The following is a 57,671-nucleotide window of genomic DNA, read 5'->3' on the forward strand; positions in this document are numbered from 1 at the left end:
GAAAAACTGATCGGCTGGGTGCAGCTCTTGCTGGTGACGATCTTTGCGACCCTTTACGCCGTCTCTCCCAAAACATTCATGAACACAGGAATTCATCCTGTCCCATGGGCTTTGGGACTATATTTCCTGTTCACCTTTATCCGACTGGCACTGTCTTATCGCAGCAGCCTGTCAAACTGGTTCCTGACCCTGTCGGTTATTGTCGATATTGGTTTGCTGATGGTCCTGATCTGGAGCTTCCATATCCAGTATATGCAACCGGCAAGCTTCTATCTCAAATCGCCGACCATGATCTATGTGTTCATCTTCATCTCGCTGCGAACCCTGCGGTTTGACCCGCGTTATATTTTGCTGGCGGGCGCAACGGCGGCAATTGGCTGGCTGATACTGGTATTCTATGTGATCTGGAGCGAACGCGGCCAAAGCATGATCACGCGGGATTATGTGACCTATCTGACATCCAATTCGATCCTGATCGGGGCCGAGATCGACAAGATCATTGCCATTGTTCTGGTATCAACCGTGTTGGCGATTGCAGTTTTGCGCGCACAACGTTCGTTCACCCGTGCCGTCACAGATGAAATCGCGGCAAGCGAGCTGTCACGCTTTATCTCGCCCGAGGTCGCCGCGCGCATTACCCACGCAAACCAGCAAATCAAACCTGGCGATGGTGAAGCCGCAAGGGCCACCATCATGTTTACCGATATCGAGGGGTTTTCCGGCGTTTCCGAAAAGCTGAGCCCGCAAGAACTTGCTGCAATGCTCAACGAATATTTCGCCGCGACCAGCAATGTGATCAATAAACATGGTGGCGTGATCACCCAGTTTCAGGGCGACGCAATGCTGATTACCTTCAACGCGGTAAAAGCCGATCCCGACCACGCATTAAACGCAGTACGGACAGCAATCGATATCACACGGGTCTGTACTGAAACCACATTTTGCCATGGCGGCAGGCTCAAAACCCGTTGCGGGATCAATACCGGCGATATCGTGATCGGTGCGGTTGGATCGGAAAACCGTCTGACCTTCACCGTCCATGGTGACAATGTCAATATTGCCGCCCGGCTGGAACAGCTAAACAAACAATATGGCAGCTACATCCTTGCGACCGAGGATACCGTCAGGGCCTGCGAGGAAGGTTTTGCCTGGCAGGCGCGCGGTGAAGTCACCGTGCGTGGGCGCGAAACGCCAACACCGATCTTCAGTCTCTAGGGTCAGGCCCCACAAAGAAAAAGCGCGCGGCGGGCGATTTGCCCGCCCCACGCTTTTTGGGGACAGATGGTCTTGGGGAGACCGGTCAGATACGGTGCCTTGACCTTGGGGTGCAGATCACTGCGGGGGACAGTGATTTTAAAGGTCCCGGTGAGTAGCGAGGGAGGGGCGCTTCACCGGCGTTTCCGCATCTGACAATTGTGAATATGCCCTTGAATTGGGGCGTAAAAACCGGCCGGTAATGACCATTCAGGGGCAAATTGGGGCAAAATAAAGTTTGGAGCTGAAACCGCGAAAAACCTGTTTCCGTTCGGGAAAAAAGAAGGGGCGGGATTTACCCGCCCCATTTTCGGGGTCTTCATGGTCTTGGGGAGACCGATCAGCGAGGTCTGCAATTGTTCTTTCTTCGGGGGAAGATGAAAGAACGGGCCAGAAGACGTTTGAGGGGGGACAGAAGGTTCTGGCCGTTGCCTCGACTGACAATGACTAATCTGCCTTGTGAATAGGGCAGGAAAACAGGTCGCATAGGGCCATTTGAGGGCGAATTATGGTCAAAAAGAGGCACGGATACTCCAAACCCGTGATAGCGAAATGAACAATAATGATCTATCCTGAAGATTGTCCGGTTTCACATTGGCCTGAATGTGCCAATCAGAAATACCGCATGAACCTGCATTAACTCCCGGCACCGCCTCCTTGCCCCGCATGCCAACGCAGACCGGACATCACGCACTAAACAGACCCGGCACAAACCGGGCCCGCGAAACGTCCAGACCGGTTGCCACCTTGGCAGCAGCACATGGAACCGCCAAACATTACCGGGCGATAACAGAACCAACCTCCATGCGCGGACCGGTCCCATTGCGTCCCATGATGCGTCAAGGAGATGTCCATGCCCCCGTCCAAAGACACAAAAGACAAAGATGACGCCACAAATTCCCCCTCAGGCCCCCGGCACGTTCCGCGATGCGCAGCATTGATCGGCCCCTATTCCAGCGGCAAGACCAGCCTGTTTGAAAGCCTCCTTGCCGCAACCGGCCGCGTCCACCGCAAGGGAAGCGTTCGCGATGGCACGACAATCGGTGATGCAACCGCCGAAGCACGCGAACGGCACATGAGCACCGAAATGACAGCTGCCCAAACCCGTTATCTTGACGAGGAATGGCACTTCATCGACTGCCCCGGCTCTGTCGACTTTGCACAGGATGCCCGCGAAGCCGCGATGATATGCGATGTTGCAATCGTCGTGGTCGAACCCGATCCGACACGCGCCATGATCGCCGCACCGACCCTGAAATTTCTTGATCGCAACCGCATTCCGCACCTGATTTTCATCAACAAAACCGACCATGGCGGCATCCGCCTGCGCGACAGTCTTTATGCGTTGCAATCAATTTCGGAACGCCCACTTGTTCTTCGTGAAATTCCAATCCGCGATGGCAAGGGGCCTGACGATACGATAACCGGTTTCGTCGATGTCGTTTCCGAACGGGCCTATCAATATCTGGAAGGGCAACCGTCGAAACTGATCACGCTGCCCGCCAATGCCAAGGATCGCGAAACAGAAGTCCGCGACGGGTTGCTCGAAGCTTTGGCAGATTTTGACGACAACCTGCTTGAACAGATTCTAGAAGATCAGAAACCGGCAACAGAAACGATCTATGACAATCTTGAACGAGATCTGGCCAAGGATTTGATTGTTCCGGTCTTTTTCGGTTCTGCCGAACATGATCACGGGATCATCCGGTTGTTAAAGGCGTTGCGCCACGAGGCCCCCAATGCAGATGTCTGCGCCCATCGCCTGGGCATTGAGCCGGAAGATAACGTCGCCGCCGTCCAGATTTTCAAAACTGTTCATCTGCCCCATGCGGGGCGGTTTTGTTATGGGCGCGTCCTTTCGGGACAGCTAAAGAATGGCGACACACTAGGCCGTGACAAGATTGCGGGCATGTGTCAGGTCTTTGGCGATAAGCACGAAAAGTTCGATATCGGCACATTTGGCAGCATCATCGGCCTGCCGCGCATTGATCATCTACGAACCGGCTCGCTTTGCACCACCGATGGTGAAATGGATAATCTGTGGCCCGATCCTCTGCCCCCGCTTTATGAAACAGGGCTGGAAGTCACCAAGCCCGGTGATGACGTCAAACTGACCGAAGCATTGCGCCATCTGTGCGAACAGGACCGGTCGCTGTCGTTCGTTCACAGCGACGATACCGGCCAACTTGTTTTACGGGGGCATGGTGATATCCATCTTCAGGTCGCATTGGCGCAGCTTCGCAGCCGCTATCACCTTGAAATCGAAACCCGGCCTGTTGAAACCGCCTATCAGGAAACCGTACGAAAACCGGCCCAGGCGCGCGGGCGATATAAAAAGCAGACCGGCGGTCACGGGCAGTTTGGCGATGCCCAGATCGAAGTGAAACCCCTTGGACGCGGCGAAGGTTTTTCATTCACTGAACGGATCGTCGGCGGAGCCATTCCCCGGCAATATATCCCCGCTGTCGAAAAAGGGGTGCGCGACGCCACGCGTTCCGGGCCGCTCGGTTTTCCGGTTGTCGACATCGCTGTTGAATTGGTTGACGGGTCCTATCACGCGGTCGACAGTTCCGATCAGGCGTTTCAGATGGCCGGGCGCATTGCCATCGCCGAAGCGCTTAAAGAAGGACAGTCTGTCCTGCTTGAACCCATCGAAAGATATGCGATTTCAATTCCGTCCGAATTCACGTCAAAAGCCCAGCGATTGGTCAGCACCCGACGCGGACAAATCCTTGGTTTCAGCGCCAAGGATGACTGGCAGGGATGGGACGAAATCGACGTGCAGATGCCGGCATCCGAAACCGGCGACATGGTGATGGAATTACGGTCACTCACACAGGGCACGGGCTTTTTCACGCGAAGTTTCTCGCACATGCAGGAGATTGCGGGAAAACAGGCCGACCTGATCGTCAGCGCCCGACAAAGACCACATAAAAAGTAATAGAATTGATCTATCGCTAATCATTAAACTATTGATTGGCGTAAAGTTTTCCAATGATTGATACTCTTTGTAGACAAAGAGAAAACCTTCGGGCATGTGCCCCATTTAACCGGAGTGACAACATGCAGATCGATATCGGAATCAATGAAACCAACCGCACTGCAATCGCCGACGGTCTGGGCCGCGTTCTGGCAGATTCTTATGCGCTGTATCTCAAAACCCATAACTTCCACTGGAACGTGACCGGGCCGATGTTCCAGACGCTGCACACCATGTTCGAACAGCAATATACCGAACTGGCCATGGCGATTGACGAACTTGCCGAACGTATTCGGTCGCTGGGGGCCTTTGCACCGGGCAGTTTTTCGGCCTATTCGAAGCTCTCGTCAATCCCCGAAGAAACTGGCGTACCTGCCGCCAAGGACATGATCGCGCAATTGGTCGAAGGTCATGAAACCGTGATCAAGACCGCGCGTTCGCTTTATCCGATCTGCGACTCGTCAGACGATGACGCCACCGCGGACCTTCTGACCGCCCGCATTCAGGTCCACGAAAAAACCGCATGGATGTTGCGTTCCCTGCTGGAAGGCTAAGACGCAAAACGTCGTGCTCAACAAGAAAGGCCCGGATGGATTTCCGGGCCTTCTTCGTATCCGGCTTCACCAACCAAACCCTATCGGCGCAACAGCGGATCAATCCGACGCGCCGCATGCACAACGGCAAAGTCATGCCCGTGCGGTGCCGCAATCATCAACGCCCCCGGTGCCACACCATCACCAACAGGAACCGGGATTGAAATCGCGCACGCATCCGAAAGGTTCAGATAGGATGTGTTGCGCAACATCATTGCATTCAAACGATCAAAGTCGGCTTCGACTTCGGCGATCTTGGGGGCCATCATCGGCAAGGTTGGTGAAATCATCACATCGACATCCGCCATGGCCGAACTGAACATCGCAATCACGTCGGTCCGTTTGGCATAGGCATCAATCAGGTCTGCCGAACTTAGCGTATCGGCGAAACGCATCCGGTTCAAAACACGCGGATCGCCACAAGTTTCAAGCGCCTTGAAATCCCGCGAATAGATTTTATGCGCCTCGGCCGCGACAAGAATTTTGTTGATCACGGCATTTTCGGCCAAAAAGCCCAGATCAATCTCGATCAACTGATGTCCGGCATTTGCCAGCTTTTTGCAAACAGCATCAAAATCCGCCCGCACCCGGTCATCAAGATCATTCACAAAGGCATGGGCCGGCACACCGATTTTGATCGGGGCGGGTTTGCCATCCTGTGCGGGGACGGTTTTGCCCGACATGACTTCAAACGCGGTTATGGCGGTTTGCAGATCACCGGCAAGCGGCCCTGCCGTGTCAAAGCTTTTGGCCAGCGGCTGAATGCCTTCGCCCGACATCCACAAACGGCTGGGCTTATAGCCATAAAGCCCGTTGATCGCCGACGGAATGCGAACCGATCCGCCGGTATCAGTACCCAGCGCGATATCGACCAGACCAAGTGCAACCGTCAAACTACCGCCCGATGTCGACCCGCCCGGAATGCCTTCAGGGTCAAACACATTGCCCGGCGTTCCGTAATGCGGATTAAGCCCGACACCGGAATAGGCAAATTCGCTTAGCGTGGTGCGACCAAACGGCACGGCACCGGCGGCCTTGATACGTTCTATGATTTCACAATCCCGCGTTGCTGCCGGACGCCCCTGCAACAATTTTGATGCTGCCGTGGTGGTGACACCGGCCTCGTCGTAAAGGTCCTTTACCGAAACCAGCATACCGGCCAACGGCAAGGCTATTGCCGAATGCACCGCGCGTTCTTCAGCCGCCGCGGCGTCACGCAAAATGCGGTCGCGGTCAAACTCGGTGAAAATCCTGGCTGCCAAATCGCCCAGTTGATCGACCCTGTCGATTGCCGCCTTCGCCTTGTCGATGATCGCACCCATCGGGCTGCCTCCGTTACGTTCTGATTTTTATGGAAATTTTCTGAAACCGAGCCTAGGCGATTTCAGGCAATTCAACAATGTCATAGCTGTGCGTAATGCTCAGCCCCCGTACCGGGTCATGCATCGTCATTTTAAACGAACGTGCCGGACGCACCCCGCCCTTCGCACCAAAAGTTCCACACAGCATCGCAGCCGCCTTGCCACTGGTCCCTGCCGACTTTAGCCCCGAACCTTCGATCAGATCGGAAAGCGGACGGATCGATGCAATCGTGCCTTCCTGATATGGACCCCATTCATCACTGTCGCCTTCACGGATCCAGGATTTCAGTTCGATCTGTTCCAGATGATCGGCAACATCGTCAAATTTCCAAATCGTGTTGGCGACCGGCTTGGCGCAAATCTGCTTTGACAGAGCAACCGAATGGGCTTCAAGTTCGCGGTCGGTATGATCGGATGCCAGTCCAAGATACAAAACACCATCCTTTGCAATCACCAGCGGCTCTACCTCGCCCGATGTGCCTTTGCCAACCACCTCGATCACCGGTGCTTGGGTCAGCATGCCAAACGATGTGCGGTAATAAAGCGGCACGGTCGAAGGCGGTTTGACCCCGATGGCGGCCAGTTCGTCAATGTGATGCTGGATCGCCTTGGCATCGCGGCCGGTCCAGCCAGCAACCGTGCAATGGCCGATTTCAAAGCTGACGGCACCGCCATCAAGGATAAAATTCATCTGCATTTGCGTTATCCCAATTCTGATTTTTACAAATTTTGCGCGCATCTGGCGGTTGCGCACCGGTTCCCGGTCCGCCCCGAAGGCACAAAAGATCAAGACATGATGCGTGTTGTCGCGCGTGTTTATCCCGACCGGATCAAAGGATGTCGGGCAGGAACAGGGCGACGGACGGCACCGCGACAAGAAGGGCGATCATGGCAAGCATCACCAGAACGAACGGAATGACGCCCAGCATCACATCGGACAATCGACCTGATTTGCGTGCGCCCTGCACAACGTAAAGATTAAGTCCGACAGGCGGTGTGATCAGGGCCATCTCGATCAGAACGATCAGGAGGATTCCGAACCAGACCTTATCGAATCCCATGCCGGTCATGATAGGCACAATGATCGGGATGGTCGCCACCATCAGCGACAGGGTTTCAATGAAGAAACCCAGCACGATGTAAAGCAGGATCACGACCATCAAAGTCCCCATCGGCGAAAAATTCAAACCGGTCAGAAGGTCCTTAAGCTCGCGCCCCATGCCTGCGGCAGTCAGGGTAAAGTTCAGGAAATAAGCCCCGATAATCACCAGCATGATCATCGCGGTGATCCGAACCGTGCCATACAGGCAGCGTTCGATCATTTCGCGGGAAACACCGCGATTGAATGCCGCAATCAGCATCGCAATCGCAACCCCGACGGCGGCCGATTCAGTTGGCGTTGCCCAACCGGCATAGATCGACCCGATCACCACAAGGAACAGAACCACAATCGGCAGAAGATGCTGCAGGCTGCCGATCCGCTCCGACCAGGTGAATGAACGGCTTGTGCCGCCAAGGGTCGGCTTGATCTTGCACAGGATCGCCGTGACCATCATGAAGGCCACCGCCATCAGAAGCCCCGGGATCAACCCGGCAAGGAAAAGACGCGGGATCGATGTTTCGGTCAGGAAGCCATAGACTATCAGGTTGATCGAAGGCGGGATCATGATGCCAAGCGTCCCACCCGCGGCAATCGCACCGGAAAACAGTTTCGGATCATAACCGAGCTTTTCGGCCTGCGGCATGGCAACGGTTGCCACCGTCGCCGCCGTCGCAACAGATGATCCCGACGTTGCCGAAAACATCGTCGCGGTACCGATATTGGCGTGGATCAATCCGCCCGGAAGCCATGAAAACCATTTATCAAGGGCTTCATAGGTGCGTTCGGCAATGCCCCCGCGCACCAGAATTTCCCCAAGCAGCACAAAGAACGGAATGGCGATCAGGGTTGATGAATTCGACGATGACCAGACCACCTGCCCAAGCCCGCGTAAAAGCGGGAAAGGCGAAAACAGCTGATCAACCCCGAACCCCAGAAGGAACAGAACAATCCCGACCGGAATGGACAGGGCCAGAAGCCCCAGAAGCGATGCGGTAACTGTAAAGATCATGCTTCCAACTCCAGTTCGGAGCGGGCACCAACAAGCGCGTCGGCCTGCTCAAGGTTACGCTTGATCAGAAGCGACAATGTCAGGATCACCAGAACACTTGAACACACGGCAAACCATATCCAGCCGGAAAGCCAGATCGATTGCGGTATCCATAACGGTGTTTCAAGCGGGGTATTGGCGCGTGACCCGCGTTCAATCGTCTTTTGCAGAACCGGCCAGCTTTGAACGGCAATAACAATCGACGTTCCGGCAAGGGCAATGATCGCAAGAAGATCAAGCATCGCCTTGCCACGCTGGCGCAGGCGCAAACGGATAAGGTCAATGCGGACATGCGCCAGTTCCGTCAGGGCATACGACATGCCCCAACTGGCAACCCCGGCCATCACATATCCCGATATTTCATCCGCACCCCCAAAGGAAATGCCGACTTCACGCAAAAGAATATCTGCGATGATCAGGATCACGCAGCCTGTCAGAACAAGTCCGACAAGCAACGCGATCATGCGGTTAATGCGGCGGATGGCCGCAATCAATGAGGTAGTCACGGTTGCGGCCTCCTCCGGCTGGTTTTCTGCTTAGCTCAGAGGTACGGCAACACCGACGGTTTTGCCAACTGTATCGTTCCAGCGTTTAACCCAGTCCGCACCGGCGCGTTCGGCCCATTCCGGCAAAACAACAGTCGTCAGGATTTCCTTGGCCTTGGCAAGATCGGCATCAGATGCCTCAACCAGGGTCATGCTGGCCGGATCACCCGCCGGGCAGGTTCCATTACCGGTCAGACACGCGATGTCGGCTTCAAGCGCACCTGCGGCCGCGGCCCATGCCGGGGCTTCGAACTTGGAATTGACTTCATCAGTGATCAGTTTCTGCATTTCCGGCGACAGGCTGTTCCACTTGTCGAAATTCATCGCTGTTACGACCGGGTCCCAGCCGCCAAGCGGAATGGTCATCAGATGGTCGGAAACTTCCCACCAACCGGCACTGTATCCCGAACCGGCACCGGTAACGGCACAGTCAATTACACCACGTTCAAGCGCGCCCGGCACTTCGGAAAACGCAACATTGACGCCGTTGGCACCCAGTGCCTCAAGGAACTTGGTGGTCATGCGGCCCGAACCACGAACCTTTTTACCTTTAAGGTCTTCAAGTGACGTCACGTCACCTTTACAGAAAACGACCTGCGGCGGATACGGGGCAATTGCCAGAACCTTGGAATTGAAACGTTCCTTGAAGATATCCTCGACCATCGGGCGGGCGGCCTCAACCATTGCCTGCGCTTCTTCGGCGGTATTGGCAACCAGCGGCACGTCAAGGCCTTCAAGTTCCGGGGCATCGCCAACCGCATAATCGGCAACCGTCATGCCAACATCGAAAACACCGTCATTCAGGATACGGAAAACGTCACCGCCGCCGATGCCCATCTGATCATGGGTGGTCATCTGAACATTGATTTCGCCGTTCGATGCTGCTGGCAGTTCTTCGGTCCAGAATGGTGTTTCAAACTGCTTGTTCAGTGGCAGGCTGCTCCAGCTGCCGACAACGGCAAGGTCTTCGGCAAAGGCCGGGGTTGCCATCATGCCTGCACCAAGGGCCGAAACGGCAAGTAACGATGATACTGTCTTTTTCATGAGATGGTCCTCTCTGATAGCTGGGTTTTGTTTGTGATTTCAGGCGGTCTTTGTCTGTAGTGAAAATTCCGCGGCTTCTGCCAGGACATCCGTCACCAGCATCAGACCGGGTTCATGCGTAATGGCAAGGTCCGGCAAAACATTGCGGATCGCCATTTGCGGCGTAACGCCACAGGCCCAGAAAACCGGGATATCCCCCTCGTTCACGACAGGTTCGTCGCCGAAGTCCGGCTTCATGAGATCGGAAATGCCAATGCTGGCCGGATCGCCAATATGAACCGGCGCACCATGCGCCAGACGATAACGATCAGAATACAGAATGGCACGAATGGCATCGGAGGGTTTGAAGGACCGCATCGAAACCACCAGCGGGCCATGAAAACGCCCGGCCGGGGTGGTCGCAATATTGGTCACATACATCGGAACGTTCCGGTTGGCATCCATATGACGCAGCGGCACACCACTGCGCGTAATTGCTGCCTCGAACGAAAATGAGCAGCCCAGAACAAAGGTTACCAGATCATCGCGCCAGACCGCGGTTAGATCGGAAACACTTTCAAAATCGATTGTTCCACGAAACACGCGATAACCCGGCAGATCGGTACGAATATCAAGATCGGTGCCAAGTTCCGGAATATACGGTGAACCCGGTTCGGACATGCCGATCAACGGACATGATTTCGGGTTTTTGACACAGAATTTAAGAAACTCGTCGGCATGGCTTGCCGGCAGGATCGCAAGATTGCCCTGCAGATACCCAGATGCATAGCCAGTCGTGGTGCCCCGATGTTTTCCGGAACGAATTGCGTGGCGCAAGGCCAGTGGCGATATCGTCGATGCAGATTCCGAAACGGTTGTCGGGGAACAAGATGCGCTTTTTGTCGCGTTCATTTATTCGGTCCTGTTCTCAGCCTCGCAATAAGCTTGAGAAACTCAACCGATCTTGTCAAGAAATCATTTTTGTCAATTTATGATCTAATTTATAGATCAGTTTGATCGAACAATCTGGCCGCCTCGATCACCGCCTCGCCTATTTCGCGGTTGCGTTCCGGGAAGTAACTGATCACGAAATGAAGGTCGGTCAGCCGGGCGTCGTCCTGCACCGGGATCGCCTTAATATGTTCATCCCAAACGGAATTTGTGACCATCAGGGACGGCAAAACACCAATACCAAATCCCCCGCCGACAAGGTGTTTTACGGTCGAAAGTGACGCCGATCCATGTAATGCAGGCGGTGAAATATCGGGTGCGGAAAAGATGCTTTCGACCTCACGAAACGGTGGCGTTCCCTTCGGGAAGGTAACAATTGCATGTTCGGCAAGCTCGGCCAGTGACAGCGGATGATCGGGCAATTCCATCGATCCGGTGCAATACCAGCCCAGTTGAACCGGCTTAAGGGCGGCGGCAACCGCGCCCTGCGGCACCGATTCCCGCAACATGATCGCAACATCAAGTGCATCGTCGGCCATGGTCATCGCCAACTGGCCGGATGTATCAACCGACAGTTCGAAACGGACTTTCGGGTAATCGTCTTTGAGCTTGTTCAACATATCGGTCAGAATCGTATGGACGATGGTTTCCGCCACGCCAATGCGGACCGTGCCGCTCAGTTCCCCAGGATGGGTCAATTCCTGCCAGATACGATCACGTGCACGCGATAAACGCTGCGCTTCTTCAAGAAAACGAAGACCTGCCGCCGTCAGACGCACCTGCCGGTTGGACCGGTCAAACAGCATGATGCCCAGCCTTTTCTCGAGTGCGGAAACCCGCGATGAAATCGCCGACTGGGACAGATCATATTTTTGGGCCGCCGCGCGAAAGCCCCCTGCCTTGACGATATCCTGCAGAATCTCGATATCTTTGAATTCAAACACGTTTTCGTTCCCCAAATAGCAACTGCATCGTCGATCCTGTCAGTCGGATCGTTTGATTTAAGATCACAATACCCTGCAACCGATCATCTGGCACGATCAATCCATCGCGGTTTTGGGATCGTATGCAAAACATGACCATAGAAAAGATATGTTTCCGGGCATTCTGGCTTAATTGCACAACACCAGAAATGCTCATCACTCCCCCCTCACCGAGGCGTTACTTGCCCAAAGCGCCTTTTCCTTCGACATTGAACACAGCCAGTTTGGAGGGTTAGATGCTGATACGCCGCAAAAAGGGTTGGGAAATCGCCGAACGCGATGTGACCCCGGAATCCGTTTACAAAAACCGTCGCCAGTTTCTGAAGGGCATTGCTGCAGGATCAATCGGCGCCGCAGCAACCAGCCTGCCCATCGGTCGCGCACTGGCCCAGGGATCCGATCCCACCGCCGATCTTTATCCGGCGCTGCGCAATCCAGCTTACGTTGTTGATCGCGCCATTACCGATAAATCCAAGGCGCTGACCTATAACAACTTCTATGAATTCGGATCGCACAAATTCATTTCCGATGCTGCACAGGCGATGAAAATCCGCCCATGGACGGTCAAGATTGACGGAATGGTTGAAAAACCGATTGAAATCGATTTTGAGGATCTGGTGCGCAAAATGCCGCTGGAAGAACGCGTTTATCGCTTCCGCTGCGTAGAAGCCTGGGCGATGACCGTGCCCTGGACAGGTTTCCCGATGAAGGCACTGGTCGATTATGCCAAACCGCTTTCAGGTGCAAAATACATCGAAATGCAAACTGCGGAACAAAAGGACACCATGCCGGGCCTGCGGCAGTTCTGGTATCCATGGCCCTATATCGAAGGCCTGACAATCAGCGAGGCCACCAACGAACTTGCAATGATCGCGACCGGCATTTACGGCGAATCGCTTCCCAAACAGAACGGTGCGCCGTTGCGTCTGGTCACTCCGTGGAAATACGGCTTCAAGAACGTCAAATCGATTGTCCGATTTACCTTTACCGACAAACGCCCCGTCAGTTTCTGGGAACAGCTTAACGACGGCGAATATGGCTTCTGGGCCAACGTGAACCCAAAAGTTCCCCACCCGCGCTGGAGTCAGGCACAGGAACGCCTGCTTACGACCGGGGATGAAGTCCCGACACAGCTTTACAATGGCTACGAGGAATATGTCGCGGATCTTTACAAGGGCATGGAAGACGAAAAACTGTTCATGTAACGGCCAAAGGTCACGGGATCGGTGAGGCTCATGACCCCGATCCCGCGTAGCGGCGATAAATATCATTAAACGTGCCATCGTCGCGCATGTTGATCAGTTCTTTCTCAAGACTGCGATATTCCCGGCTGAGAAAGAACCGCGACTTACGCGACAGACCGATAAGGGAAGGTTCGCCCTGCAACACCAGACTTGCCTTGCGCACCGCCAGATTCTTGTCGCTCAGCAAATCCGCTGCCAGCAATTCCGGCACAATGACCGCGTCGACATGCTGTTGATTGAGCATCCGAAACAGTGTGAGATAGTCTGCTGCTTCCACCCATTCGATACTTTCTTCGGACGACAGCGCATCGATATAGGACGCACCGCGAAGCACGCCGACATGCTGGCCTGCCAGCTCTTGAATCTGCCTGATATCCGGGGTTAATGCCGATTGATAAATCGCTTTTGGTTCGTCGGGCAGTGCGGCATCGAAGAAATACATGAATTTCTCCCTCTCTGCCGAACGGTTCGGTCCCAGCATGATATCCGCCCCACCTTCTTCCATCAGATAAAGGGCCCGACGGAACGGAACCACATCAAACCGCAAAGTATGCCCGGCACGTAAAGCTGCTTCTTTCAGAACTTCAACATATATGCCGGAAAATTCCGGCTCTTGCCCTTCCCCGGCAACAATGCGGTAAGGCGGCGCATCGTTTATTGCAACCAGCAATTCTGTGGCAAGCACAGCCTTCCCGCCCCCGCACAAGACAATCAGGGCACATAATGCAATCAGGCGGTGCGCAAAGCCCGGCAAAAGCGTCTCCGTCCGGTAGACCGGCTAGCTGATCGATTTCAACGAAAGGCTGCTTCCTTAGTCTAAAAATTCAAGGCCATTCAATTAGAATCAACTTATATGATTACATTGAAATGTCAGACAACTATCCAGACGAACAGGCCTCAAGGTCCGCTGCGCCGACGCCCCTTGTATTTCGACTTGTTGGCCGATTTTGACCCTGGCCCGACGGTCCCAATACTGCGTGCCATCGGCCCGGCATTGGCAAGGCCAAGTTCCTGATCCTCAAGGCGCTTGATCTCGTCACGCAGGCGGGCGGCTTCCTCGAATTCAAGGTTTCCAGCGGCTTCACGCATGCGTTTTTCAAGGTCTTCGATATGCGCACGCAGATTGTGCCCGATCAGGACATCACCCGAAACGCCGGTATCGACCGTGACGTAATCATGCTCGGCAACGCTTTCCAGAACATCGCGGATTTTGCTGCGCACGGATTCTGGCGTGATGCCATTGGCTTCGTTATAGGCAATCTGTTTTTCGCGGCGGCGGTTGGTTTCGCCAATCGCATATTCCAGACTGTCGGTCATCTTGTCGGCATAGAGCAAGACCCGGCCATCAATGTTACGCGCCGCACGCCCGATGGTCTGCACCAGCGATGTTTTCGACCGAAGGAAACCTTCCTTGTCCGCATCCAGAATGGCAACAAGCGCACATTCCGGAATATCCAGACCTTCGCGCAAAAGGTTGATGCCGACCAGAACATCAAACACGCCAAGCCGCAGATCGCGAATGATTTCGATCCGTTCCAGTGTGTCGATATCCGAATGCAGGTAACGGACCCGCACCCCATGCTCATGCAGATATTCGGTCAGATCCTCGGCCATGCGTTTGGTCAGCGTCGTGACCAGAACACGCTGCCCCTTGGCGGCACATGCCTTTGCCTCGGCCAGCAGATCATCGACCTGTGTTTCCACCGGACGAATGATGCAAACAGGATCAATCAGACCGGTCGGGCGAATGACCTGTTCGGTGAATACACCGCCCGTGCGTTCCATTTCCCAATTGCCCGGCGTTGCTGACACAAACACGCTTTGCGGGCGCATGGCTTCCCATTCCTCGAATTTAAGCGGACGATTATCCACGCAACTCGGCAGGCGGAAGCCATGTTCGGCCAGGGTGAATTTGCGATTATAGTCACCTCTGAACATGCCGCCGATCTGCGGCACGGCAACGTGACTTTCATCGACAAACAGCAACGCATTTTCCGGCAGATATTCAAACAATGTCGGCGGTGGTTCGCCCGGATTGCGGCCCGAAAGCCAGCGGGAATAGTTTTCAATCCCTTTGCAATGCCCGACCGTTTCCATCATTTCCAGATCAAACATCGTGCGTTGTTCGATCCGCTCGGCCGCCAGAAGCTTGCCTTCCTGCTGGAACTGCGCCAGCCGGTCTTTCAGTTCCTGTTTGATGCCGGTCATTGCCTGCACCAGTGTCGGACGCGGTGTGACATGGTGCGAATTGGCATAGACGGTGACCGAGTCCATGGTGGCAAATTTGTGCCCGGTCAGCGGATCAAACTCCGCCAGTTCCTCGACCTCGTCACCAAACATGGAAACACGCCATGCCCGGTCTTCGGCGTGGGCCGGGAAGATTTCCAGAACGTCACCACGCACCCGGAATGTCCCGCGCGAAAATGCGGCATCGTTTCGGGTATATTGTAACTCGACCAGCCGCTTCATGATCAGGTTGCGGTCAACCTCATCGCCAACCGCAATCCGCTGTGTCATCTCAAGGTAGGTCTCGACCGCGCCAATACCGTAAATGCATGAAACAGACGCCACGATGATACAGTCATTGCGCTCCAGAATCGCGCGCGTTGCCGCATGGCGCATCCGGTCAATCTGTTCGTTGATCGAACTGTCTTTTTCGATATAGGTGTCTGAACGCGGGATATAGGCTTCAGGCTGGTAATAGTCGTAATAGGATACGAAATACTCGACCGCGTTTTCCGGAAAAAACGCCTTCATTTCCGAATAAAGCTGTGCCGCCAGTGTCTTGTTCGGGGCTAGTACAAGAGCCGGTCGCTGCGTTTTGGCGATGATGTTGGCCATGGTAAAGGTCTTGCCCGACCCGGTCACCCCCAGCAGCACCTGATCGCGTTCTTCGCGAGTGATCCCCTCCATCAGCTCGGCAATCGCCTTTGGCTGATCACCAGCGGGCTGGTAATCCGTCACCAGTTTGAATTCCCGCGATCCCGCAACCGGCGGGCGGCGTTTCAGCAAGAATTCCGGCAAGCCGTCATGTATCGGCGCGTTCATCGGATCGATCCCTTTTTCGACATGCCTATAGTTATAGGCCACCGCGACAACATCGCAACCCCCGACCCTGACAACTGCTGTCAGCAGTTGTCAGGAGACGTCAGGACAAAAAATGCCGGAACAGGCACCGGACTATCGCGTTAAATCGTCATGACTTTCGGATCGGATGCTGCGACGGGCCGTTTTCATCCCAAAGAACCCGCAAAAGGCGCGAAACTGCCTTGAATTGCTTTAAACACGGGCGTAGGGTCCGAACCGAAAGAAAGCGATTCTTTCTATTTCATTTCATTCCAGGGAAACAGACCAATGGCGTTTATTGCCGACCGTTTGAGCCGTATCAAACCCTCTCCTACCATTGCTGTCACCACCAAGGCTGCCGAACTCAAGGCTGCCGGCGTTGATGTGATCGGCCTTGGCGCAGGCGAGCCGGATTTCGATACCCCCGACAACATCAAAGACGCCGCCAAAGCAGCCCTTGATGCTGGCAAGACCAAATATACTCCGGTCGCTGGCACTCCGGAATTGCGCAAGGCGATTGTCGCGAAGTTCAAACGTGAAAATGACCTGGAATACACTATCGACGAAATCACCGTCGGTTGCGGCGGGAAACAGACGCTTTTCAATGCGCTGTTTGCAACGCTGAACCCGGGTGATGAAGTCATTATTCCGGCACCGTACTGGGTGTCCTATCCAGACATGACCCTGATGGCCGAAGGCGTTCCGGTTGTTGTCGAATGCCAGGAAGAAAACGACTTCAAGATCACGGCTGCCGAACTCGAAGCCGCGATCACGCCGAAAACCAAATGGGTTGTTCTGAATTCGCCATCGAACCCGACCGGTGCCGCTTATTCGCGCGCCGAACTGCGCGCAATTGCCGATGTTCTGCTCAAACATGAAAATGTCTGGGTCATGTCCGACGACATGTATGAACATCTCGTCTATGACGATTTCGAATTCACCACCATCGCACAGGTCGAACCGAAACTGAAATCGCGTACGCTCACCTGTAACGGCGTGTCGAAATCCTATGCCATGACCGGCTGGCGTCTTGGTTATGCCGCAGGCCCGGCTGAACTGATCAAGGCGATCAACAAGGTTCAATCGCAGTCCAGCACGCATACCTCCTCGATCAGTCAGGCCGCATCGGTCGAAGCCCTTAACGGCCCGCAGGACTTCCTGAAAGAACGCGCCGAAGTGTTCAAGGAACGTCGCGATCTGGTCGTCAAGGCCATGAATGAATGCGAAGGTCTGACCTGCAAAAAGCCGGAAGGCGCGTTTTATGTCTATCCGTCCTGTGCCGGCACGATTGGCAAGAAAACCCCGGATGGCAAAGTCATCGAAACCGATACCGATTTCGTGACATACCTTCTTGAGTCCGAAGGCGTTGCCGCGGTTCAGGGCTCGGCATTCGGTCTTGCGCCGTATTTCCGCATTTCCTATGCCACCTCGACCGAGGCACTGACCGAAGCCTGCGCACGCATCAAACGTGCCTGTGCCGCGCTGAAATAAGCCGGTTTTCCGATCACGGAAAATTCGACGGGGTCCGGTACTTGCCGGGCCCCGTTTTTTTGTCCATTATCCAATTCAATATTTACGCACTAAATTACCGATAAATCGGACGCACCATGCAAAACGAGAATTTCTACGTCACTGTGGACGGCATCAGCCTGTCCTGTCAGCAGATCATCCCGACCAATGTCAGGCCGGATGCCCCAACGATGCTGTTTCTGCACGAGGCACTAGGGACCATCCGCATGTGGCGCGATTTCCCGGCAAAGCTCGCCACGGCAACCGGCCATCCGGTAATTGTTTACGAACGGCGCGGTCACGGAAAATCCGATCCGCACGGCCCTGACGATATCCCGCGGCCCATCGATTTCCACAACACGGAAACCGATATCTATCTCCATGGCCTGATCAGGGAACTTGGCCTTGATCGCCCGATCCTGTTTGGCCACAGTGACGGGGCCACTATCGCGCTTAAATATGCCGCCCGGTTCCCAAAAAATGTTCGTGCCGTCATCAGTGAAGCCGCACATGTTTTTGTCGAGGACGTCACGATTGCCGGGATCAATGAAGCGGCATCGATCTATGCCAGTACGGATTGGAAATCAAAACTCGAACGCCATCATTTCTTCCAGACCGATGACGTATTCCGTGCCTGGGTCGATACGTGGCGCCAACCGGCATTTCGCGACTGGCAGATGATTGACGAACTGCCCAACATCATCTGCCCTATACTGGTCATTCAGGGAAATGACGACCAGTTCGGCAGCGACGAGCAGGTCCACATTATTTGCGACAAGGTCAGCGGTACTGCGACCAAAATGATCCTTGCCGACTGCGGCCATATCCCGCATTTCGATCAACCGGATCAGATCATTGAAGCAGTTTCAATTTTTCTATCTTAGATATTAAGGTTCTATTTCAGGACCTTTTTTTTTATTTTGCACGTCGAATCTAAGAATTTTTCTTCGAAAAATCAGCCGACATTGAAAAGAGAAACACATTAACCAGAAACAATATCCGGGAATAGTTTTCCTAATATTTGCTTAGGAATGTTTTTGGCTCGATCATACAGGCGGTCAGACTTCCGAATTCTACCGATGCCAAAACCTTGTTTTTTGCGGAACAACGCTGAGTGCGGAATTTGATTACTATATGCACTTTTTAAAACAGCCTTGAGCTCATTCCCCTCGTAACGTACATCTTCGGGAATAGACCAAGCCGCCGCGATCATCTTTTTGCTCAAAAAAGGAACACGAGTTTCCAAAGCGACCGCCATGCTGGCGCGGTCAACCTTCGTCAAAACAGAATCGTGCATGTAGGTATGAAAATCAATGTATTGGGCTCTTGTCCTCGGAGAGAGATCCGGCCTGTCGAACTTCCTGAAATACCAATAATCATCGTATGATGACGGGATGTTATGCGCCTTCGCCCATAATCTCTTCCAACGATCTGTTTTGACTATCCCACCTTTAAGAGCAGCCCAACGTTCCATTGGATCCTCAAGAATCTCAGCCTCAAACCTCTGGGATTTCTTTATGAGAGACCGATGAGGAGCATAAGTTTTCAAAAATACAGCGATTGGCCTCAACCATGCCCATTTAACACGCTCCTTCGAGAAAACCCTCTTAGCAAGAGAATACGAAGAATAACCGCCAAACAGCTCATCTCCACCATCACCTGTCAAAACAACGGTAACATGCTCACGGGCCAGTCGACAAACCTCGTTTGTCGGCAGCGCGGAAACATCTCCAAATGGCTCATCGTAAAAAGTTTTTAAAAGAGCAAAATTCTCGTTCGCGATATCCTGACTGAAGAATTTTTCAAAATGTCGTGAACCAATCCTATCTGAAACCATCCGAGCATAAGGTGACTCATCATCGCTTTCATCAACATGACCAATTGAGAATGTTTGTATTTCGGGAAGAATCTTGCTCGCCTCGCAACACACAGCGCTTGAATCAACACCTCCACTCAAGAAAAACCCGACAGGAACATCGGAGACAAGTTGCTCATTGACAGCTTCCCCCAAATGTTCACGTATGAAAGATGGCCAATCCGTCACATCTTTACGATAAGAAAAATCCAGACTCCAATATTTCTTCTTTTCTACAATTAAAGAATCCAGACAAAAAGTTACATAGTGACCTGGATCAATTTTAAAAACATCCCGATACATCGTTTTTGGGCATGGAATATATGAATATGTCATAAAATCGTATATTGCAGTTGGATCAATATTTAGATTTTCATCACCTAAAAATTTTTCTATTGCCTTTAACTCTGAAGCCCAAAAAAAATTGCCATTCATTAAACCATAATACAATGGCTTCACACCAACATGGTCACGGGCCAAAATGACCTTTTTATCCTTACTGTCATATATAGAAAAAGCGAACATTCCATCAATTTCCGCCAGAAGAGTATCAACTCCCCAATGCTTATACCCATGAAGAATAACTTCACTATCACTATCACTACGAAACTTTACATTGAAATCTTTGATCAACCGAGAGCGTAGCTCTCGATAATTATAGATTTCACCATTAACAGTAAGATAAATTCCTTCAGACTCCATTGGCTGGTAGCCATTTTCAGACAAATCCAGAATACTTAGCCGTCGATGCCCGACATAGACTGAGTCACAAACTTTATGCCCCCAGCTATCCGGGCCTCGGTGGGTCAATGTGTGAAGGGCCTGATGAGAAGCTTCAATATTCTCGATGCTCAAATTGGTATGACCAAATATTCCACACATCTTGCCAGCGCTACCTTTTATTGCCAAAAATGAGTCTCTTCGTGACTGCGACATTAGAATCACATCGAGTAAATTAAAATATGAAAATTTCCTACGTAATAACCGTTTACAATAAAGCACCGTATATCCTTGACGTCATAAAATGCCTGGCTGCTGAAAACTCAATACAGCCAGAGGCTGTAGAATACATCTTTGTTGATGATGGCTCTTCGGATGAATCCGTAGATTTGATAAATGAGCACGGTCATTTATTGCCGAGCGGGTTCACTGTAATTGAACAAGAAAATCAAGGTGCAGCCGTCGCCACAAATGTTGGAACTTCTGCAGCACAATACGAATGGATTCGCCTGCTGGATGGTGATGACATTCCATGTAGAGAGTCGACCCGGGTCATGTATGAAATCGCGACAGAGAATAAAGTCGATTTTGTGATTGGATCCTTTGGGTATTTTTCTCAATCAGAAGACGCCACCAATCAGATGGGGGAAACAAACAGAAATAATTATGTTGTAATGAATAGAAAACAATCACAAGAACGCTTCATTAAAAGCTTTCCGCATAACTCCAGCTGTATGCTGATAAAAAAATCACTTTTTGAAAAATTTGGCGGAGCCGATACTCGTTTACGCTCCCCTGACTACACTATTGCACTCAGAGCGACAGCAATGACAGAAAAAATTTCTCTAATAACAGAAAATGTTGCAATGATGGTTCAAGAAGCCCCCGGAAGACTTTCATCGCAAATTGCACGTAGCCGCTATGACTCTATTTGCGCCATTTACTATTTTGCGCACGAACTTTTACCGAATGAACGCGATGTCGCTATTGCAGTTTACAAGCGCTCCTGCTCAAGAGCTTATCGGTATGCACGAAAACTTGGAAATAGCCCATTCAAACACTTCATACGATATATCTATTCCAAACTTTTCATTCCCTCAGACTTAAAGAAGGCAACTTATAATTGTTTATCTGCTTTCACCCCGAATGGATTGCCTGAGCGCCCCCCCGAATGGACGCCTCGCATTCAAAACAACCAGTAATCCCGAATCAATCCCGCTGAAAACAAAAAGCTCCACGGCGATTGCTGCGGAGCCTTTCTTTAAATTTGGTCAAATCTACGAGCAGTTATTCCGCCAATGCATCCTCGGCATCCAGAACAACCGAGACCGCATGGATCACCGATGCAATGCGCACAGCATTCTGAACGGTTTCTTTTTTGATACCCGCGTTTTTCAGAACTTTCTCGTGGCTGTCGATGCACATCCCGCAACCATTGATCGCCGAAACCGCAAGCGAGAACAGCTCGAAATCGGCTTTGTCGATGCCTGGCTTGCCGATGATGTTCATGCGCAGGCGCGCGGGCATGGTGGCGTATTCCGGTTCGGACACAAGGTGTGTGAACCGATAATAGATATTGTTCATCCCCATGATCGCCGCCGCACCCTTGGCAGCCTGAAACGCTTCGTCGCTCAGCTTGGTTTTGGCTTCGGCGGCAACAGCTTTCAGAAGCTTTGCGTTGCGCGATGCATAGGCACACGCAAGGGCAGTGCCATAGACCTGCTGATCGGTCATACCCGGATTGTTGGCAAGACTGCTAAGGTTCAGCTTCAGATCCTTGGCATAGTCCGGCATGACGTCTTTGATTTCGGAAATGGAAGACATTGAAGCATCTCCTTTTAACTGAAGAATGAAATTCAAAACTGAAAAAGGCCCTCAGCCATCGCGCACACCGCAAGTTTTGCGGGCACATGGATTAATTTCACCGATGGACTGAAAGCGGATCCGGGCAAAAGCCCGGATCCAAATCGGTCTGGAAAACCTTAAAGGGTTGCTTCACCCTGGTTCCAGTTGCACGGGCAGAGTTCGTCGGTCTGCAGCGCGTCAAGAATACGCAGGGCTTCCTGCGGGTTACGACCAACCGAAAGGTCGTTAACCTGAACGTGACGGATGATGTTGTCCGGATCGATGATGAAGGTCGCGCGCAAAGCAACACCTTCGCCTTTGGCCAGAACACCAAGCGCGTTCGACAGTTCTTTTTTCTCGTCAGCCAGCCATACGAACGGGCTGTCGCCCAGATCTTCATGGTGGGTACGCCATGCAGCGTGGACGAAATCGGTATCGGTCGAGCAACCAAGCAGAACCGCATCGCGGTCTTCGAAGTCACCGTTCAGTTCGCCGTAACCAACGATTTCGGTCGGGCAAACAAAGGTGAAGTCTTTCGGCCAGAAGAACAGAATCTTCCATTTGCCTTCATAGGACTTGTCGGTAACCGGTACGAAGCTGTCAGGACCTTTGCCCGAAACGCCGGTAAGATTGAATTCTGGAAGCGTATCGCCAACTGTAAGCATATTGGTTACTCCTAACCTTGGTTTGAATTTATCCCAAAGACGGCCCCCGACAGGCCGTACAAATTTTGTTCGCAAGTGCAATAATGCACTCCTTGCTGGCGATTTGTAGTTAAATGAACTAACTAAGACCAATAGAATTAATTTCGATGTTCGATAGGAAAAATTTATGGCTGCCCAACCAAGCATAAAGCAGCTCAAATATCTGGTCGCATTGTCGGAAACCGGCCATTTTGGCCGGGCTGCCGAAGCGTGCTTTATCACGCAACCCAGCCTGTCGGCTGCCATCAGCGAGCTTGAAAACCTGCTTGGCGCCCAGTTGGTGGAACGCAACAAGCGTCAGGTCCTGATCACGCCGCTTGGACGTGAAGTTGTCTCGCGGGCGCGAAATATTCTTCAGGAAGTTGATGAACTGACCATGATGGCACAGTCAGCGACCGAACCCCTTTCAGGTCCGATCAATTTTGGCGTGATCCCGACAATCGGCCCCTATCTTTTGCCTGATGTCATCAACCGCCTCAGGGCCGGTTTCCCGAAATTGCAGCCCTTCCTGCGCGAAGACCAGACAGCCAAGCTTATAGAACTTCTGGCCGCCGGAAAACTTGATATCGCATTGATTGCCCTGCCGATCGAGGAAAACTGGCTCGAAGAAATGGACCTGTTCGAAGACAGATTCGTTTTTGCCTGTAGCCCGGACAATCCGCTGACGCGCAAAAAGAAAATCGACATCACCGACATCAAGGATGAAAAGCTGCTGCTGCTTGAGGACGGCCACTGCCTGCGCGATCAGGCATTGGAAGTCTGCCAGAAAGCCGGCTGGAGCAAATCTGCCGATTTCCAGGCCAACAGCCTGTCAACGCTGGTTCAGATGGTATCGGCCGGGATCGGCTCCACCCTGCTTCCGGAAATGTCGCTGGAGGTGGAGGCGCGCCGCCCCGACTCTCTCGCCATCCTTCCTTTCCAGAATCCGGTTCCGGTTCGACGTATAGGACTGGTCTGGCGGCGCAGTTCCGCCCGTAAAAAGGAGTTCCGCCAGTTGGGGACCTATTTGCGCAATACACTTGAAACCTGTGAACGATCACATGTCGCCTGATTGTGCAGTACCACCCAGCCCATTTGGATAAGCCACGGGACCGGACGATAGCCGATGCTGCCAATCAAGGATAACAACCCGACGACAATCACCCCATGGGTGACCTATGGCCTGATCGCCGTTAATGTCGTCGTGTTCCTGTTAACCATGTCCCTTGCACCGCAAAGCCAGTTTCAGGTCAATTTGCAATATGGTGCCATTCCAGCGGTTCTGTTCGGGAATGCCCAATTACCCCCGCAGCTTGCCGTTTTTCCGCCGGGCTTTGAATTCCTGTCGATCTTTAGCGCCATGTTCATGCATGGCGGCTGGATGCATATCGGCGGCAACATGCTGTATCTTTGGGTATTCGGCAACAATGTCGAAGACGCCATGGGGCATTTCAGATTTCTGGTGTTTTACCTTGTTTGCGGTATTGCCGCCGCACTCGGCCATGGCTTGCTTGATACCACATCGCAAATTCCGATGATCGGCGCATCCGGGGCGCTGGCCGGGGTATTGGGGGCCTATTTCCTTCTGTTTCCCAAGGCACGGGTTCTGGTGTGGTTCTTCTGGGTCTTTATCTTTTACGTTCCGGCGGTTGCCGTCCTTGGTCTCTGGATCGGCATGCAGTTCGTCAATCTGTCGAGTGGTGCCGAACAGGGGGTGGCCATTCTGGCCCATATTGCCGGTTTCTTTGCCGGTCTGGCGCTGATCCCGTTCTTTAAATATCGCTATATCCCGCTTTGGCAGGGCGGCCCCAAACAGGTCCCGGTTTTCGGTGTTTACCGGCCAGGTCGCAAAAGCAATGCAACCAATGCCTCACCACCGCCGTGGGCCGCGGCATACGAGGCCGAACGTGCGGCACGCCGTGAACGGATGAAACGTGCGGGCCGTGGACCATGGGGACGCCCGGGTGAAACCAATATGGATAAATCCCCGTGGGGCCGGTATCAGCCGCCAAAGCCACAACCAAAACCAGGTGTGGGCGTACCAAAAGTTACGCGCTTGCATCGCGGGGATGAACCCGACAATACTTGATCAAAGTCTTTCCAACCGAACCGGGGAACGATCATGCGCGCTGCCTTTTTCACCGAATATCAGGGTCCAATTGAAGTCAGGAAATTGGACGATCCGACACCGGAAAATGACGGCGTTGTCATCAAGGTTGGGGCGACCGGGCTGTGCCGAAGCGACTGGCACGGCTGGATGGGCCATGATTCCGATGTGAAACTGCCCCACGTTCCCGGCCATGAATTTGCCGGCACCATCGAAGCGGTTGGCAAGGATATCAAACGCTGGAAAGTCGGCGACCGGGTCACGGTCCCGTTCGTTTCGGGCTGCGGCCATTGCCCGGAATGCCACAGCGGCAATCATCAGGTTTGTGATCATCAGTTCCAGCCGGGCTTTACCCATTGGGGAAGCTTTGCCGAATATGTCGCGATTGACTATGCCGATACCAATCTGGTGCGCCTGCCCGATGAAATGGATTTCGCCACCGCCGCCAGCCTTGGCTGTCGTTTCGCCACCAGTTTCCGTGGCGTGATTGACCAGGGCAAAGTCAGTGCCGGTCAAATCGTAGCCGTTCACGGCTGCGGCGGTGTAGGGCTGTCAGCCATCATGATCGCAGCAGCGGCTGGTGCACGCGTGATCGCGGTTGATATCGACGATGCCAAGCTTGACCTTGCCCGTGAACTGGGCGCGATCGATATCCTTAACGCCAAAACCTGTGATGACATTCCGTCCGCGATCAAGGACCTGTCTGGCGGCGGGGCACATGTATCCGTCGATGCCCTTGGCAGTGCCATCACCAGTTTCAATTCCGTGTCATGTTTGCGCAAACGCGGCAAGCATATCCAGATCGGCCTTATGACCGGCGACCATGCCCATGCTCGCGTTCCGATGGACCGCGTGGTTGCCCACGAACTTGAAATCCTTGGTAGCCACGGCATGCAGGCATTTCGCTATGACGCGATGATCGACATGATCATGACCGGCAAACTCGCGCCACAAAAACTGATCAGGGATCGAGTCACCCTGGCCGAGGGCGCAACGGCCTTGATGAATATGGATAATTTCGTCAGCACCGGCGTTACTGTGATCGACCGCTTCTAACACCAACAATTAATATGCCAAGCATCCCGCACCCTCACCGCCCTCTTTAGAATACTTATAATTTAAGAATTCCAAACTTTAAATCATTCATGGTTGAATGCCCTGTGCATAGCCCCTACGTTGCTTGTGGGTACTCAAAGTAATTCACAAGAGAACACCGGCTTTCGCAGGGGATACAAAGTGCGAAAGAAACGGTTTCCAGCCTGAAAAGAGAGGGAACCGATGACAGATATTCAAACGATGGATTCCGGCACACGGCGCAAAACTGAATTGCGCTGCTTCGTTTTGCTGGCTGTTGTCCTGGCCCCGGTACTGGCGGTTGCGCTGGTCGGCGGGCTTGGATTTTCAATCTGGATTTATCAGATGTTTGCCGGGCCTCCTGGACCACCGATGTAATATCGGGGAACGTCGTCATGTCATCTGCACCGAAACTTACCAGTAGGCGTGCTTTCTTTTCCGGTCTGCGCGGTTTGCCCGCAGACGCGGGGGAAACGCACACGCCAAATATCATCCGGCCTCCTTGGTCATGGGGTTTCGAAGATCACTGCACCGCGTGTGGTGACTGCATTCCCGCATGCCCGGAAAACATCATCAAGGCCGGTCCGGACGGACACCCGGAAATCGACTTCGCAAAAGGCGAATGCACCTTCTGTGACGCCTGTGCGGATGCCTGTAACGAACCGGTTTTTGATCGTTCGGCTCCCGCCCCTTGGCATCTTGACGTTTCTGTCAGCAGCAAATGCTTTGCCGAAAACGGTGTCTATTGCCGTTCCTGCGGTGATGTCTGCCCGGAAAGCGCGATCCGCATCATTCCGCAATTGGGCGGTCGCGCCCGCGTATTGATCGGCGACGATCTTTGTACCGGCTGTGGTGCCTGTTTTAGCGCATGCCCGGTTGATGCCATTTCAATCAAACCCGCCACGGAGATAGCCCATGGATGACAAAGTCGGCGTGATCTCCAGCATGATTATTCAGTCTCGCCCTGAAAATATGACAGCAATCAAGGCAGCCCTTCTGAACATGCCCGACACTGAAATCAGTGCCGATGACCCGTCCGGAAAGATCGTTGTCGTGATGGAAGCCGCAAGCGACCGACAGCTCGCAGACGGCATGAAAGAGATCGGCGACATCCCTGGTGTTCTGGGGGTTAACCTGGTCTTCCATCACAATGAAAACGCCCAATAACAACCAATAATCCGTCTGACCTTTGGCTCGAGGAAATTAACAATGTTCAAGGCAAAGATATCCCGTCGCGATGCCCTGAAAGCAAAAGCCGCCGCCGTTGCCGCTGCGGCTGCTGGCATCAGTTTGCCTGCTGCGGCACAAAATCTGGTGACTGATTCGGAACACACCCAACTCAAATGGTCAAAGGCCCCCTGCCGGTTCTGCGGCACCGGCTGTTCGGTCATGGTCGCGACCAAGGACAACCATGTGGTTGCCACCCATGGCGATGTCCTGTCCCCGGTTAACCGTGGCCTGAACTGCGTCAAAGGCTACTTCCTGTCAAAGATCATGTATGGCCAGGACCGCCTGACACAGCCGTTACTGCGTAAAAAGAACGGTGTCTATGACAAGAATGGCGATTTTACGCCCGTCTCGTGGGACGAGGCCTTTGACGTGATGGCCGAAAAATGGAAAGCCGCACTCAAGGCAAAAGGTCCGACTTCTGTTGGCATGTTCGGGTCCGGCCAATGGACGGTTTGGGAAGGATATGCCGCCTCCAAACTGATGAAGGCCGGTTTCCGATCCAACAACCTAGACCCCAATGCACGTCATTGCATGGCGTCCGCCGTTGTCGGTTTCATGCGCACATTTGGCATGGACGAACCGATGGGGTGCTATGACGACATGGAAGCCGCCGACGCCTTTGTGCTTTGGGGATCGAACATGGCGGAAATGCACCCGATCCTTTGGACGCGTGTCACTGATCGTCGCCTGTCGGCCCCGCATGTCAAGGTCGCGGTTCTTTCAACATATGAACATCGCTGTTTTGACCTTGCCGATATCCCGATGGTGTTCAAGCCGCAGACCGATCTGGCGATCCTGAACTATATCGCCAATCACATCATCCAGACCGACCGGGTCAATACCGATTTTGTCAACAAACACACGATCTTCCGCCGCGGCAACATCGATATCGGTTATGGCCTGCGCCCCGAAGACCCGCGCGAACAATCGGCCCAAAATGCATCGGATGCCGGTGGCTCGACCGACATGACATTTGACGAGTTCGCCGAATTCGTCTCGGAATACACCCTTGATAAGGTCCATGAAATGACCGGCGTTCCCAAGGAGCGCCTCGAAGCTCTGGCCGAACTTTATGCCGATCCGAAAATCAAGGTCACATCCTTCTGGACCATGGGCTTTAACCAGCATACCCGTGGGGTTTGGGCCAACAACCTTTGCTACAACATCCATCTTCTGACCGGCAAAATCGCCGAACCGGGCAATTCACCCTTCTCGCTGACCGGGCAGCCCTCGGCCTGTGGTACCGCACGCGAAGTCGGCACGTTTTCCCATCGCCTGCCTGCCGATCTGGTGGTGACCAATCCCGAACACCGCAAGCACGCCGAGGAAATCTGGAAACTGCCCGAAGGCACAATTCCCGACAAGGTCGGCTACCATGCAGTGCTTCAGAACCGGATGCTCAAGGACGGCAAGCTCAACGCGTACTGGGTCCAGTGCAATAACAACATGCAGGCTGGCGCCAACATGAACGAGGAAGGCTGGCCCGGTTACCGCAACCCGGAAAACTTCATTGCCGTTTCCGACGTCTATCCGACCGTCACCTGCGAGGCCGCCGACCTGATCCTGCCGACTGCGATGTGGGTCGAAAAAGAAGGCTGTTATGGCAATGCCGAACGCCGCACGCATATGTGGCATCAGCTGGTCGACGCGCCGGGCGAAGCCAAATCCGATCTGTGGCAATTAATGGAATTCTCCAAACGCTTCAGGATCGAGGAAGTCTGGCCCGAAGACCTTCTGGCCAAGGCACCGGAACTGCGTGGCAAAACCATGTTTGACGTTCTGTTCCAGAATGGACAGGTCAATAAATTCCCGCTCGAAGATACCGCACCGGACTATAACAACGTCGAAGCCAAGCATTTCGGTTTCTACGTCCAGAAGGGCCTGTTCGAGGAATACGCGACCTTTGGCCGCGGCCATGGTCACGACCTTGCCCCGTTCGACAGATACCACGAAGTACGCGGCCTGCGCTGGCCCGTTGTGGACGGCAAGGAAACCCTGTGGCGTTACCGTGAAGGGTACGATCCCTATGTCACGCCGGGGGCCGGGGTCGAATTTTACGGCCACAAGGATGGCAAGGCGCGCATCTTTGCCCTGCCGTATGAGCCGCCTGCCGAAAGCCCGGATGAAGAATATTCCTATTGGCTGTGTACCGGGCGTGTGCTGGAACACTGGCACTCCGGTTCGATGACCGAACGGGTACCAGAACTTTACCGGGCGTTCCCGGACGCACTTTGCTTCCTCCATCCCGACGATGCCGCCGAAATGGGCATGCGACGCGGCGACGAGGTCCGGGTGATTTCAAGACGGGGTGAAATGCGCACCCGCGTTGAAACACGCGGCCGTAACAAACCCCCGCGTGGCCTGATCTTTGTGCCGTGGTTCGATGCAAGCCAGCTGATCAACAAGGTCACGCTGGACGCCACCGACCCGATGTCCAAACAGACGGACTTCAAAAAATGCGCCGTCCGTCTGGAAAAGGTGTGAGGGAGGAAACCATGAAAATGACCCCGAAATGGCTCATGGCGCTGGCGATTATTGCAATTGCTGGCGCGGCATATGCCGCCGAACCGATCACCACCCTGCGCAGTACCGCTCCCGATCAGGAAAGCCCTGCCCCGCGGATTAGCAACTTCGAGGATACGGACCAGAAACGCCCGCGCAATTATCCCGAACAGCCGCCAACCATCCCGCACGATATCGAAGGATATCAGATCGATAAAAACGCCAATAAATGCCTGTCATGTCATGCGCGTTCGCGCACCGGCGAAAGCGGCGCACCGATGGTTTCGATCACCCATTTCATGGATCGGGACGGTCAGTTTTTGGCCGCGGTCAGCCCACGGCGCTATTTCTGCACGCAGTGCCATGTGTCCCAACGTCAGGTCGAGCCGCTGTTCGGCAACAGCTTTGTCGATATTGATGCATTGCTGCCCAACAACAGCACGCGGATCGCGGAATAGGGAGATTGCCAATGTTCGATCTTCTGAAACGCTATTGGAAGGTCCTGAATTCACCAAGTGTGCATTTCAGCCTCGCCTTTCTGACGCTGGGCGGCTTCGTTGCCGGTGTTATCTTCTGGGGCGGGTTCAACACTGCACTTGAAGCAACAAATACCGAAAAGTTCTGCATTTCATGTCATGAAATGCGGGACAACGTTTTTGCCGAACTTAAATCAACCATCCACTATTCCAACCGGTCCGGTGTGCGCGCCACCTGTCCGGATTGTCATGTTCCGCATGAATGGACTGACAAGATTGCACGTAAAATGCAGGCATCCAAGGAAGTCTGGGGCAAGATTTTCGGCACCATCAGCACACGCGACAAGTTTGTTGAAAAGCGTCTTGAACTGGCCCAGCACGAATGGGCCCGCCTGAAAGCCAACAATTCGCTGGAATGCCGTAACTGCCATTCCGCTGAATCGATGGACATCACCCGCCAAAGCCCCCGTGCCGTCGAAGCGCACGAGAAATTTTTGTTCACCGGCGAAAAGACATGTATCGACTGTCACAAAGGGATCGCGCATCATCTGCCTGACATGTCGGGTGTTCCCGAGTGGCAGTAACCGATTATCCGGCGTGATCGCATCTGTGTGGCGATCACGCCGAAATCCGCGCGAAGGACGGGCTATGACTTTGACGATATTTGGCGACACCGGCGTTTTGCCACATGGCAACCGGGGCTAGATAAATGCTGGCTGGTATCCCCTTTCTTCCCAAAGACGCTATCGACGATCTGCTGGATCGTCTGGCAAATCACGTCGTTGCCAAGGGGCTGCGTGTCGCGGGCTATGTGCAGAAACGCCGCGCGGACCGTGATTGCGGAACCCTGGTTTATGTCCGCAATCTTGGCACCGGACATGAAATGCCGATCACCAAAAACCGCGGGTCGCTGGCGCGCGGCTGCAAGCTGGATGGCGATGCATTGGCAACCTTGTCCGAACAGCTTGAAGGCGATCTGGATCATACCCCCGATATCCTGATCATCGGGCGGTTTGGACGCAGCGAAGCCGACGGGCGCGGATTGCGCGACGTGATATCAAAGGCAATGGATTTGGGAATTCCGGTACTGGTCGGGGTTCGCGATGAATATGACGCCGCCTGGCAGGACTTCCACGGTGGCTATGCCCAAACCCTGCCCTTTGACGAGGACTCAATCATCATCTGGTGGCAGGAACAAGTCAGGGAACGCGCAACACAGGAAGCCTGATGACCTGTCATCAGGCCACACGCTAAACGCTGCAAACGCCAAGGTTGGCATCAACAATAACCCGCTCGTCGATCAGAACGCGGGTCGCAAAACTTTCAAACCACGCCCCGAATGCCGCATCATATCTGGCGCGTCCGGCACGCTGTTGATCAGGGTTCTGACCATTCGGGCGTTCAGTCTTTTCCGCCGATTTCGCAAGCCAGCGTTCATGGGTTTCGTCATCGACCTCGGGATGGAACTGAATCCCCCAGATCCGGTTATCAACGTGATAGGCCTGATTGGGGAAAACCGAGCCGCGCGCCATCAATTCGGCCCCGTCGGGAAGCTCGAACCCCTCGCTGTGCCAGTGATAGACCATCATTTCGGCGGGGAAAAGGTCACGTCCGGCTTCCGTCGCCTCGATCGGATAATAACCGATTTCAGTCATGCCATCGGCACGCGAGGTGACTTTGGCCCCCAAATGGCGCGCCATCAATTGCGCACCAAGGCAAATGCCCAGATACATCGCGTTGCTGTTCACGACATAGGGCAGCCATTCCATGATCTTTGCAACATTAGCCTCATGGTCGTCATTGGCACTCATCGGACCGCCAAACACAATCGCCAGATGGTAGCCTGACATATCACTTGGCAACGCGTCGCCTTCACCCGGACGGCGAATATCGAACTCGTACCCATACCGGCGCAAAACAGCCCCAACCCGACCGGGTTGACCGGTGGCAGAATTGAAAACCATTAAAACGCGTTTCGCGGGACTTAATTCGTTCATGCCGACCTCGTTGCTGCGATAGCGAAAGGGTGGCGGTTTAGAACCGTTTTGACAAGCCCCGAGACCATAAAAGGCAAAACGACATGACAAAAGGCCACCGCATTTCTGCGATGGCCTTCGGGGCTTTTCCCAATCGTCATATAATGCCGAAAAGCGGCTTATACGTTGAATTTAAAGTGGAAGATGTCACCGTCCTTGACGATGTAGGTCTTGCCTTCCTGACGCAGTTTGCCGTTATCGCGTGCACCGGCTTCACCGCCAAAGGTGATGAAATCGTCATAGGCGATGGTTTCGGCCTTGATGAAACCGCGTTCAAAATCGGTATGGATCACACCGGCGGCATTCGGTGCGGTTGCGCCGGAATATACCGTCCATGCGCGCGCTTCTTTCGGGCCAACCGTGAAGAAGGTCAAAAGGTTAAGCAGCTTGTAGCCTTCGCGGATAACACGTGCCAGACCGGTTTCTTCAAGGCCAAGACCTTCAAGGAATTCTTTCTTGTCTTCGGCACTCTCGAGCAGGGCAACCTCGGACTCAATCGCGGCTGAAATCACAACCGAACGCGCCCCCTGTGAAGCAGCCATTTCGGCAACCTTGGCCGAAAGCGCATTGCCATCAGCCGCACTGTCTTCATCCACGTTGCACGCATAAAGGACCGGCTTGCTGGTCAGAAGCTGCAACATGCGAAACGCCTTGGCTTCGTCTTCGTTGTTGATTTCAACAACACGGGCCGGTTTGCCTTCGCGCAGGGCTTCAAGCGTACGTTCAATCAGCTCCAGCGTCAGTTTGGCGTCTTTATCGCCACCCTTCGCACGCTTCTGAAGGCCGGTAACACGCTTTTCAAGGCTGTCCATATCGGCCAGCATCAATTCGGTTTCGATGGTTTCCGCATCACGCACAGGATCAACCGATCCTTCGACATGGGTGATATCCCCATCTTCGAAACAACGCAAAACATGCACGATGGCATCGGTTTCGCGGATATTGGCCAGGAACTGGTTACCAAGTCCCTCGCCCTTGGATGCACCGCGCACAAGACCGGCGATATCAACGAATTCAAGCTGGGTCGGAATGATGGTCGCCGACTTGCCGATGGCGGCAATCTTGTCAAGGCGTTCATCAGGAACGCTGACCCGACCGGTGTTCGGTTCGATGGTACAGAACGGGAAGTTCGCGGCTTCGGCCGCGGCCGTCTGTGTCAGGGCGTTAAACAGGGTCGATTTACCAACGTTGGGCAGACCGACAATACCGCATTTGAATCCCATCTTTTCCGGGCTCCGTCACTTCGAATGTGTCTGAAACAGGATGGGGCAGGCCCCGATCCCGATGCTATTTCTTTTTGTTAAAGGCGCGGGCCAGTGCCTGCGCCATGGCGGTTGCGGCGTTGCTGACCGGGGTGTCAGGCTTGCCTTCAACCTCCGGCGCATCAGACGCACCTTTATCTTCTATCTTGCCGTCGCCTTTCACAGCGTCGGCCGATTTCTCACCCGCCGCAGCCGGTTTTGGCTTTTTCTCGGCCTTGGGTTTTGGCGGCGACACAATGTGCGAAACCTTGCTCATGAAACCGCCATCGTCTCCCTTGACGAGACGCGGGAATTCAAGTGCGACGCCATCCAGCAGCGCCATAAGCCAACCGTTCTGTTCGGCCTTGGAAAAATCGCCCAGAACATGCCCGTGAACACGTTCCTTTTCCCCAGGATGGCCAATACCAAGCCGCACACGACGATATTCCTTGCCGCAATGGGCGTCGATGGACCGCAATCCGTTATGCCCGCCATGGCCGCCGCCGCGTTTGACGCGCAGCTTGCCCGGTGGAAGATCCAGCTCGTCATGCAGGACAATAACGTCTTCGATCGGAATTTTGTAAAAACGCAGGACTTCGCCAACGCTTTGGCCCGAGAGGTTCATGAAAGTTTCCGGCTTTAATACCAGAATCTTTTGGCCGTTCACTTCGCCTTCGGCAATTTGCCCCTGAAATTTCTTGCGCCAGGGGCCAAAAGAATGACGGCGGACGAGTTCGTCCGCCGCCATAAAGCCGATATTGTGGCGATTGGCGGCATATCCCGAACCCGGGTTCCCCAATCCAATCACCAATAACATCGTAGACCTCGATCTTATTCTTCGGTCGCTTCTTCGTCGTCAGCGCTTTCGGCATTTTCTTCCGATTTAAGCGCAGACGGAGCAGCAACAGTCGCAACCGTGAAGTCACGGTCGGTAATGGTGAGTTCGACACCTTTCGGCAATTTGATCGCCGAAATGTGAATCGAGTCGCCAACTTCGACACCAGTCAGATCGAAGACGAGTTCTTCCGGAATGGCATTCGGTGCACATTCAACTTCGACATCGTGACGAACGATGTTCAGAACGCCGCCTTTTTTCAGACCCGGGGATTTCTCTTCGTTAACGAAGCGAACCGGGACTTCAACGGTCATGGTCTGACCTTTTGCAAAACGCAGGAAGTCGACATGGATCGGAGCATCCGTCACTTTGTCGAACTGTACGTCGCGTGGCAGGACTTCGTAGGTTTCTTTGCCAATCTTGACATCAAGAATGTGCGAGAAGAAACCCTGCTTGTGCAGAAGCTTGTTGAGCGGACGCGGGTCAATCTGGAACAGAACAGGTTCCTGTTTTGCTCCGTAAATGACACCAGGGACCATACCGGCACGACGCACGGCACGGGCGGCCCCCTTTCCGGCCCGTTCACGGATTTCCGCAGTGATAACAGTGTTTGCCATCGGAAAATCTCCTTGAACTAAAAACATATTGCGACCGTGGGCTGGTGCAAATCACCGGTGAAAACCCACGAAAGCAAACGCGCTGGCCTCCAGGGGTGCCAGCGCAGCAGCGCCTTATACCCTCAATCGAAAAGAACGGAAACAGATTTTTCTTCCGAAATTCGACGAATGGCTTCGGCCATCAAAGGTGCAATCGGAAGCTGACGAATTTTCGAACAGCCACGCACCGCTTCGGATGCCTTGATCGAGTCCGTGGTCACGACTTCGGTCATCGGCGAATTGGCAATGCGCTCAACAGCCGGGCCCGACAGAACACCATGCGAAACATATGCCGCAACCGATGCCGCACCACGCTCTTTAAGAGCCGTCGCCGCATTGCAAAGGGTGCCAGCCGAATCAACGATGTCGTCAACCAGAATGCAGGCCGCATCCTTGACGTCACCAATAACATGCATGACTTCGGACACACCGGCCTGCGGGCGGCGTTTGTCAATGATGGCCAGTTCGGCATCCAGACGTTTTGCAACGGAACGCGCGCGTGCCACACCACCGACGTCCGGGCTGACGATGACCAGTTTCTGGCCTTCGAACTTGTTGCGGATGTCGCTGGTCAGAACCGGGGACGCAAACAGGTTATCAAGCGGAATATCGAAGAAGCCCTGAATCTGACCGGCATGAAGGTCCATGGTCAGAACGCGGTCTGCACCGGCAACCGTGATCAGGTTGGCAACCAGCTTTGCCGAAATCGGGGTACGGGGACCCGATTTACGATCCTGACGCGCATATCCGAAATACGGAAGCACAGCGGTAATGCGGCGGGCCGAACCACGGCGCAGCGCATCAAGAACCACCAGAAGTTCCATAAGATGGTCGTTTGCAGGGAAAGAAGTGCTCTGAATGACAAAAACGTCCTCACCGCGGACGTTTTCCTGTATTTCACACCAGATTTCCTGATCGGAGAATCGCTTGAGATCTGCACGGGTAAGCGGCAGGCTCAAGTGATCAGCAATTGCCTCAGACAGCGGGCGGTTGCTGTTACAAGCGAGGATCTTCATGGCGGGGCCTCGGTTAATGGGTGCCGGGAAAGTGAATAAATCTAATGTCCTGTGCGGTACAGGCCGGATGCAAACTTGCCGGTAACAGATCCCGTCACGTCTTTCCTGTCGTTCACTTGACCGTATAATTCGGCGCTTTCGCCTTCCGGTCCAACGACATATCCACGACACTCAAAGACCAATAATGAGCAAGTCCACATATCAGTGAACCGCGGCGGTGTTATAACCAGCCGTTAACAGTCTGTAAATGGTCGCGGTGCCGAATATCGACAAGGCAGTCATGCAGATTGGCGCAATATCGGACGATCAGCACGTTATCAACGTGACGATACCGTCTTTTTATCGACCTTAAGCATCATGCCCTTTTTGCGCGCCACCTGATTAAGCGCCCCTTCAAGGGCATCGACAGCGGCCTGGGCGGCAATCGATGCCACCGACCCCCAACGTTCATCAAGCCGTCCGTGCGGCACGACATTGTTTTGCGCCATCTGGCCCAATTCGGTGCCATCCGGGTCCATGATCACCCAGTCGATCTGAACCTGATCAAGCGGCGTCGTGGTTTTGCGTTCCACCGGTTTAACGGAAATTGTCGCCGATAAAATGATCGATCTATCGTCTATTTCATCGTCAACCTCGATCCCCTTGGCACGCAGCAATGCCCCCGCGGAACGTACCAGTGCTTCATTCCCATCGCCCGGTGCCCCTGCAAAATCAACAAGTGCGATCTTGACCACCGGTGCCTCGGCAAGTTGGGAACGATCCCCCGAAATCAGAAACGCAATCCGCTTGGCCGGCTCGTCCACCAGCTGATCATATGCCTGCTGTGCCGGATCAACCTTTTCGCCCTTAAGGTCGCGAACCTTGTCGGCAAGCTCCTTGGGCACGGCAAGGTTGGTTTCTTCGGGGCCGTTCGGGGTTTGGGCAAACCAGTAACCTGAGTGCAATTCCCCCGCCCCGCGGGCGGTATCAATCGCCAGGCCATCCGGGTTCATCAAAACCCAGGTCACATCAATATAGGCCGCATCACCGCTCGCCAGGCGGGACTCGACATTGGGCCGCAATATAAAGTCACCGCCGATCTGGCTGTCGCTATAAGCCGGGATATCAAGATTGCGAAGCGCGCGTGCCATCGCGCGCGACAAATGCACCGATGCCCCTTCGGGCAGATCTTCGCCGATCTCGACCCGGACCGTGTTGGTATCGCGCAGTTCCAGCAATGTCGGATCACCTTCGCGACCGGCCCCTTCAAACGGGCGCGGTAAATCACCGCATGCCGCAAGCGGCAAAACACAGGACGCAAAAAGAACCAGAAACCGTAATCGAGAAATCATCTATTCAAATTCACCGCGTCACATCAAAACGCAGCCAACCATGGCTGCAATGATCATAAAGAAGAACAGCATGATCAAATGGGGCATAGCATGTTTCCTCGCAATCCCGGGATCAGGAACCGGTCAGCATGATCGCTGATAACTGCCGTCCGTAATCAGGTTCGCCGCGAAGGGTCGTCCGGCGATAGCTGTAAAACAATTCTTCTTCGGCCAGGGTGTCGCGCGCCACCAGCTCGACTGCGGCAATACCGGTCGCCATGGTCCGGCGGCGGACATATTCCGGCAGATCGAACATGAAGTGACCATCGCGGACAGATCGATCAAAAAGGTCCTCGTCCCCGGATGGGCCCGACAGGATCGTATCACGGAACCCGGCATCGACTTCGTAGGACGGACGCGCAATGCACGGCCCGACAGAGGCCGATATATTGTCACGCGACGCGCCAAGCTTTTCCATGGCACTTACGGTTGCCTCTGATATCCCGGCAAATGATCCGCGCCATCCTGAATGACACGCACCAATCACGCCCGCCTTTGCATCATGGAACAATACCGGCGTGCAATCCGCCGTCAGAATGCCCAGCATCACATCGGGGCGGTCAGTTACCATCGCATCAGCCTTCGGAGCTTCTTCGCGCTCCAGCGGGCGTTTCAGCACCGCAACATCAATGCCATGTACCTGATAAACCGTGGTCAGACGGTCCGCCTTCGTACCAAACGCCTTTGCCGCACGTGCGCGATTTTCCGTAACACGGTCCCGGCTGTCATCCGACCCAAACCCGACATTCAGTCCGCTATGGATGCCATCACTCACCCCGCCCTTGCGGGTCAGAAAGCCATGACGCAGACCATCTTGATGTTGCAGGCTTTCGGCCTCGAACCACATCAGGCCATTGGCATTGCGTTCAATTCCGCGGGTTATCTGGCTGGTCATCGAAAGCTCCGTCATCCTTCGGCACCGCTGACACAGGGTGGCGGCGCCGTTTCGCGACCATATCCGATCAGCACTTTAAAAAGGGTTCCCATCTGATCGGCATCGATCAGGCGTGCCAAGGCCGCATCAATCGATTTTGCCTGCACATCATCGGCACTTTCTTTCAAAAGTTCGGCACGCTGTTCGATCCCCAGCATCCGAAGGAACGTGCCCTGCGTCAGGACCGCACCGATCCGCGCATCCGCTTCCAACATTGCCCGCCCGATGGCGGCAAAATCAACATGCGCGGTCAGGTCCGCATCACCGGGCTGCTCCAGAACCGGATGATATTTATGGTCCTTAAGCGCCTGCAAGGTATCACCAAACGCGCTGTGGGGATGGCCGTAATCAATGAATAAAGCCGCCCCGCCAACCGCGTTCAGGCGGCGCGCGACCTGATCTGCAATCGCAATCGCCGCCGGGCAGCTTTCAAAAATATCGCCGGGCTTTGCCGTGCCACGCAATGTGGCTGGCACCAGCGCATCCGTCACCGGCGTTTGCGCCCCACGGACAAAACCAAGTTCCCCGGTATTGGCATCCACCCCAACCAGCCGTTCGGACCAGCCATGGCTTGCGCGTTCAAACTGACGGATCGGCAGGGCATCGAAAAACTCGTTGCCGATCACGATCATCGGCGCATTGCCACTGACCGGAATATCGTCAAATGCCTCATGCCACGTTGCCGGAATGCCATAGGGCATGATCGCGGTTTGCTGATGGGTTCTAAGGACCGGACTGGTTTCAACAAACCGCACGGTTAACGCATCGGAAAGCCCCGGCACATTGCGCACCGCACGCAGGGCATCGGCCATCAGCGTCCCGCGCCCTGGTCCCAGCTCCACCAGATTGATCTTGCGCGGGCTTCCCATCTGCTGCCATGTCACCGCCGCCCAAAGCCCGATCAATTCGCCAAACATCTGGCTGATTTCAGGCGCGGTGATGAAATCACCCTTGCGCCCGAACGGGTCCTGTTTGCGGTAATAGCCATGCTCGGGATGGGCGAGCGCGTCACTCATGAAATCGGCAATCGTGATCGGCCCGCCAAGGGCGATGCGCCGTTTCAGATGCTCAAGCAGCGGGTTTTCGGAAGTCTCGGTCACGCCTTCTGTCCGTCTTTTGGCTGGTCTTCTTTTGGAAGCTTGCGCGTTTCAATCGGATCGGATTTCATCGCAAAGACAATGCAGCCAATACCGGCCAGAACCATCGGGATCGACAGCAACTGCCCCATGGTCGCCCCGAATGTCAGGAAGCCAAGCTGCGCATCGGGTTCGCGGAAAAATTCGACGATGATGCGCGAAATACCATAACCGGCAACGAATGTTCCGCCAAGAATACCCGGCCGATGGCGGACATAGGCACTGCGCGACAGGGCAAACAGCACGATAAACAGGATCAGACCTTCAAGGGCTGCTTCGTAAAGCTGGCTTGGGTGGCGCGGTTCCGGCCCGCCATTTGGAAACACCATGCCAATCGGGGAATCGGTCACACGGCCAAACAGCTCGCCATTGATGAAATTGGCGATCCGCCCGAAAAACAGCCCGATCGGCGTTGCCACCGCCGCCGCATCCAGTACCGCCAGAATCGAAATGCCGCGTTTGCGCGCAAACAGGATGATCGCCACGATCACGCCCATGAACCCGCCATGGAACGCCATGCCACCCTGCCATACTTTCAGGATATTGGCCGGGTTCGCCATGTAATATTCCAGATTGTAAAACAGGATATATCCCGTACGCCCGCCAAGAATGACGCCAAGCGTCGCCCAGAACAGCAAATCATCAATGTCGCGTTTGCTCATGATGTTGGGCGTCTTGGCACAGTAATAAACCACATACCGCCAGCCAAGCAGCAACCCGGCAATATAGGCAAGGGCATACCAGCGGATTGCAATCGGACCGATAGAGATCGCGATCGGATCAATCGCCGGAAAGGCAAGGCTTAGCATCAGGGGAAACTCCGTGACGTATGTTTGTTAATTTACCGACTGGTCGCAAACGATCAGGGCAGGAACATGGCAAGACGCCCTGCCCGGCATCGGATCAACGGAACGGGTCCTCGGTCGCGAGGTAATCCTGAATATATTGCCGCACCCCTTCTTCAAGCGGGGTCATGTTCGCACCGTATCCGCACGCACGCAGTTTGGCCATATTGGCCTCGGTGAAATACTGGTATTTGTCGCGAATGCTTTCAGGTGTTGGCACATACTGAATATCGGGTTCCTTGCCAATCGCACTGAATACCGAAAGCGCCAGATCCTTGAAACTGCGTGCCTTGCCGGTGCCGACGTTAAACAGGTCGCTAACCTGCGGGTTGTCGTAAAGCCACATGATGATATCGACAACATCCCCGACCCAGACAAAATCGCGAAGCTGCCCGCCATCCTCGTAGTCGGGATGATGCGATTTGAACAGAGTTGCGGTTTCACCCGCCGAAAGCTTGTCAAACATCTGCGACACGACCGATCGCATGCCGCCCTTGTGATATTCGTTCGGGCCATAGACGTTAAAGAATTTAAGCCCGGCCCACTGTTTCGGACGGAAACCGTTCTGATCAAGGATGGTTCTGAACCGGCGGTCGGTTGCATGTTTTGACCAGCCATAAGCATTCAGCGGTGCCAATTTTGCCAGATCACCCTGATCAAAGCTGTCGTCAAAACCCTGCTTGCCATCGCCATAGGTCGCCGCCGACGATGCATAGATCAACCGCGATGAATGGCGCGCGCACCATTCCCAAAGCCAGGTGGTCAGTTTGAAATTGTTCTGCACGATCTTGTCGGCATCGCGTTCGGTGGTGGCCGAAATCGCGCCCATGTGAAAAATCGCCTTGATATCGTTATGCGCGTCCAGAAACGCCGGCAGATCATCGGGATGAACGATATCGCGCAGGTTACGTTTTGCTATGTTTTTCCATTTGATCCCGTCGCGCAGACGGTCAACGACCACAATGTCGGTTTCACCGCGTTCTTCAAGGGCGGCCACGATATTGGACCCGATAAATCCGGCACCACCGGTTACGATCAGCATTGCATTCTCCTCGCGGCACGTTGGCCTTGTGCGCCAGCCCTTGCTGCGACCCTGTCGGGCCTTTGGGGCAATCAATTATGAAAACTGACAACTTTATAGGCCCCGCCCCGATCCGGGGCAAGAAAAGCTGGTTGTTTTTCCTTTACAGGTGCCTGATTGACGATCAACTTGCCTTGCGCTGTGCAAAGCCCATATTATGCGCATGTTTTGCGGATATGCCGTAACACACAGATACCGCCAAAAGCCGGAGACAAAGATGCAGATCAATAACCGTATTCTTGACGACCTGACCCGTGTCACCAATTCCGCCCTCGGAACCATGACCGGTGTCAAGGGCGAGATCGATGCACTTGTCCGCCAGCAGTTTGAAAAAATCCTGGCCGGGATGGACATGGTCACACGCGAAGAATTCGACGTCATTCACGATGTCGCCATCCGTGCGGCTGAACGCATCGACGGCCTCGAAGCCAGGATTGCAGAACTCGAAGATCGTCTGGCAAAAGCTGAAAAACCGGCCACCAAACGCACCAGCAGCAAACCGGCAGCAAAAAAAGACGCATAACCGGGAAATCATCCCCACATACAGGCAAGGAACGCCGTTCATCGCAGGGCCGCGGAAAGGTCGGCCAGGGACAGCGGATTGCCGATCATTTGAAATTCATTTCCGTCACGCGTCGCGGGGCGGTTGAAACGCGGCGGGCACCGGCATATAGTGCGCGCCCTTTCGCATATGCAGAGACTGGCAAATTTATATGAACGACCACCTGGAAGATATCGGCGACCTCGGTGACGAAAATCCGTTGCTGCTTGTTGAAGATATCGCCCGCACCAATGACTGGCACGTGGAACGTCGCAGCGACGATGAAGTCGTTGTCGAAATCCCGGCGCACTGGTGCACGTATCTGGTCTATTTCACCTGGCGCGAAGATGCCGAAGCGCTTCACATTGCCTGCTGCTATGACCTGTTCGTTCCCGAGCCGCTGCGCCCGCGCATCTATGAATTGCTGGCAAAATGCAATGAACAGCTTTGGCTCGGCCATTTCGGATTGTGGCTGGATGAAAACATGCCGCTGTTCCGCCATACGCTTCTGTTTGGCGGCGATGTCCCGCCGATGGTCGAACAGTTCGAAGAACTGATTGATATCGCCATCTCCGAATGCGAACGCTTTTTCCCGGCTTTCAACTTTGTGCTGGGTCAGGGCAAAACCCCGGACGAAGCATTGACCCATTCGATGCTGGAACCTGTCGGCCAGGCATAGGCGGCGCGTTACCGCCAAACGCATTTTCAAAGGGGTCGGACCGTGTGCCGACCCTTTCTGTTTGCGGGCGCTGAAAAATTTTCGCCACCGCCCGCGAATGGTCATCGCGATATAAATCCCGGTCGACAGGCTTGAACAATAGCCCGGACGATACAAAATCCCGCGCGGATTGGTGTTGTCAGAAAAACACCCCGCAGCGTGATATCTGAGGGCAAACTGTTGTGAATCTCCTCACGCCCCTTGCCCCTGTCACCGACTTGACCCACCTTCAGAACATCGCTACGGCATTGCATTGCGATTGCTGATCCACACATATTCGGCAGTCAGGGATGGAAAAATCGGAGCAGATTTCATGAATACGCGTCTATTGCTGGTCGGCTGTGGCAAAATGGGCAGTGCCATGCTGGAAGGCTGGCTGGCCAAAGGGCTTAAATCGGATAATGTCTATATTATCGAACAGGCCGAAGCCGCCGAGAAACTCTCAACCCGCTATGGCGTGCACGGCATTACCGATATCACCGAAGTCCCGCAGGATTTCATCCCGCAAGTCGTGCTGTTTGCCGTCAAGCCACAGGTCCTGCCCGATGTGATCGAAGATTACAAACCGCTGGTCCGGGCTGAAACGGTTTTCCTGTCGGTTGCCGCAGGAAAAACCATCGGCTTTTTTGCAGGACACCTTGGCGAAACCGCACGCATTGTGCGCGCCATGCCCAATACCCCGGCTGCCGTATCGCGTGGCATGACCGTGATGTGCCCGACCGATAATGTCAGTCAGGCGCAGCGCGATATGTGCGAAACGCTTTTGGCCACTGTCGGCATGGTATCGTGGGTAAGTGATGAAAGCCTGATGGATGCTGTCACCGCCCTTTCGGGCAGTGGACCGGCCTATATCTTCCATCTGGTCGAAGCCATGGCACAGGCAGGCGAATCCGCGGGACTGCCAGCCGATCAGGCAATGATGCTCGCCCGTCAGACGGTTGTCGGCGCCGGTTTCCTGCTTGATGCCAGCGAAGAAACCGCGGCGACCCTGCGCGAAAATGTTACCAGCCCCGGTGGCACGACGGCTGCAGCACTTTCGGTGCTGATGGATACCCAGAACGGCCTGCCCGACCTCATGACCCGCGCGGTTGAAGCCGCCCGGAAACGTTCCGTCGAACTGGCGGGCTAAGCACAAACCGATCAAGGAGACGATCATGCCGGCAAAGAAAGATCCGCAAACCACACTGATCGATGCAGCCATGGAACTGGCCGCATCAGGGCGCTGGCATGACGTCACCATGATCGATATTGCGCAGGCCGCCAATGTCGACATTGGCGTGGCTTTTGATCACTTCAGAAGCAAGGCCGATATCCTGCGCCAATTCGTGCACCGGATTGACCGGATTGTTCTTGCCGATCTTGATCCCGCCGATTTCGATGAACCGGGGCATGATCGCCTGATCGCCGTAATGATGGCGCGGTTCGATGCACTGATGCCCTATCGCCCCGCCCTGCGGTCGATCATCGCTAGTGGCGGCGACCTTGGCCCGGCTGATACGCTGCGCGCGATCAAAACCCATTTCGGTTCGATGCGCTGGATGCTTGATGCCAGCGGCTTCACCACCGGCGGCCTGCATGGCAGCCTGCGTGTGGCCGGGATGGGCACGATTTATGCCCGGTGCTTCAGACAATGGCTTGAGGATGAAACCGCCGACTTCGGTCCGACAATGGCCGCCCTTGATCGTGCACTATCGCGCGGCAGCGAATGGGATAAACGGATCGGCACCGGTATTTCCCGCCTAAGCCGGGCTTGCGGAAAAATTCAGAAAAAATGTGACCGGTTTGCCCAAAAATGTCGCCGAACCGACCACACAGAACAGACGTCGCCGACGACTGAAAATAACAGCACGGCATCCTAAGTATCTGATCTGAAACAGGGCAGCCACAGCATAACCCAAGGTTATTTCATTAACCAAAAACCAAACCATGAAGTTTTTGTGCACTGCAAAATAAACCTTGACGAAAACGGTTCATTCCTTCATATTGCAGTTGAATTTGTGCGGCGCACAATAGCGCCTCATTCCACATCTGTTGCAAATTGCTGATGGAGCGCACACCATGACTGCCGCTAAAAAGGCTACCAACCCGTTCTTCGATCTCGACTTCACCAAATACACTGCGGATTTCAAAATGCCGGGTGTCGACGTGAACGAGATGATGGCGTTTCAGCGTAAAAACGTTGAAGCCCTGACCAAAGCCAACAAGGTTGCCTTCGATGGTTTCCAGGCTGTTGCTCAGCGTCAGAGCGAAATTTTCAAAACGCTGCTGGATAAAGTTCAGACCCAGGGCAAAGATTTCGCTGCTACTCCTGCTGACAACCCGATGGCCGCTGCTGCAAAGCAGACCGAAGCTGCGAAAGCCGCTTACGAAGAAGCCCTCGCCAATGCCAAGGAACTGTCCGGTCTGGTAAGCAAGTCTCAGGAAGAAGCTCTTGCTCTTCTGCAGAGCCGCTTTACCGAATCCCTGGACGAATTCAAGTCCGCGATCGAAAAGACCGCCACTGCGAAATAATCTAGCTGATAACTTCCCGTTATCAACTTCCGGCAGAGCCTTCTGGCTCTGCCGTTTTTATTTGTGCTTTTGCCCAAACTCCTGATCTGGTCAAACGCATCGATTAACCCTTAACGGCAAACCGTGCCCCCGCTAATCTGGCTCAAATTCAACGGAGAAAGATTTATGAGCGAGATCAGTTTTGAAGATTTCCTGAAGGTGGATATCCGCGTTGGCACGGTTGTCGATGCACAGGAATTCCCCGAAGCCCGCCGCCCGGCTTTAAAGCTCTGGGTGGATTTCGGCCCTGAAATCGGCACCCGCAAAACATCAGCCCAGATCACCAAATATTACACGCCCGAAAACCTGATCGGCCGCCAGGTCGCCGGTGTGGTCAATTTCCCCAAAAAACAGGTTGGTCCTTTCATGTCCGAATTCCTCTGCCTCGGCTTCCCCGATGGCGAGGACGACAAGGGCATCGTCCTGATCGCACCGGAACGCAACATCCCCAATGGCGGACGCCTGTTCTAGGATGCTTTCCTAACCGTCAATCCGGCACAAACAAAAAGGGCGCGGCCATCATCTGGCCACGCCCTTTTTCAGCATCCGTATTCGTATTTTCTTAGCGCGCCAGTACCATCGCGGCTTCGCGGGTACGGCCGACCGTTCCGGCAACACTGATCGCAGATGATTTGATCTCTTCGATTGTGGCGGCGAAACTTTCGACCGACGTTGCCATATTTTGCATATTCCCCGAAACCTCCTGGGTCACGGCACTCTGTTCTTCCACTGCCGAAGAAATTGTCGTGACGTTGTTCAGAACGGTTTCAACGTCACTGCGGATAGACCCAAGCACCGCGACAACTTCACTTGCAATGGTTTGAATTCCGCCAATCTCGCCAGAAATCTGTTCGGTGGCGCGTGCCGCCTGATTGGCAAGGTTCTTGACCTCGGTTGCCACAACCGCAAACCCTTTTCCGGCTTCACCGGCACGGGCCGATTCGATGGTCGCATTGAGCGCAAGCAGATTGATCTGGCTGGCGATATTCTGGATCACCTCGACGATATTACCCATCGCCGCGACAACTTCGTTCATTTTATCGGTTGATTGACCAGCCAGAACCGTTTTCTCGAAAACCTGATCGGTGGATGCTCTGGCTTCGGACATGCTGCGTGAAATTTCCGCGATTGATGCCGCCAATTCTTCGGAACCCGCAGCAACTGCCTGAACATTTGCCGATGTTTGATTGGAAACCGTCGCTGCAAAGATCGACTTCTCATCCAATTGGTGAAGGCTCTGATCAATGGCTGAAAAGTTGTTATCAATCATCGCCTTCAGATCAATCAGAAGATTGACCTGTTCGGTCACATCTGTTGCAAACTTGACCACCTTGTATGGAACCCCGTTGGCGTCAAAAATCGGGTTATAGGACGCCTCGATCCAGATAATCTGACCGCCTTTGGCCAAACGTTTGAATTGCTGGGACACAAAGTTACCCGCCCGCAAGCTTTTCCAGAAATCGTCATATTCCCGACTACTCGCGTATTCCGGCTCGACGAACATCTTGTGATGCTTGCCAGCGATTTCGGACATTTCATATCCCATTACCGACAGAAAGTTTTCGTTCGCATCCTGGATATTCCCGTGCAAATCGAACTCAATGACCGCCTGACTGCGGGCAATCGCATTGACCTTGCCTTCCAGTTCAGCAAGCTTTTCTTGTCGTTCGGTAATGTCGGACGCGAATTTGACAATCTTAAGCACCTTGCCATGCCGGTCAAGAACCGGGTTGTAGGATGCTTCGATCCACACCTTTCGGCCACTTTTGGTAATACGTGGGAAAGCTTCGCGTTTGAACTCACCAGCCGCCAGATCCTTCCAGAACTGACCGTATGCAGGTGCCGAACGTATCTCTTCTGGCACGAACATGCGATGGTGCTTTCCGACAACTTCGGACGCGCTATAGCCCATGAAATCAAGAAAGTTTTCGTTGGCGCGAATGATAGTGCCATCAATTTCAAACTCGATCACAGCCATTGATTTATCAAGCGCAACAATAGTTTCGGAAGCCAGACCGCTCTTTTTAGACGAAAGGAAGCTTAACATAGACATCATACACCTCTTGAAAATCAGGGTGCCAGAGCGTCAGTGTTGTTTCCGCGATCTGGCTTGGAACTGCCAGAAAGATAATACAGGTGTATAGCCTCCCATATCCCCATATAGGGAGTGTTAAAATATAAAGGTGACCTTGATTTTACCGCAATTTAATCAGTCACTTATGGATCACGCACAAAAAAAGTGCCCCCGAAAGGGCACCTTTGAACGGTCAGTTTCTTCCGTTAAAAAGGTATTACTTCTCGACGAATGCCTTCTCGATCACGAAATGACCCGGCTCGTTCATATTGCCTTCCTTGCCGCCCCAATCGATCAGCATCTGGCGGGTTTCAGCAATCATTTCCGGGTTGCCGCACAGCATGAAGCGATCATCTTCAAGGGTCGGCTTGGGCAGGCCAAGATCATCGTAAAGTTTGCCGGACTTCATCAGGTCGGTGATGCGGCCCTGATGTTTGAATTCCTCGCGGGTGACGGTCGGATAGTACAGAAGCTTTTTGGTCACTTCCTCGCCAAAGAATTCATTGTTGGGCAGTTCGCTATGGATGAATTCCTGATAGGCCAGTTCGCGAACCTCGCGGCAACCATGAACAAGAATGACCTTGTCGTAGCGCTCGTAGGTTTCATAGTCGCGAATAACGCTCATGAACGGGGCCAGACCGGTGCCGGTCGACAGCAGCCAGAGGTTTTTGCCCGACAGCAGGTTGTCATGGATCAGGGTGCCGGTCGGCTTGCGCCCGACAAGGATCTTGTCACCGACCTTGATATGCTGCAAACGTGATGTCAGCGGACCGTTTGGCACTTTGATCGAAAAGAATTCAAGCTCTTCGTCATAATTGGCACTCACCATCGAATAAGCGCGCAAAAGCGGCTTGCCTTCGACTTCGAGTCCAATCATGGCAAACTGACCGTTGATGAACCGGAACCCCGGATCACGGGTGGTTTTGAATGTGAAGAGGGTGTCGGTCCAGTGATGGACGTAAGTGACTGTTTCTTCGTTTAAATTGCTGGCCATAACGCTGCATCAATCCGTTTCGTCTAAAGCTTTCTACTGGACCGTGGCGGGAACGACGGACACACTTTCCCAGCACCATATCCATGCCAAGTTGACGCGATTTAACATCAACCAAACGTATATCGCAAGAAAACATTCATCATTTGTGTATTTTTATGTAAGACAACATATAAATATACAAATTAAGTGTAGAATATTGTCTGACAATAGTGCACGATAATCGCATCAGGTCTATATCGCAAACGCGAACTGCCCCATAGATAGGCTACGATGCGCCGCACGGCAATGATCCATCGCAATCCGGTGAAAAATGACAGAAACCGCCGCATTACCCAACGATAGTCTGACCGTTCAGCAGGTTTCAGGTGCCATCACCAATGCAGTGCGCGACGGGCGCTTGGTACCGGGTCAACGTCTGACGGAAATCGATTTTGCCAAACGCCTTGGCGTCAGCCGTCCATCCGTTCGCGAAGCCTTTCGTCAATTGACCGCAGACGGGCTACTGCACAGCCAACCCTATCGCGGGGTCAGCGTGCGCCACATGACACGACGCGAAGTCGATGATCTGTTTGTCGTGCGGGGTGCGCTTGAAGGCCTTGCCGTGCGGCTGGCAACCCCGACACTTCAAAACGATGCGTCGAAATTGCTTGCCATCCAGGCCGAGCTGGACACTGCCGAAACCCGTAACGACCTTGCCGCCATGTCGCGCCACAACCTTGCCTTCCATATGCTGTTTGCCGATGTCACCGGCAACGCGCTTTTATGTGAACAGTTGCGACGGATTTCCAACAGTGTTTATTGGCTGCAATTCCGCGTTCTGGTCGCTGATGACAAGGTCCTGCAAACCAATACCCGGCATCGTGACATTGTTGACGCAGTTCGCAGCGGGGATGCCGCCAAAGCCGAGGCTATCATGATTGATCATGTCGATCATTCGCGCCAATTGGTGCAATCGCTGCCTGACAATCATTTCGCCGAAAGCCCGGCAGACTGACGGCTATTCCCCCTGCCAACCCGGTCCCTTGCCGGATGTGCGACCGCATAGAACCCCACCTCACGGCACATCTCCGAACCAGATTGCCAGTCTATCCCGGGTCCTTCATCAACTCCTTTATCGGCGCTGGACATGAAACTTGCATCCCCGAATTCCCTCGATTACGATTGTCTGACAATTTAAACAAACAAATATTAGAGAGCACCATGACAAACCGCCCCACCCCGACCACCGAATTTTTACCGATCCCGTTGCCCGATTATCAGGAACGACCGATTGACGAGATGCGCCTTGGTGCGCAGGCATTTTATGATGAAATCCGTACGCGCCATACGGTACGCGAATTTTCGGATCGGCCGGTGCCACGCGACATCATCGAAACATGCATTCGTGCGGCGGGTACGGCCCCCAATGGGGCCAATCATCAGCCATGGCATTTTTCGGTTATCGGCGATCCGGCAATGAAAAAGAAAATCCGCACCGCTGCCGAGGAAGAAGAACGCGCATTTTATGCCGGCCGCGCTGGCGAAGAATGGATCGAAGCTCTTCGCCCCTTGGGCACAGATGACAGCAAACCGTTTCTGGAAATCGCACCATGGCTGATTTGCATTTTCGGCGAACGTAAAAGTGCGTCGGCCGACGGGAAGTTGCGCAAAAACTATTACGTGCCGGAATCCGTTTCCATCGCGACCGGCTTTCTGATCGCGGCCCTGCATCGTGCGGGGCTTGCGACACTGACACATACGCCAAACCCGATGAGCTTCCTGACCGAAATCTGCCAACGCCCGGACCACAACAAGCCCTATATCCTTCTGGTCACCGGATATCCGGCAGCGGATGCGACGATCCCGAAACACGCGACCGAGAAAAAAGACCTTTCGGAAATCGCGACTTTCTTCTGAAACACATCAGACCCAAAACAAGAAGCCCCGCGGCACGGCGGGGCTTGGGGCTTTCTGTTTAACATTCCAAAGACGCTTAATGCCCGATCGGCAGGACAAGACGGACGCGAAGCCCGCCGCCCGGCGCATCTTCAAGGTAGACATCACCGCCATGGCCACGCGCTGAATCACGCGCAATTGTCATGCCAAGACCGACACCACCCGTCGCCTGATTACGCGATTCCTCAAGACGATAGAAAGGCTTGAAAACGTCTTCGCGCTTGTCAGCCGGAATACCCGGACCATCATCGTCAAAGACAATTTCATAATCCTGCCCGCGACGTCCCGCGCGAACCGACAGGTTATTGGCATAGCGCCCGGCATTGGACATGATATTGGCAAGACAACGCCGCACGGATTGCGGACGCAGTTCCATTTCCAGACTATCGGCGATATGCAGATCAATCTGCTGACCATCGCGCAGCGCTTCCCCAACCTGATCGGTAATCAGCTTGCCAATATCAGTTGGCACGGCCTTTTCGCCTTCTTCGCCGCGTGCAAACGCAAGATAGGCATCGACCATACGTTCCATGTCGACAACATCCTGCTTAAGCGCGTCAACACCGGGCAACGAACCCTGCATCGCCAGTTCCAGCTTCATGCGCGTCAGCGGCGTGCGAAGATCATGCGACACCCCGGCCAGCAAGGCGGTCCGTTGCGACAAGTGCCGTGCAATACGATCACGCATCGAAATGAAGGAAGATGCCGCCAATCGCACCTCGGCCGCACCTTCGGGTTTGAAGGTATCAACTTCCACACCGCGACCAAACTGATCGGCAGCCTTGGCAAGACGACGGATCGGACGGACCTGATTGCGCATGAACATCACGGCAACGCCATACAGGATCAGGGCGGAACCCGCGATCCACATAAAGAAGATATAAGTGGTAGACGAATAAAGACGCTTTCGCGGGGCAATGATGGAAAGGACTCCGTCCTTCAACTGTACCCGAATTTCAAGCTGGCGGTCATCGACATCAAGATCAAAGAAGAATGGGCGCTCCAGACGCTCATCCAACGCGGTGAACAGTTCCTGCGACACCAGCCCGAAAGGCGGTTGGGTAATCTGCTGCTCAAGGATTTCATCGGGTTCAAACAGGATATCAAGCTGCAAACGCGTGCGTGCGGAATGCTGCAGCCACTCAAAATGCTCCGCATCCGGATATTCGCCAAGATAATCAATGACGAAAACAACATCACCGGCAAGACCACGGCTTAGCTGGCGCGCGACCGTATCCCAATGCCGTTCGAAAAAGATCAGCACGGTGACGATCTGCAACAGCAGCATCGGCGTCATCAGGATCAGAAGCGACCGGCCCAAAAGACCTTTCGGCATAAATGACTTGATCCATCCTGCGTTTTCGCTGCCCAAAACCCTTAATCCCTATCCGTCACTGGCCAGTCGGCGGTTCGGCCAATCTGTGTTAATCAACATACAGGACATAGCCCCGTCCGCGTACCGTCTGCAAGTATCTTGGTTGTTTCGGGTCTTCCTCGAACTTGCGCCGAAGGCGCGTCACCTGCACATCAATGCTGCGCGATGCGCCGGGATCAACGGCATTTCCGCCCATCATCTGGTGAAGGTCTTCACGCGTTGTTGTTTCACCGCGCCTGCGCACAAGAGCGGCCAGAAGCGCCTGCTCGGCACTTGTCAGATAGATATGCTCCGATCCGCGCTGCAACGTCATCCGACTGAGGTCAAAGGTGAAGTTGCCAAACTGCGCCATGGTGGATTTGTCATCGCGCGCGTTCTCATCTAACGGCGCTGGTACTTGGGCATAGCGACGTAAAATGGCTTCGATCCGAAGGACAAGCTCACGGGGCTCGAACGGTTTGGCAAGGTAATCATCCGCCCCCGCCTCAAGCCCGGAAATGCGGTCTTCGGTTTCCGAAAGTGCTGTCAGCAGAAGGATCGGCACCTTCGTCCCCTTGCCGCGTAAGCTACGCGCAAGATCAACCCCCTTCTCACCGGGCATCAGAACATCCAGCACCAGAAGATCAAACTGCATGCCGGCAAGGCTGGACCGCGCTTCGGCAGCATTTCGCGCGGCCGAAACCACAAATCCGTTTTCGCCCAGATAACGGGTCAGCAAATCACGCAGACGGTCATCGTCATCGACCACAAGAATGTGCGGCTGATCGTGACGGCTCATACACGGCTCTCCTGAAACCTGAACATCTGAAACGCTTTATCCTATGCGAGTTAGGCAAAAAAAAGTTTCAAAATTGTATCTGTCCAAAAGACACCGGATCAGGTCAGCATCCTGATCCGGTGATTGTCGCGATAAAAAATTCTAACGAAACATCGCTAACTCGCCCGGCGGCGCATACCGGGCGGGCTGTCATCGGTGAAACGGGCCCGGTCGGGTTCTTCGAGCATGCCCAGCATCACCTTGCGAAAACCCTCAACCGCCTCGGCCCCGGCTTCGCGATAGGCGGCCGCGATCAGGCTGCGCTGATTTTCGGTCAGTTCACGTTCCAGCGCTTCGCCCTTTTCCGTCAGGGTCAAAAGCCGCTGGCGACGATCCTGCACACCGGTTTTCTGATCGATGAAGCCTTCGCGCACCAGTTGGCCCAGAACACGCGATAGGGACTGCTTGGTAATTTTAAGAATCGACAGAAGCTCGCTTACCGTAATGCCGGGGTTGCGGCTGACGAAATAAATGACCCGGTGATGGGCGCGACCGAAATTATATTGCTCAAGTATCTGATCTGCCACTGCCGTGAAATCGCGATAGGCATAGAACAGCAGTTCAATACCTTGCCTAAGCTCTTCTTCCCGCAGAAAAAGCGGGTTTACCTTGCGTGTTGAGATATCAGCCATGCTTTTCCGTTATGTCAGTTATATTGACATATTAATCGATGAATGTTACTCCGGCCAGACAATTAAGGACATAAAGTTACGTCCAAGTGCCCTTTTGAATTGGAATCTGGCAAATGATCACTCCGACCTTCGACAACCGTGATGGTTTTATCTGGTATAATGGCGAACTTAAACCCTGGCGTGAAAGCACCCTCCATGTGCTGAGCCATGCGGTCCATTATGGCAGCGCCGTCTTCGAAGGGGAACGGGCTTATAACGGTAAAGTGTTCAAACTTGCCGAACATGGTCAGCGTCTGATCAAATCGGGTGAAATTCTCGATATGAAAGTGCCTTACAGCGCGGCCGAACTTGATGATGCGGTGATCGAAACACTTGCGGCCAACAATATCACCGATGGCTATATCCGCCGCATTGCATGGCGCGGCAGTGAAATGATGGGTGTTTCGGCCCAGACCACGCGCATCAATGTCGCGATTGCCACCTGGGAATGGCCCAGCTATTTCAAGCCGGAAGAACGCCTGAAAGGCATCCGTCTCGCCCTTTCGAAATGGGCCCGTCCGGCCCCGAATACCGCGCCGACCTCGGCCAAGGCAGCCGGTCTTTACATGATCTGCACCCTGTCGAAACACGAAGCGGAACGCAACGGTTTTGCCGATGCGCTGATGCTTGACTACCGCGGTCAGATTGCCGAGGCGACCGGGGCGAACGTGTTCTTTGTCAAGGATGGCAAAATCCATACCCCGACCCCGGATTGCTTCCTGGATGGTATTACGCGCCGCACCGTGATCGGGCTTGCCAAAGCGCGCGGTTTCGAGGTGATTGAACGGGCGATCATGCCTGAAGAAATGGCGGAATTCGAGGAATGCTTCCTGACCGGGACGGCAGCCGAAGTGACCCCGGTGGCCTCCATCGCCGATTACACCTTCACCCCGGCCCATGTCTGCAAGACGCTGATGGAAGACTATATGGCGCTGGTGCGCGGTGAAAAAGAAGCCGTTGCCGCCGAGTAGTAAAATTCAATAATCAGCCCGATTATTCACTTTTAATGAAAAATAGCCCGGCATCCGTTTGCCGGGCTATTTTTTGATCCAGGGACAAAACGCATCATGACGACGCCATTTTCACAAAAGTCTGATGATATACAAAATGGCAATCATACCCTGCTGTATCAGACCCATTCCCCATTTGCGCGCAAGGCACTGGTCTTTGCCCTTGAATGCGGATTGGACGACCGGATCGAGGTCATCCATCAGGAAACCAGCCCGACCAATCGCAATGACCGGGTTTTAGAGCCAATCCGCTGGGCAAGGTCCCGGTTCTGATCCTGCCAGATGGCATGACCCTGTTTGATTCGGACGTGATCTGCGAATATCTTGATAGCCTGCATACCAGTCGGAAGCTGATCCCGGTAGCGGGCACGGAACGCTGGCAGGTGCTGCGTTTGCAGGCATTGGCGCAGGGTATCTGTGATGCCGGTGTGGCTTATCGCTGGGAAACCAATCGTCGCCCGGAAAACCTGCGGTACCCGCCGCTGGCCGAGGGACAGAAAACCAAGCTGATCGAAGCATTTGACTATCTGGAAAACGAACTTGATCCCAAAGCGCCGCTCAATGGAGGTCATATCGCGCTCGCGACCGGGCTTGACTGGATCGCGTTTCGCGAACTGGCCGATTTCAGAACCGGTCGCCCGAGGCTGAGCCAATGGTATGAGGATTTCTGCGCCCGTCCATCGATGGCGCAAACCGGCTATAGCGGTCAAACCCATGACCAGGGTCAGCCGCCTTCTTAAGCCGGATCATCCCCAAGGCAGTTCTGGTATATCGCAGATATCTATTCCCCACGCGGGAAGCGTTGGCTCTCTTCCAGCTGATTGAGGTCCATGTGATTGCGCATATAGCGTTCGGATGCCTTTTGCAAGGGTTGGTAATCCCACGGGAAATAGGCACCGTTGCGAAGCGATTGATAAACGATCCAGCGCCGGGCCTGACTTTCGCGGACCGCACTGTCAAATGCCGCCATGTCCCAGCGCGCATCGCGCTGCTTGCGGAACGCATCAATCTGCCGGGCATATGCCGGATCGGGGGCCAGATTGCGCAATTCGTCCGGATCGGTTTCAAGATCGAAAAGCTGTTCGGGATCGAGTTCGCAATGAACGTATTTCCAGCGCCCGTCGCGAATGCAGACCAGCGGGGCGTTTGATCCCTCGGCGGCGTATTCCATCAGAACGGGTTCGCTGCGCCGGGTGCCGGAAAAGCCGGGCACGAGGCTGATGCCATCGGTCCAGGGCATGACATCATCAAGCGAGATACCGGCCAGTTCGGCAAGGGTCGGCGTGACATCAAGGGTCGATACCGGATCGGTGTAGCTGCCCGGTGTGATGTTCGGCCCCGCCATCATCAAGGGCACACGTGCCGAACCTTCGAAGAAGCTCATTTTAAACCAAAGACCGCGATCACCCAGCATATCACCATGATCGGACAGGAACAGAATGATGGTGTTATCCACCTGCCGGGTGCGTTCGAGCACATCGATGATGTCGCCGATCTTGTCATCGATATAGGAAATATTGGCGAAATAGGCGCGGCGCGACCGGCGGATATTGTCATCGGTAATGTCAAAGGCGGTATGGTCGCACGCCGCCATCAGGCGTTTTGAATGGGCATCCTGTTCATCAAACGGGATCGCCGAAACGGAGGGTTCCAGCGCCGGGCAGTCTTCGTAAAGGTCCCAGAATTTCCTGCGCGCGACGTAAGGATCATGGGGATGGGTGAAGCTGACGGTCAGGCACCATGGGCGGTCATCCTTGCCCCGGGCCAGGTCATACAGCTTGTGGGTGGCGTGATAGGCGACCTCGTCATCATATTCCATCTGGTTGGAAATCTCGCCCACGCCGGCCCCGGTGACAGAACCCAGATTATGATACCACCAGTCGATGCGTTCGCCCGGCTTGCGATAATCGGGCGTCCAGCCGAAATCGGCGGGATAAATATCGGTGGTCAGACGTTCTTCGAAGCCATGCAACTGATCGGGGCCGACAAAATGCATCTTGCCCGACAGGCAGGTGTGATATCCCGCGCGGCGCAAATGATGGGCGTAGGTCGGAATGTCGGAACAGAATTCGGCTGCGTTGTCATAGACCCGGGTGCGACTGGGCAATTGTCCGGCCATGAAGGATGCCCGCCCCGGCGCACACAGCGGAGATGCGGTATAGCAATTGCGAAACCGCGCAGACCGGGCCGCAAGGGCGGAAAGATGCGGGGTATGGAGGAATTCAGCCGGGCCATCGGGGAAAAGCGTTCCGTTTAGCTGGTCGGCCATCACGATAAGGATATTCGGGCGTTTCATTTAATGTACTGCTTTTTAACGGGTATCACGCGGAAAAAGACGGACAGCACCAGCCAGAACGATCCGACACCGCAAGGAACTGCGTGATGGCAGGGAAGTGGTCCGACATTCTGGCGAAGCTCCGCTTATTCTTTTTGATGCTGATCTGATATACTCCATTAAATTCACAAATCGACCCATGGCGAAAGCCGGTGTTTTTTAATTGCTATTATAAAGATTCTTTATGGCCCAGCGACATCTTGACCTTGGATGGCTTCGGACTTTTGACGCGGTTGGCCGACTGGGCAGCCTGACACGGGCCGCACAGGAACTTGGCCTGACACAGCCCGCCGTGACCTATCAGATCCGGCGGGTGGAGGAGCAGCTTGGCCTGTCGCTTTTCCACCGATCACAGGGCGGCAGCCGGTTGACCGAAGCGGGCGAGGTTCTGTTTCGGGCGGTGCGGGCAAGTGTGGAACGCATCGATGACGCGGCACAGGAAACGTTGCGCAAGGCGCGCGATCCGGCGATCCGGATTTTTACCGATTATGGTTTTGCCGCCTTCTGGCTGATGCCGCGCGTGGCGGATTTCCGTCGCCGGCATCCCAAGGCCGAAGTGCATATCGTGGCGTCGCAAAGTCTTGAGGACGAACTGGAACGCGATACCGATGCGGCGATGGTGTTCGGCGCGAGGGGCGATTTTCCGCCAAGCGCAAAGCTTCTGATTCCCGAACGCGTCGTGCCGGTCTGCGCACCCGGTTTCCTTGAACGATATGGCCCGTTCGACGATCCGGCACAATTTGCCAATGTGCCGTTGCTGCATCTTGAAACCACGGAAAAGGCCCGCTGGCTGACATGGGCGACGTGGCTGGCGGCACACGGGGTTGCCCGCGAACCCGAACAGGGCGATCTGGGCCTGAACACATATGGTTTTGTCATTCAGGCAGCCCTTGCCGAGCAGGGACTGGCACTGGGCTGGATCGGGCTTGTCGATCATCATCTGGCGCAGGGCAGCCTGATACAGGTAGGTCCCGAAATCACCCGCCCTGATCGGGGATACTGGCTGGTGCCAAGCCCGTCGGCCCACGACACAACCGCCGCTCTTCTGGATTGGCTGATCAACGAGACCTGAGGCGCTGACATGCCGATTGAAAAGCACCCCTTAAAACTAATACTTTTGGATAGTTTTTTACTTTTTCCTGCGGTAAAACAGAAAACACATAAGAATAAATGTGAATGAGGAACGTCATGCGGATCATGCAATCTGTGATGACAATCGCCGCGTCGTTCATGCTTCTCGCCACCAGCGCCAGTACGGCGCCCTTGAAGCAGGACCAGATTATCCGGCTTCCGGTAAGGCAGGCGGATATTGAGGGCGTTGAAGCATGCATTCGCAGCCCATCAGATGAT

Annotated in this window: 58 protein-coding genes (2 of these 58 only partly in view); 30 read left to right on the forward strand and 28 right to left on the reverse strand. The window is 54.2% G+C overall.

Annotated elements, in window-relative coordinates; all coding sequences use genetic code 11:
- From ABIE64_RS11025 to ABIE64_RS11035, 3 genes are all read left to right on the forward strand, one after another.
- Positions 1-1,215 carry the 3' portion of an adenylate/guanylate cyclase domain-containing protein gene (locus ABIE64_RS11025; protein ID WP_354377468.1) on the forward strand. 99 nt of this gene lie to the left of the window's left edge, so 1,215 of the gene's 1,314 nt are visible here — the last part of the coding sequence; the start codon falls outside the window, past its left edge; it ends in the stop codon at positions 1,213-1,215.
- Positions 1,216-2,107: 892 nt separating this feature from the next.
- On the forward strand, positions 2,108-4,195 hold the full coding sequence (locus ABIE64_RS11030; RefSeq protein ID WP_354377469.1) for an elongation factor G: 2,088 nt from the start codon (positions 2,108-2,110) through the stop codon (positions 4,193-4,195).
- 122 nt (positions 4,196-4,317) lie between these two features.
- The gene (locus ABIE64_RS11035) at positions 4,318-4,788 is read left to right on the forward strand and encodes a Dps family protein (RefSeq protein WP_063093135.1); all 471 of its coding nucleotides are present in this window, start codon (positions 4,318-4,320) and stop codon (positions 4,786-4,788) included.
- A gap of 80 nt (positions 4,789-4,868) precedes the next feature.
- On the opposite strand, the gene ABIE64_RS11040 is transcribed toward ABIE64_RS11035, so the two are convergent.
- The 7 genes from ABIE64_RS11040 to ABIE64_RS11070 form a co-directional block, all read right to left on the reverse strand.
- Positions 4,869-6,149, reverse strand: a complete 1,281-nt coding sequence (locus ABIE64_RS11040) for an amidase (RefSeq protein WP_354377470.1) — start codon at positions 6,147-6,149, stop codon at positions 4,869-4,871.
- Positions 6,150-6,201: 52 nt separating this feature from the next.
- Positions 6,202-6,885: a DUF2848 domain-containing protein gene (locus ABIE64_RS11045; protein ID WP_354377471.1), complete on the reverse strand. Its 684-nt coding sequence runs from the start codon at positions 6,883-6,885 to the stop codon at positions 6,202-6,204.
- A gap of 133 nt (positions 6,886-7,018) precedes the next feature.
- Positions 7,019-8,299, reverse strand: coding sequence for a TRAP transporter large permease (locus ABIE64_RS11050; protein WP_007090059.1), 1,281 nt, complete (start codon positions 8,297-8,299; stop codon positions 7,019-7,021).
- Positions 8,296-8,844, reverse strand: a complete 549-nt coding sequence (locus ABIE64_RS11055) for a TRAP transporter small permease subunit (RefSeq protein WP_230729470.1) — start codon at positions 8,842-8,844, stop codon at positions 8,296-8,298. Before ABIE64_RS11055 ends, ABIE64_RS11050 begins: the two co-directional genes overlap by 4 nt.
- 30 nt (positions 8,845-8,874) lie before the next feature.
- Positions 8,875-9,927 carry a TRAP transporter substrate-binding protein gene (locus ABIE64_RS11060; protein WP_063093137.1) on the reverse strand — a complete coding sequence of 351 codons (1,053 nt, stop codon included), beginning with the start codon at positions 9,925-9,927 and terminating at the stop codon, positions 8,875-8,877.
- 39 nt (positions 9,928-9,966) lie between these two features.
- Entirely contained in the window at positions 9,967-10,818 is an 852-nt protein-coding gene (locus ABIE64_RS11065) for a putative hydro-lyase (RefSeq protein WP_007090062.1), read from the reverse strand.
- 89 nt (positions 10,819-10,907) lie between these two features.
- Positions 10,908-11,801: a LysR family transcriptional regulator gene (locus ABIE64_RS11070; RefSeq protein WP_341364804.1), complete on the reverse strand. Its 894-nt coding sequence runs from the start codon at positions 11,799-11,801 to the stop codon at positions 10,908-10,910.
- Positions 11,802-12,076: 275 nt separating this feature from the next.
- Here ABIE64_RS11070 and msrP point away from each other — a divergent pair, with 275 nt between their 5' ends.
- Positions 12,077-13,045, forward strand: coding sequence for a protein-methionine-sulfoxide reductase catalytic subunit MsrP (gene msrP / locus ABIE64_RS11075; RefSeq protein WP_354377472.1), 969 nt, complete (start codon positions 12,077-12,079; stop codon positions 13,043-13,045).
- A gap of 28 nt (positions 13,046-13,073) precedes the next feature.
- On the opposite strand, the gene ABIE64_RS11080 is transcribed toward msrP, so the two are convergent.
- Entirely contained in the window at positions 13,074-13,769 is a 696-nt protein-coding gene (locus tag ABIE64_RS11080; RefSeq protein ID WP_354377473.1) for a substrate-binding periplasmic protein, read from the reverse strand.
- Between the two features lie 212 nt (positions 13,770-13,981).
- Positions 13,982-16,132 (reverse strand): excinuclease ABC subunit UvrB, encoded by a 2,151-nt coding sequence (gene uvrB, locus ABIE64_RS11085; RefSeq protein WP_354377474.1) that lies wholly within the window; start codon positions 16,130-16,132, stop codon positions 13,982-13,984.
- Between the two features lie 306 nt (positions 16,133-16,438).
- Here uvrB and ABIE64_RS11090 point away from each other — a divergent pair, with 306 nt between their 5' ends.
- A complete protein-coding gene (locus tag ABIE64_RS11090) occupies positions 16,439-17,641 on the forward strand; it encodes an aspartate transaminase (RefSeq protein WP_065701694.1) in 1,203 nt (400 codons plus the stop codon).
- 116 nt (positions 17,642-17,757) lie between these two features.
- Positions 17,758-18,543 carry an alpha/beta fold hydrolase gene (locus ABIE64_RS11095; RefSeq protein WP_354377475.1) on the forward strand — a complete coding sequence of 262 codons (786 nt, stop codon included), beginning with the start codon at positions 17,758-17,760 and terminating at the stop codon, positions 18,541-18,543.
- A 98-nt stretch (positions 18,544-18,641) separates the two neighbouring features.
- Here the strand turns inward: ABIE64_RS11095 and asnB are convergent, their stop codons facing one another.
- Positions 18,642-20,423 carry an asparagine synthase (glutamine-hydrolyzing) gene (gene asnB / locus ABIE64_RS11100; protein WP_175484465.1) on the reverse strand — a complete coding sequence of 594 codons (1,782 nt, stop codon included), beginning with the start codon at positions 20,421-20,423 and terminating at the stop codon, positions 18,642-18,644.
- A 53-nt stretch (positions 20,424-20,476) separates the two neighbouring features.
- Here asnB and ABIE64_RS11105 point away from each other — a divergent pair, with 53 nt between their 5' ends.
- On the forward strand, positions 20,477-21,436 hold the full coding sequence (locus ABIE64_RS11105; protein ID WP_065701697.1) for a glycosyltransferase family 2 protein: 960 nt from the start codon (positions 20,477-20,479) through the stop codon (positions 21,434-21,436).
- Between the two features lie 85 nt (positions 21,437-21,521).
- Here the strand turns inward: ABIE64_RS11105 and ahpD are convergent, their stop codons facing one another.
- Together ahpD and ABIE64_RS11115 are read right to left on the reverse strand one after the other, a co-directional pair.
- The gene (ahpD, locus tag ABIE64_RS11110) at positions 21,522-22,058 is read right to left on the reverse strand and encodes an alkylhydroperoxidase, AhpD family (protein ID WP_065701698.1); all 537 of its coding nucleotides are present in this window, start codon (positions 22,056-22,058) and stop codon (positions 21,522-21,524) included.
- A gap of 158 nt (positions 22,059-22,216) precedes the next feature.
- Positions 22,217-22,744: a peroxiredoxin gene (locus ABIE64_RS11115; RefSeq protein WP_065701699.1), complete on the reverse strand. Its 528-nt coding sequence runs from the start codon at positions 22,742-22,744 to the stop codon at positions 22,217-22,219.
- Between the two features lie 166 nt (positions 22,745-22,910).
- On the opposite strand from ABIE64_RS11115, the gene ABIE64_RS11120 reads away from it, so the two are divergent.
- From ABIE64_RS11120 to ABIE64_RS11165, 10 genes are all read left to right on the forward strand, one after another.
- Positions 22,911-23,834 (forward strand): LysR substrate-binding domain-containing protein, encoded by a 924-nt coding sequence (locus ABIE64_RS11120; protein WP_007090071.1) that lies wholly within the window; start codon positions 22,911-22,913, stop codon positions 23,832-23,834.
- A 54-nt stretch (positions 23,835-23,888) separates the two neighbouring features.
- On the forward strand, positions 23,889-24,851 hold the full coding sequence (locus ABIE64_RS11125; RefSeq protein ID WP_007090072.1) for a rhomboid family intramembrane serine protease: 963 nt from the start codon (positions 23,889-23,891) through the stop codon (positions 24,849-24,851).
- 33 nt (positions 24,852-24,884) lie between these two features.
- On the forward strand, positions 24,885-25,925 hold the full coding sequence (locus tag ABIE64_RS11130) for a zinc-dependent alcohol dehydrogenase family protein (RefSeq protein WP_065701700.1): 1,041 nt from the start codon (positions 24,885-24,887) through the stop codon (positions 25,923-25,925).
- A gap of 222 nt (positions 25,926-26,147) precedes the next feature.
- The gene (gene napE, locus ABIE64_RS11135) at positions 26,148-26,321 is read left to right on the forward strand and encodes a periplasmic nitrate reductase, NapE protein (RefSeq protein ID WP_007090074.1); all 174 of its coding nucleotides are present in this window, start codon (positions 26,148-26,150) and stop codon (positions 26,319-26,321) included.
- Between the two features lie 17 nt (positions 26,322-26,338).
- Entirely contained in the window at positions 26,339-26,866 is a 528-nt protein-coding gene (gene napF, locus ABIE64_RS11140; protein ID WP_065701701.1) for a ferredoxin-type protein NapF, read from the forward strand.
- The gene (locus ABIE64_RS11145) at positions 26,859-27,110 is read left to right on the forward strand and encodes a chaperone NapD (RefSeq protein ID WP_007090076.1); all 252 of its coding nucleotides are present in this window, start codon (positions 26,859-26,861) and stop codon (positions 27,108-27,110) included. Before napF ends, ABIE64_RS11145 begins: the two co-directional genes overlap by 8 nt.
- A gap of 42 nt (positions 27,111-27,152) precedes the next feature.
- Complete coding sequence (gene napA, locus ABIE64_RS11150) at positions 27,153-29,657, forward strand: periplasmic nitrate reductase subunit alpha (RefSeq protein ID WP_354377476.1); 2,505 nt, start codon at positions 27,153-27,155, stop codon at positions 29,655-29,657.
- A gap of 11 nt (positions 29,658-29,668) precedes the next feature.
- Positions 29,669-30,133, forward strand: a complete 465-nt coding sequence (locus ABIE64_RS11155) for a nitrate reductase cytochrome c-type subunit (protein ID WP_354377477.1) — start codon at positions 29,669-29,671, stop codon at positions 30,131-30,133.
- An 11-nt stretch (positions 30,134-30,144) separates the two neighbouring features.
- A complete protein-coding gene (locus tag ABIE64_RS11160; protein ID WP_007090079.1) occupies positions 30,145-30,735 on the forward strand; it encodes a cytochrome c3 family protein in 591 nt (196 codons plus the stop codon).
- A gap of 125 nt (positions 30,736-30,860) precedes the next feature.
- The gene (locus ABIE64_RS11165; protein WP_065701704.1) at positions 30,861-31,379 is read left to right on the forward strand and encodes a DUF2478 domain-containing protein; all 519 of its coding nucleotides are present in this window, start codon (positions 30,861-30,863) and stop codon (positions 31,377-31,379) included.
- 22 nt (positions 31,380-31,401) lie between these two features.
- On the opposite strand, the gene ABIE64_RS11170 is transcribed toward ABIE64_RS11165, so the two are convergent.
- The 10 genes from ABIE64_RS11170 to rfaD form a co-directional block, all read right to left on the reverse strand.
- Entirely contained in the window at positions 31,402-32,148 is a 747-nt protein-coding gene (locus tag ABIE64_RS11170; protein ID WP_354377478.1) for a glutamine amidotransferase-related protein, read from the reverse strand.
- Between the two features lie 158 nt (positions 32,149-32,306).
- A complete protein-coding gene (gene ychF / locus ABIE64_RS11175; protein WP_037987357.1) occupies positions 32,307-33,410 on the reverse strand; it encodes a redox-regulated ATPase YchF in 1,104 nt (367 codons plus the stop codon).
- Between the two features lie 64 nt (positions 33,411-33,474).
- Entirely contained in the window at positions 33,475-34,245 is a 771-nt protein-coding gene (pth, locus tag ABIE64_RS11180; RefSeq protein ID WP_354377479.1) for an aminoacyl-tRNA hydrolase, read from the reverse strand.
- Between the two features lie 14 nt (positions 34,246-34,259).
- A complete protein-coding gene (locus tag ABIE64_RS11185) occupies positions 34,260-34,880 on the reverse strand; it encodes a 50S ribosomal protein L25/general stress protein Ctc (RefSeq protein WP_007090084.1) in 621 nt (206 codons plus the stop codon).
- Between the two features lie 122 nt (positions 34,881-35,002).
- The gene (locus ABIE64_RS11190; RefSeq protein ID WP_007090085.1) at positions 35,003-35,935 is read right to left on the reverse strand and encodes a ribose-phosphate pyrophosphokinase; all 933 of its coding nucleotides are present in this window, start codon (positions 35,933-35,935) and stop codon (positions 35,003-35,005) included.
- Positions 35,936-36,252: 317 nt separating this feature from the next.
- Positions 36,253-37,266, reverse strand: coding sequence for a hypothetical protein (locus ABIE64_RS11195; RefSeq protein ID WP_354377480.1), 1,014 nt, complete (start codon positions 37,264-37,266; stop codon positions 36,253-36,255).
- Positions 37,267-37,378: 112 nt separating this feature from the next.
- Positions 37,379-38,200 (reverse strand): peptidoglycan editing factor PgeF, encoded by an 822-nt coding sequence (gene pgeF / locus ABIE64_RS11200; protein WP_139328178.1) that lies wholly within the window; start codon positions 38,198-38,200, stop codon positions 37,379-37,381.
- 11 nt (positions 38,201-38,211) lie between these two features.
- Complete coding sequence (locus ABIE64_RS11205; RefSeq protein ID WP_354377481.1) at positions 38,212-39,339, reverse strand: class I SAM-dependent methyltransferase; 1,128 nt, start codon at positions 39,337-39,339, stop codon at positions 38,212-38,214.
- Positions 39,336-40,187, reverse strand: a complete 852-nt coding sequence (gene lgt, locus ABIE64_RS11210; protein ID WP_199486253.1) for a prolipoprotein diacylglyceryl transferase — start codon at positions 40,185-40,187, stop codon at positions 39,336-39,338. The genes ABIE64_RS11205 and lgt overlap by 4 nt, the downstream gene beginning before the upstream one ends.
- 91 nt (positions 40,188-40,278) lie before the next feature.
- Positions 40,279-41,262: an ADP-glyceromanno-heptose 6-epimerase gene (gene rfaD / locus ABIE64_RS11215; protein ID WP_063093154.1), complete on the reverse strand. Its 984-nt coding sequence runs from the start codon at positions 41,260-41,262 to the stop codon at positions 40,279-40,281.
- A 256-nt stretch (positions 41,263-41,518) separates the two neighbouring features.
- On the opposite strand from rfaD, the gene ABIE64_RS11220 reads away from it, so the two are divergent.
- From ABIE64_RS11220 to ABIE64_RS11245, 6 genes are all read left to right on the forward strand, one after another.
- Positions 41,519-41,824: an accessory factor UbiK family protein gene (locus tag ABIE64_RS11220; protein ID WP_007090091.1), complete on the forward strand. Its 306-nt coding sequence runs from the start codon at positions 41,519-41,521 to the stop codon at positions 41,822-41,824.
- Positions 41,825-42,014: 190 nt separating this feature from the next.
- Positions 42,015-42,521, forward strand: coding sequence for a type III secretion system chaperone family protein (locus ABIE64_RS11225; RefSeq protein WP_007090092.1), 507 nt, complete (start codon positions 42,015-42,017; stop codon positions 42,519-42,521).
- Positions 42,522-42,873: 352 nt separating this feature from the next.
- The gene (gene proC, locus ABIE64_RS11230; protein ID WP_065701711.1) at positions 42,874-43,689 is read left to right on the forward strand and encodes a pyrroline-5-carboxylate reductase; all 816 of its coding nucleotides are present in this window, start codon (positions 42,874-42,876) and stop codon (positions 43,687-43,689) included.
- Between the two features lie 25 nt (positions 43,690-43,714).
- Positions 43,715-44,419, forward strand: coding sequence for a TetR family transcriptional regulator (locus ABIE64_RS11235; protein WP_354377482.1), 705 nt, complete (start codon positions 43,715-43,717; stop codon positions 44,417-44,419).
- 199 nt (positions 44,420-44,618) lie between these two features.
- Positions 44,619-45,071, forward strand: a complete 453-nt coding sequence (locus ABIE64_RS11240) for a phasin family protein (protein WP_007090095.1) — start codon at positions 44,619-44,621, stop codon at positions 45,069-45,071.
- Between the two features lie 165 nt (positions 45,072-45,236).
- Positions 45,237-45,581 carry a tRNA-binding protein gene (locus ABIE64_RS11245; RefSeq protein ID WP_354377483.1) on the forward strand — a complete coding sequence of 115 codons (345 nt, stop codon included), beginning with the start codon at positions 45,237-45,239 and terminating at the stop codon, positions 45,579-45,581.
- 91 nt (positions 45,582-45,672) lie between these two features.
- Here ABIE64_RS11245 and ABIE64_RS11250 read toward each other — a convergent pair whose 3' ends face one another.
- Together ABIE64_RS11250 and ABIE64_RS11255 are read right to left on the reverse strand one after the other, a co-directional pair.
- Entirely contained in the window at positions 45,673-47,163 is a 1,491-nt protein-coding gene (locus ABIE64_RS11250; RefSeq protein ID WP_037987492.1) for a methyl-accepting chemotaxis protein, read from the reverse strand.
- 238 nt (positions 47,164-47,401) lie between these two features.
- The gene (locus ABIE64_RS11255; protein WP_354377484.1) at positions 47,402-48,178 is read right to left on the reverse strand and encodes a ferredoxin--NADP reductase; all 777 of its coding nucleotides are present in this window, start codon (positions 48,176-48,178) and stop codon (positions 47,402-47,404) included.
- A 310-nt stretch (positions 48,179-48,488) separates the two neighbouring features.
- Here ABIE64_RS11255 and ABIE64_RS11260 point away from each other — a divergent pair, with 310 nt between their 5' ends.
- Positions 48,489-49,172, forward strand: coding sequence for a GntR family transcriptional regulator (locus ABIE64_RS11260; protein ID WP_065701713.1), 684 nt, complete (start codon positions 48,489-48,491; stop codon positions 49,170-49,172).
- Positions 49,173-49,378: 206 nt separating this feature from the next.
- Positions 49,379-50,074 (forward strand): nitroreductase family protein, encoded by a 696-nt coding sequence (locus ABIE64_RS11265; RefSeq protein ID WP_065701714.1) that lies wholly within the window; start codon positions 49,379-49,381, stop codon positions 50,072-50,074.
- Between the two features lie 76 nt (positions 50,075-50,150).
- On the opposite strand, the gene ABIE64_RS11270 is transcribed toward ABIE64_RS11265, so the two are convergent.
- From ABIE64_RS11270 to ABIE64_RS11280, 3 genes are all read right to left on the reverse strand, one after another.
- Positions 50,151-51,449 carry an ATP-binding protein gene (locus ABIE64_RS11270; protein ID WP_354377485.1) on the reverse strand — a complete coding sequence of 433 codons (1,299 nt, stop codon included), beginning with the start codon at positions 51,447-51,449 and terminating at the stop codon, positions 50,151-50,153.
- A gap of 88 nt (positions 51,450-51,537) precedes the next feature.
- The gene (locus ABIE64_RS11275; RefSeq protein WP_354377486.1) at positions 51,538-52,266 is read right to left on the reverse strand and encodes a response regulator; all 729 of its coding nucleotides are present in this window, start codon (positions 52,264-52,266) and stop codon (positions 51,538-51,540) included.
- A gap of 155 nt (positions 52,267-52,421) precedes the next feature.
- Complete coding sequence (locus ABIE64_RS11280; protein ID WP_007090103.1) at positions 52,422-52,937, reverse strand: MarR family winged helix-turn-helix transcriptional regulator; 516 nt, start codon at positions 52,935-52,937, stop codon at positions 52,422-52,424.
- 113 nt (positions 52,938-53,050) lie between these two features.
- Here ABIE64_RS11280 and ABIE64_RS11285 point away from each other — a divergent pair, with 113 nt between their 5' ends.
- The 3 genes from ABIE64_RS11285 (at position 53,051) to ABIE64_RS11295 (ending at position 54,726) form a co-directional block, all read left to right on the forward strand.
- Complete coding sequence (locus tag ABIE64_RS11285; RefSeq protein WP_007090104.1) at positions 53,051-53,947, forward strand: branched-chain amino acid aminotransferase; 897 nt, start codon at positions 53,051-53,053, stop codon at positions 53,945-53,947.
- Positions 53,948-54,043: 96 nt separating this feature from the next.
- The gene (locus ABIE64_RS11290; RefSeq protein WP_354377487.1) at positions 54,044-54,259 is read left to right on the forward strand and encodes a thioredoxin domain-containing protein; all 216 of its coding nucleotides are present in this window, start codon (positions 54,044-54,046) and stop codon (positions 54,257-54,259) included.
- Between the two features lie 2 nt (positions 54,260-54,261).
- The gene (locus ABIE64_RS11295; protein WP_354377527.1) at positions 54,262-54,726 is read left to right on the forward strand and encodes a glutathione S-transferase family protein; all 465 of its coding nucleotides are present in this window, start codon (positions 54,262-54,264) and stop codon (positions 54,724-54,726) included.
- Between the two features lie 41 nt (positions 54,727-54,767).
- Here ABIE64_RS11295 and betC read toward each other — a convergent pair whose 3' ends face one another.
- Positions 54,768-56,282 carry a choline-sulfatase gene (gene betC / locus ABIE64_RS11300; protein WP_354377488.1) on the reverse strand — a complete coding sequence of 505 codons (1,515 nt, stop codon included), beginning with the start codon at positions 56,280-56,282 and terminating at the stop codon, positions 54,768-54,770.
- 223 nt (positions 56,283-56,505) lie between these two features.
- Between betC and ABIE64_RS11305 the strand changes: the two genes are divergently transcribed.
- Both ABIE64_RS11305 and ABIE64_RS11310 read left to right on the forward strand, forming a co-directional pair.
- A complete protein-coding gene (locus ABIE64_RS11305; RefSeq protein WP_354377489.1) occupies positions 56,506-57,393 on the forward strand; it encodes a choline sulfate utilization transcriptional regulator in 888 nt (295 codons plus the stop codon).
- A 116-nt stretch (positions 57,394-57,509) separates the two neighbouring features.
- Positions 57,510-57,671: the start of a hypothetical protein gene (locus ABIE64_RS11310; RefSeq protein WP_354377490.1), read on the forward strand. 756 nt of this gene lie beyond the right edge of the window; only the first 162 of its 918 coding nucleotides appear in the window; the start codon lies at positions 57,510-57,512; the stop codon falls past the right edge of the window.

The sequence above is a fragment of the Thalassospira sp. MBR-102 genome (genome assembly GCF_040549275.1).
Classification (GTDB): Bacteria; Pseudomonadota; Alphaproteobacteria; order Rhodospirillales; family Thalassospiraceae; genus Thalassospira; species Thalassospira xiamenensis.

Excerpts from the sequence above, each read along its gene's own strand:
- ABIE64_RS11030 (WP_354377469.1), top strand. The coding sequence starts at position 2,108 with ATGCCCCCGTCCAAAGACACAAAAGACAAAGATGACGCCACAAATTCC.
- ABIE64_RS11035 (WP_063093135.1), top strand. The coding sequence starts at position 4,318 with ATGCAGATCGATATCGGAATCAATGAAACCAACCGCACTGCAATCGCC.
- ABIE64_RS11040 (WP_354377470.1), bottom strand. The coding sequence starts at position 6,149 with ATGGGTGCGATCATCGACAAGGCGAAGGCGGCAATCGACAGGGTCGAT.
- ABIE64_RS11045 (WP_354377471.1), bottom strand. The coding sequence starts at position 6,885 with ATGCAGATGAATTTTATCCTTGATGGCGGTGCCGTCAGCTTTGAAATC.
- ABIE64_RS11050 (WP_007090059.1), bottom strand. The coding sequence starts at position 8,299 with ATGATCTTTACAGTTACCGCATCGCTTCTGGGGCTTCTGGCCCTGTCC.
- ABIE64_RS11060 (WP_063093137.1), bottom strand. The coding sequence starts at position 9,927 with ATGAAAAAGACAGTATCATCGTTACTTGCCGTTTCGGCCCTTGGTGCA.
- ABIE64_RS11065 (WP_007090062.1), bottom strand. The coding sequence starts at position 10,818 with ATGAACGCGACAAAAAGCGCATCTTGTTCCCCGACAACCGTTTCGGAA.
- msrP (WP_354377472.1), top strand. The coding sequence starts at position 12,077 with ATGCTGATACGCCGCAAAAAGGGTTGGGAAATCGCCGAACGCGATGTG.
- uvrB (WP_354377474.1), bottom strand. The coding sequence starts at position 16,132 with ATGAACGCGCCGATACATGACGGCTTGCCGGAATTCTTGCTGAAACGC.
- ABIE64_RS11090 (WP_065701694.1), top strand. The coding sequence starts at position 16,439 with ATGGCGTTTATTGCCGACCGTTTGAGCCGTATCAAACCCTCTCCTACC.
- ABIE64_RS11095 (WP_354377475.1), top strand. The coding sequence starts at position 17,758 with ATGCAAAACGAGAATTTCTACGTCACTGTGGACGGCATCAGCCTGTCC.
- ABIE64_RS11105 (WP_065701697.1), top strand. The coding sequence starts at position 20,477 with ATGAAAATTTCCTACGTAATAACCGTTTACAATAAAGCACCGTATATC.
- ahpD (WP_065701698.1), bottom strand. The coding sequence starts at position 22,058 with ATGTCTTCCATTTCCGAAATCAAAGACGTCATGCCGGACTATGCCAAG.
- ABIE64_RS11115 (WP_065701699.1), bottom strand. The coding sequence starts at position 22,744 with ATGCTTACAGTTGGCGATACGCTTCCAGAATTCAATCTTACCGGCGTT.
- ABIE64_RS11120 (WP_007090071.1), top strand. The coding sequence starts at position 22,911 with ATGGCTGCCCAACCAAGCATAAAGCAGCTCAAATATCTGGTCGCATTG.
- ABIE64_RS11125 (WP_007090072.1), top strand. The coding sequence starts at position 23,889 with ATGCTGCCAATCAAGGATAACAACCCGACGACAATCACCCCATGGGTG.
- ABIE64_RS11130 (WP_065701700.1), top strand. The coding sequence starts at position 24,885 with ATGCGCGCTGCCTTTTTCACCGAATATCAGGGTCCAATTGAAGTCAGG.
- napE (WP_007090074.1), top strand. The coding sequence starts at position 26,148 with ATGACAGATATTCAAACGATGGATTCCGGCACACGGCGCAAAACTGAA.
- napF (WP_065701701.1), top strand. The coding sequence starts at position 26,339 with ATGTCATCTGCACCGAAACTTACCAGTAGGCGTGCTTTCTTTTCCGGT.
- ABIE64_RS11145 (WP_007090076.1), top strand. The coding sequence starts at position 26,859 with ATGGATGACAAAGTCGGCGTGATCTCCAGCATGATTATTCAGTCTCGC.
- napA (WP_354377476.1), top strand. The coding sequence starts at position 27,153 with ATGTTCAAGGCAAAGATATCCCGTCGCGATGCCCTGAAAGCAAAAGCC.
- ABIE64_RS11155 (WP_354377477.1), top strand. The coding sequence starts at position 29,669 with ATGAAAATGACCCCGAAATGGCTCATGGCGCTGGCGATTATTGCAATT.
- ABIE64_RS11160 (WP_007090079.1), top strand. The coding sequence starts at position 30,145 with ATGTTCGATCTTCTGAAACGCTATTGGAAGGTCCTGAATTCACCAAGT.
- ABIE64_RS11165 (WP_065701704.1), top strand. The coding sequence starts at position 30,861 with ATGCTGGCTGGTATCCCCTTTCTTCCCAAAGACGCTATCGACGATCTG.
- ABIE64_RS11170 (WP_354377478.1), bottom strand. The coding sequence starts at position 32,148 with ATGAACGAATTAAGTCCCGCGAAACGCGTTTTAATGGTTTTCAATTCT.
- ychF (WP_037987357.1), bottom strand. The coding sequence starts at position 33,410 with ATGGGATTCAAATGCGGTATTGTCGGTCTGCCCAACGTTGGTAAATCG.
- pth (WP_354377479.1), bottom strand. The coding sequence starts at position 34,245 with ATGTTATTGGTGATTGGATTGGGGAACCCGGGTTCGGGATATGCCGCC.
- ABIE64_RS11185 (WP_007090084.1), bottom strand. The coding sequence starts at position 34,880 with ATGGCAAACACTGTTATCACTGCGGAAATCCGTGAACGGGCCGGAAAG.
- ABIE64_RS11190 (WP_007090085.1), bottom strand. The coding sequence starts at position 35,935 with ATGAAGATCCTCGCTTGTAACAGCAACCGCCCGCTGTCTGAGGCAATT.
- ABIE64_RS11195 (WP_354377480.1), bottom strand. The coding sequence starts at position 37,266 with ATGATTTCTCGATTACGGTTTCTGGTTCTTTTTGCGTCCTGTGTTTTG.
- pgeF (WP_139328178.1), bottom strand. The coding sequence starts at position 38,200 with ATGACCAGCCAGATAACCCGCGGAATTGAACGCAATGCCAATGGCCTG.
- rfaD (WP_063093154.1), bottom strand. The coding sequence starts at position 41,262 with ATGCTGATCGTAACCGGTGGTGCCGGATTTATCGGGTCCAATATCGTG.
- ABIE64_RS11220 (WP_007090091.1), top strand. The coding sequence starts at position 41,519 with ATGCAGATCAATAACCGTATTCTTGACGACCTGACCCGTGTCACCAAT.
- ABIE64_RS11225 (WP_007090092.1), top strand. The coding sequence starts at position 42,015 with ATGAACGACCACCTGGAAGATATCGGCGACCTCGGTGACGAAAATCCG.
- proC (WP_065701711.1), top strand. The coding sequence starts at position 42,874 with ATGAATACGCGTCTATTGCTGGTCGGCTGTGGCAAAATGGGCAGTGCC.
- ABIE64_RS11235 (WP_354377482.1), top strand. The coding sequence starts at position 43,715 with ATGCCGGCAAAGAAAGATCCGCAAACCACACTGATCGATGCAGCCATG.
- ABIE64_RS11240 (WP_007090095.1), top strand. The coding sequence starts at position 44,619 with ATGACTGCCGCTAAAAAGGCTACCAACCCGTTCTTCGATCTCGACTTC.
- ABIE64_RS11245 (WP_354377483.1), top strand. The coding sequence starts at position 45,237 with ATGAGCGAGATCAGTTTTGAAGATTTCCTGAAGGTGGATATCCGCGTT.
- ABIE64_RS11250 (WP_037987492.1), bottom strand. The coding sequence starts at position 47,163 with ATGTCTATGTTAAGCTTCCTTTCGTCTAAAAAGAGCGGTCTGGCTTCC.
- ABIE64_RS11255 (WP_354377484.1), bottom strand. The coding sequence starts at position 48,178 with ATGGCCAGCAATTTAAACGAAGAAACAGTCACTTACGTCCATCACTGG.
- ABIE64_RS11260 (WP_065701713.1), top strand. The coding sequence starts at position 48,489 with ATGACAGAAACCGCCGCATTACCCAACGATAGTCTGACCGTTCAGCAG.
- ABIE64_RS11265 (WP_065701714.1), top strand. The coding sequence starts at position 49,379 with ATGACAAACCGCCCCACCCCGACCACCGAATTTTTACCGATCCCGTTG.
- ABIE64_RS11270 (WP_354377485.1), bottom strand. The coding sequence starts at position 51,449 with ATGCCGAAAGGTCTTTTGGGCCGGTCGCTTCTGATCCTGATGACGCCG.
- ABIE64_RS11275 (WP_354377486.1), bottom strand. The coding sequence starts at position 52,266 with ATGAGCCGTCACGATCAGCCGCACATTCTTGTGGTCGATGACGATGAC.
- ABIE64_RS11280 (WP_007090103.1), bottom strand. The coding sequence starts at position 52,937 with ATGGCTGATATCTCAACACGCAAGGTAAACCCGCTTTTTCTGCGGGAA.
- ABIE64_RS11285 (WP_007090104.1), top strand. The coding sequence starts at position 53,051 with ATGATCACTCCGACCTTCGACAACCGTGATGGTTTTATCTGGTATAAT.
- ABIE64_RS11290 (WP_354377487.1), top strand. The coding sequence starts at position 54,044 with ATGACGACGCCATTTTCACAAAAGTCTGATGATATACAAAATGGCAAT.
- betC (WP_354377488.1), bottom strand. The coding sequence starts at position 56,282 with ATGAAACGCCCGAATATCCTTATCGTGATGGCCGACCAGCTAAACGGA.
- ABIE64_RS11305 (WP_354377489.1), top strand. The coding sequence starts at position 56,506 with ATGGCCCAGCGACATCTTGACCTTGGATGGCTTCGGACTTTTGACGCG.